The 57,671-nt window shown below is 30.4% G+C and carries 55 protein-coding genes and 1 pseudogene (1 of these 56 running past the window's edge); 28 read left to right on the top strand and 28 right to left on the bottom strand.

Features of this window, described 5'->3' with window-relative positions; all coding sequences use genetic code 11:
- Positions 1 to 727: the 3' portion of a DEAD/DEAH box helicase gene (locus tag JAO71_RS13240; RefSeq protein WP_116822630.1), read on the top strand. The gene continues 626 nt to the left of window position 1, outside the view; 727 of the gene's 1,353 nt are visible here — the last part of the coding sequence; its start codon lies off the left edge, out of view; it ends in the stop codon at positions 725 to 727.
- 53 nt (positions 728 to 780) lie between these two features.
- Here the strand turns inward: JAO71_RS13240 and JAO71_RS13235 are convergent, their stop codons facing one another.
- From JAO71_RS13235 to JAO71_RS13195, 9 genes are all read right to left on the bottom strand, one after another.
- On the bottom strand, positions 781 to 1,356 hold the full coding sequence (locus JAO71_RS13235; protein WP_116822629.1) for a hypothetical protein: 576 nt from the start codon (positions 1,354 to 1,356) through the stop codon (positions 781 to 783).
- A gap of 140 nt (positions 1,357 to 1,496) precedes the next feature.
- Positions 1,497 to 1,841: a transthyretin-like family protein gene (locus JAO71_RS13230; RefSeq protein WP_203001282.1), complete on the bottom strand. Its 345-nt coding sequence runs from the start codon at positions 1,839 to 1,841 to the stop codon at positions 1,497 to 1,499.
- Positions 1,842 to 2,076: 235 nt separating this feature from the next.
- The gene (locus tag JAO71_RS13225) at positions 2,077 to 2,814 is read right to left on the bottom strand and encodes a hypothetical protein (protein WP_203001274.1); all 738 of its coding nucleotides are present in this window, start codon (positions 2,812 to 2,814) and stop codon (positions 2,077 to 2,079) included.
- A 43-nt stretch (positions 2,815 to 2,857) separates the two neighbouring features.
- Complete coding sequence (locus JAO71_RS13220) at positions 2,858 to 3,691, bottom strand: hypothetical protein (protein WP_203001272.1); 834 nt, start codon at positions 3,689 to 3,691, stop codon at positions 2,858 to 2,860.
- Positions 3,692 to 3,703: 12 nt separating this feature from the next.
- A complete protein-coding gene (locus JAO71_RS13215) occupies positions 3,704 to 4,468 on the bottom strand; it encodes a hypothetical protein (RefSeq protein ID WP_203001270.1) in 765 nt (254 codons plus the stop codon).
- 95 nt (positions 4,469 to 4,563) lie between these two features.
- A complete protein-coding gene (gene tssD, locus JAO71_RS13210; RefSeq protein ID WP_203001268.1) occupies positions 4,564 to 5,262 on the bottom strand; it encodes a type VI secretion system tube protein TssD in 699 nt (232 codons plus the stop codon).
- Between the two features lie 136 nt (positions 5,263 to 5,398).
- The gene (lpdA, locus tag JAO71_RS13205; RefSeq protein WP_203001266.1) at positions 5,399 to 6,799 is read right to left on the bottom strand and encodes a dihydrolipoyl dehydrogenase; all 1,401 of its coding nucleotides are present in this window, start codon (positions 6,797 to 6,799) and stop codon (positions 5,399 to 5,401) included.
- A 94-nt stretch (positions 6,800 to 6,893) separates the two neighbouring features.
- Positions 6,894 to 7,454: an outer membrane beta-barrel protein gene (locus JAO71_RS13200; RefSeq protein ID WP_203001264.1), complete on the bottom strand. Its 561-nt coding sequence runs from the start codon at positions 7,452 to 7,454 to the stop codon at positions 6,894 to 6,896.
- A gap of 66 nt (positions 7,455 to 7,520) precedes the next feature.
- Complete coding sequence (locus JAO71_RS13195) at positions 7,521 to 7,979, bottom strand: Lrp/AsnC family transcriptional regulator (RefSeq protein ID WP_054850859.1); 459 nt, start codon at positions 7,977 to 7,979, stop codon at positions 7,521 to 7,523.
- Between the two features lie 162 nt (positions 7,980 to 8,141).
- Between JAO71_RS13195 and JAO71_RS13190 the strand changes: the two genes are divergently transcribed.
- The 10 genes from JAO71_RS13190 to JAO71_RS13145 all read left to right on the top strand — a co-directional run bounded on the left by JAO71_RS13190 (position 8,142) and on the right by JAO71_RS13145 (position 20,097).
- The gene (locus JAO71_RS13190) at positions 8,142 to 9,341 is read left to right on the top strand and encodes an aminotransferase class I/II-fold pyridoxal phosphate-dependent enzyme (protein ID WP_203001262.1); all 1,200 of its coding nucleotides are present in this window, start codon (positions 8,142 to 8,144) and stop codon (positions 9,339 to 9,341) included.
- Between the two features lie 232 nt (positions 9,342 to 9,573).
- The gene (gene nhaC, locus JAO71_RS13185; RefSeq protein ID WP_203001260.1) at positions 9,574 to 11,040 is read left to right on the top strand and encodes a Na+/H+ antiporter NhaC; all 1,467 of its coding nucleotides are present in this window, start codon (positions 9,574 to 9,576) and stop codon (positions 11,038 to 11,040) included.
- A gap of 145 nt (positions 11,041 to 11,185) precedes the next feature.
- The gene (locus JAO71_RS13180) at positions 11,186 to 11,830 is read left to right on the top strand and encodes a peroxiredoxin (protein ID WP_028290820.1); all 645 of its coding nucleotides are present in this window, start codon (positions 11,186 to 11,188) and stop codon (positions 11,828 to 11,830) included.
- A gap of 6 nt (positions 11,831 to 11,836) precedes the next feature.
- Entirely contained in the window at positions 11,837 to 12,145 is a 309-nt protein-coding gene (locus JAO71_RS13175) for a thioredoxin family protein (RefSeq protein WP_028290821.1), read from the top strand.
- Positions 12,146 to 12,233: 88 nt separating this feature from the next.
- On the top strand, positions 12,234 to 12,491 hold the full coding sequence (locus JAO71_RS13170) for a DUF6952 family protein (RefSeq protein ID WP_028606173.1): 258 nt from the start codon (positions 12,234 to 12,236) through the stop codon (positions 12,489 to 12,491).
- Positions 12,492 to 12,741: 250 nt separating this feature from the next.
- Positions 12,742 to 13,470, top strand: a complete 729-nt coding sequence (locus tag JAO71_RS13165; protein WP_203001258.1) for a hypothetical protein — start codon at positions 12,742 to 12,744, stop codon at positions 13,468 to 13,470.
- Between the two features lie 223 nt (positions 13,471 to 13,693).
- On the top strand, positions 13,694 to 14,491 hold the full coding sequence (locus JAO71_RS13160; protein ID WP_203001256.1) for a hypothetical protein: 798 nt from the start codon (positions 13,694 to 13,696) through the stop codon (positions 14,489 to 14,491).
- Between the two features lie 237 nt (positions 14,492 to 14,728).
- Positions 14,729 to 17,701 (top strand): TrlF family AAA-like ATPase, encoded by a 2,973-nt coding sequence (locus JAO71_RS13155; protein WP_203001254.1) that lies wholly within the window; start codon positions 14,729 to 14,731, stop codon positions 17,699 to 17,701.
- A 279-nt stretch (positions 17,702 to 17,980) separates the two neighbouring features.
- A complete protein-coding gene (locus tag JAO71_RS13150; RefSeq protein ID WP_203001252.1) occupies positions 17,981 to 18,838 on the top strand; it encodes a hypothetical protein in 858 nt (285 codons plus the stop codon).
- Positions 18,839 to 19,248: 410 nt separating this feature from the next.
- Positions 19,249 to 20,097 carry a hypothetical protein gene (locus JAO71_RS13145; RefSeq protein WP_203001250.1) on the top strand — a complete coding sequence of 283 codons (849 nt, stop codon included), beginning with the start codon at positions 19,249 to 19,251 and terminating at the stop codon, positions 20,095 to 20,097.
- A gap of 290 nt (positions 20,098 to 20,387) precedes the next feature.
- Here the strand turns inward: JAO71_RS13145 and JAO71_RS15985 are convergent.
- Positions 20,388 to 20,540 (bottom strand): annotated as a pseudogene (locus tag JAO71_RS15985) (IS110 family transposase); the annotation flags it as partial.
- 661 nt (positions 20,541 to 21,201) lie between these two features.
- Positions 21,202 to 22,128, bottom strand: a complete 927-nt coding sequence (locus JAO71_RS13140) for a LysR family transcriptional regulator (RefSeq protein ID WP_116822618.1) — start codon at positions 22,126 to 22,128, stop codon at positions 21,202 to 21,204.
- Positions 22,129 to 22,219: 91 nt separating this feature from the next.
- Between JAO71_RS13140 and JAO71_RS13135 the strand changes: the two genes are divergently transcribed.
- The 3 genes from JAO71_RS13135 (at position 22,220) to JAO71_RS13125 (ending at position 23,861) form a co-directional block, all read left to right on the top strand.
- Positions 22,220 to 22,459 carry a hypothetical protein gene (locus JAO71_RS13135; protein WP_116822617.1) on the top strand — a complete coding sequence of 80 codons (240 nt, stop codon included), beginning with the start codon at positions 22,220 to 22,222 and terminating at the stop codon, positions 22,457 to 22,459.
- Between the two features lie 37 nt (positions 22,460 to 22,496).
- Positions 22,497 to 23,465 carry a sodium-dependent bicarbonate transport family permease gene (locus tag JAO71_RS13130; protein ID WP_054850846.1) on the top strand — a complete coding sequence of 323 codons (969 nt, stop codon included), beginning with the start codon at positions 22,497 to 22,499 and terminating at the stop codon, positions 23,463 to 23,465.
- A 96-nt stretch (positions 23,466 to 23,561) separates the two neighbouring features.
- Positions 23,562 to 23,861 carry a hypothetical protein gene (locus JAO71_RS13125; RefSeq protein ID WP_054850845.1) on the top strand — a complete coding sequence of 100 codons (300 nt, stop codon included), beginning with the start codon at positions 23,562 to 23,564 and terminating at the stop codon, positions 23,859 to 23,861.
- A 1,009-nt stretch (positions 23,862 to 24,870) separates the two neighbouring features.
- On the opposite strand, the gene JAO71_RS13120 is transcribed toward JAO71_RS13125, so the two are convergent.
- Positions 24,871 to 25,635: a hypothetical protein gene (locus tag JAO71_RS13120; protein WP_203001248.1), complete on the bottom strand. Its 765-nt coding sequence runs from the start codon at positions 25,633 to 25,635 to the stop codon at positions 24,871 to 24,873.
- A gap of 331 nt (positions 25,636 to 25,966) precedes the next feature.
- Between JAO71_RS13120 and JAO71_RS13115 the strand changes: the two genes are divergently transcribed.
- The 7 genes from JAO71_RS13115 (at position 25,967) to JAO71_RS13085 (ending at position 31,155) form a co-directional block, all read left to right on the top strand.
- The gene (locus JAO71_RS13115) at positions 25,967 to 26,260 is read left to right on the top strand and encodes a hypothetical protein (protein WP_203001246.1); all 294 of its coding nucleotides are present in this window, start codon (positions 25,967 to 25,969) and stop codon (positions 26,258 to 26,260) included.
- Between the two features lie 41 nt (positions 26,261 to 26,301).
- Entirely contained in the window at positions 26,302 to 26,535 is a 234-nt protein-coding gene (locus tag JAO71_RS13110) for a hypothetical protein (protein WP_203001244.1), read from the top strand.
- A complete protein-coding gene (locus tag JAO71_RS13105; protein WP_028607830.1) occupies positions 26,510 to 26,737 on the top strand; it encodes a hypothetical protein in 228 nt (75 codons plus the stop codon). Before JAO71_RS13110 ends, JAO71_RS13105 begins: the two co-directional genes overlap by 26 nt.
- A 106-nt stretch (positions 26,738 to 26,843) precedes the next feature.
- Positions 26,844 to 27,635: a CPBP family intramembrane glutamic endopeptidase gene (locus JAO71_RS13100; protein WP_203001242.1), complete on the top strand. Its 792-nt coding sequence runs from the start codon at positions 26,844 to 26,846 to the stop codon at positions 27,633 to 27,635.
- A gap of 213 nt (positions 27,636 to 27,848) precedes the next feature.
- The gene (locus JAO71_RS13095; RefSeq protein WP_203001240.1) at positions 27,849 to 28,583 is read left to right on the top strand and encodes a hypothetical protein; all 735 of its coding nucleotides are present in this window, start codon (positions 27,849 to 27,851) and stop codon (positions 28,581 to 28,583) included.
- Positions 28,584 to 28,647: 64 nt separating this feature from the next.
- On the top strand, positions 28,648 to 28,866 hold the full coding sequence (locus tag JAO71_RS13090) for a hypothetical protein (RefSeq protein WP_203001323.1): 219 nt from the start codon (positions 28,648 to 28,650) through the stop codon (positions 28,864 to 28,866).
- A 111-nt stretch (positions 28,867 to 28,977) separates the two neighbouring features.
- The gene (locus JAO71_RS13085; RefSeq protein ID WP_203001239.1) at positions 28,978 to 31,155 is read left to right on the top strand and encodes an endonuclease MutS2; all 2,178 of its coding nucleotides are present in this window, start codon (positions 28,978 to 28,980) and stop codon (positions 31,153 to 31,155) included.
- Between the two features lie 137 nt (positions 31,156 to 31,292).
- Here JAO71_RS13085 and JAO71_RS13080 read toward each other — a convergent pair whose 3' ends face one another.
- Complete coding sequence (locus tag JAO71_RS13080; protein ID WP_203001237.1) at positions 31,293 to 31,751, bottom strand: Mpo1 family 2-hydroxy fatty acid dioxygenase; 459 nt, start codon at positions 31,749 to 31,751, stop codon at positions 31,293 to 31,295.
- A gap of 40 nt (positions 31,752 to 31,791) precedes the next feature.
- Between JAO71_RS13080 and JAO71_RS13075 the strand changes: the two genes are divergently transcribed.
- Positions 31,792 to 32,208: a thiol-disulfide oxidoreductase DCC family protein gene (locus tag JAO71_RS13075; protein WP_054850836.1), complete on the top strand. Its 417-nt coding sequence runs from the start codon at positions 31,792 to 31,794 to the stop codon at positions 32,206 to 32,208.
- Positions 32,209 to 32,216: 8 nt separating this feature from the next.
- Here the strand turns inward: JAO71_RS13075 and JAO71_RS13070 are convergent, their stop codons facing one another.
- Genes JAO71_RS13070 through aroC form a run of 3 tightly spaced genes read right to left on the bottom strand, consistent with a single transcriptional unit; the run spans position 32,217 to position 35,809 of the window.
- Positions 32,217 to 33,368 carry a sulfurtransferase gene (locus JAO71_RS13070; protein ID WP_203001235.1) on the bottom strand — a complete coding sequence of 384 codons (1,152 nt, stop codon included), beginning with the start codon at positions 33,366 to 33,368 and terminating at the stop codon, positions 32,217 to 32,219.
- 8 nt (positions 33,369 to 33,376) lie between these two features.
- Positions 33,377 to 34,699 carry a dicarboxylate/amino acid:cation symporter gene (locus JAO71_RS13065; protein ID WP_028607825.1) on the bottom strand — a complete coding sequence of 441 codons (1,323 nt, stop codon included), beginning with the start codon at positions 34,697 to 34,699 and terminating at the stop codon, positions 33,377 to 33,379.
- 51 nt (positions 34,700 to 34,750) lie between these two features.
- Entirely contained in the window at positions 34,751 to 35,809 is a 1,059-nt protein-coding gene (aroC, locus tag JAO71_RS13060) for a chorismate synthase (protein ID WP_203001233.1), read from the bottom strand.
- Between the two features lie 185 nt (positions 35,810 to 35,994).
- On the opposite strand from aroC, the gene JAO71_RS13055 reads away from it, so the two are divergent.
- The gene (locus JAO71_RS13055; RefSeq protein WP_028290638.1) at positions 35,995 to 36,840 is read left to right on the top strand and encodes a UDP-2,3-diacylglucosamine diphosphatase; all 846 of its coding nucleotides are present in this window, start codon (positions 35,995 to 35,997) and stop codon (positions 36,838 to 36,840) included.
- A gap of 56 nt (positions 36,841 to 36,896) precedes the next feature.
- On the top strand, positions 36,897 to 37,736 hold the full coding sequence (locus JAO71_RS13050) for a hypothetical protein (RefSeq protein WP_203001231.1): 840 nt from the start codon (positions 36,897 to 36,899) through the stop codon (positions 37,734 to 37,736).
- Here the strand turns inward: JAO71_RS13050 and JAO71_RS13045 are convergent, their stop codons facing one another.
- Entirely contained in the window at positions 37,737 to 40,634 is a 2,898-nt protein-coding gene (locus JAO71_RS13045) for an FAD-binding and (Fe-S)-binding domain-containing protein (protein WP_203001229.1), read from the bottom strand.
- 160 nt (positions 40,635 to 40,794) lie between these two features.
- On the opposite strand from JAO71_RS13045, the gene JAO71_RS13040 reads away from it, so the two are divergent.
- Together JAO71_RS13040 and JAO71_RS13035 are read left to right on the top strand one after the other, a co-directional pair.
- On the top strand, positions 40,795 to 42,468 hold the full coding sequence (locus tag JAO71_RS13040) for an OmpA family protein (protein WP_203001227.1): 1,674 nt from the start codon (positions 40,795 to 40,797) through the stop codon (positions 42,466 to 42,468).
- A gap of 182 nt (positions 42,469 to 42,650) precedes the next feature.
- On the top strand, positions 42,651 to 43,127 hold the full coding sequence (locus JAO71_RS13035; RefSeq protein ID WP_054850830.1) for a hypothetical protein: 477 nt from the start codon (positions 42,651 to 42,653) through the stop codon (positions 43,125 to 43,127).
- 49 nt (positions 43,128 to 43,176) lie between these two features.
- Here the strand turns inward: JAO71_RS13035 and bshA are convergent, their stop codons facing one another.
- The 11 genes from bshA to JAO71_RS12980 all read right to left on the bottom strand — a co-directional run bounded on the left by bshA (position 43,177) and on the right by JAO71_RS12980 (position 54,279).
- Positions 43,177 to 44,316 carry an N-acetyl-alpha-D-glucosaminyl L-malate synthase BshA gene (gene bshA / locus JAO71_RS13030; RefSeq protein ID WP_028290642.1) on the bottom strand — a complete coding sequence of 380 codons (1,140 nt, stop codon included), beginning with the start codon at positions 44,314 to 44,316 and terminating at the stop codon, positions 43,177 to 43,179.
- Positions 44,317 to 44,365: 49 nt separating this feature from the next.
- Complete coding sequence (locus tag JAO71_RS13025) at positions 44,366 to 47,326, bottom strand: glycoside hydrolase family 3 N-terminal domain-containing protein (RefSeq protein ID WP_203001225.1); 2,961 nt, start codon at positions 47,324 to 47,326, stop codon at positions 44,366 to 44,368.
- A gap of 122 nt (positions 47,327 to 47,448) precedes the next feature.
- Positions 47,449 to 47,934, bottom strand: a complete 486-nt coding sequence (locus JAO71_RS13020) for an ABC transporter ATPase (RefSeq protein ID WP_028290644.1) — start codon at positions 47,932 to 47,934, stop codon at positions 47,449 to 47,451.
- A 4-nt stretch (positions 47,935 to 47,938) separates the two neighbouring features.
- On the bottom strand, positions 47,939 to 49,162 hold the full coding sequence (gene serB, locus JAO71_RS13015; protein ID WP_203001223.1) for a phosphoserine phosphatase SerB: 1,224 nt from the start codon (positions 49,160 to 49,162) through the stop codon (positions 47,939 to 47,941).
- A gap of 54 nt (positions 49,163 to 49,216) precedes the next feature.
- Positions 49,217 to 49,399: a hypothetical protein gene (locus JAO71_RS13010; RefSeq protein WP_054850825.1), complete on the bottom strand. Its 183-nt coding sequence runs from the start codon at positions 49,397 to 49,399 to the stop codon at positions 49,217 to 49,219.
- Complete coding sequence (locus JAO71_RS13005) at positions 49,399 to 50,190, bottom strand: (Fe-S)-binding protein (protein ID WP_028607818.1); 792 nt, start codon at positions 50,188 to 50,190, stop codon at positions 49,399 to 49,401. Before JAO71_RS13005 ends, JAO71_RS13010 begins: the two co-directional genes overlap by 1 nt.
- A gap of 8 nt (positions 50,191 to 50,198) precedes the next feature.
- On the bottom strand, positions 50,199 to 50,516 hold the full coding sequence (locus JAO71_RS13000; RefSeq protein ID WP_215906995.1) for a hypothetical protein: 318 nt from the start codon (positions 50,514 to 50,516) through the stop codon (positions 50,199 to 50,201).
- The gene (locus JAO71_RS12995) at positions 50,513 to 50,701 is read right to left on the bottom strand and encodes a hypothetical protein (RefSeq protein WP_203001221.1); all 189 of its coding nucleotides are present in this window, start codon (positions 50,699 to 50,701) and stop codon (positions 50,513 to 50,515) included. The genes JAO71_RS13000 and JAO71_RS12995 overlap by 4 nt, the downstream gene beginning before the upstream one ends.
- A 103-nt stretch (positions 50,702 to 50,804) precedes the next feature.
- A complete protein-coding gene (locus JAO71_RS12990) occupies positions 50,805 to 52,118 on the bottom strand; it encodes a 4Fe-4S dicluster domain-containing protein (protein ID WP_203001219.1) in 1,314 nt (437 codons plus the stop codon).
- A gap of 19 nt (positions 52,119 to 52,137) precedes the next feature.
- Complete coding sequence (locus tag JAO71_RS12985) at positions 52,138 to 53,097, bottom strand: MlaD family protein (protein ID WP_203001217.1); 960 nt, start codon at positions 53,095 to 53,097, stop codon at positions 52,138 to 52,140.
- Between the two features lie 54 nt (positions 53,098 to 53,151).
- The gene (locus tag JAO71_RS12980; protein WP_236011278.1) at positions 53,152 to 54,279 is read right to left on the bottom strand and encodes an N-acetylmuramoyl-L-alanine amidase family protein; all 1,128 of its coding nucleotides are present in this window, start codon (positions 54,277 to 54,279) and stop codon (positions 53,152 to 53,154) included.
- Positions 54,280 to 54,351: 72 nt separating this feature from the next.
- On the opposite strand from JAO71_RS12980, the gene JAO71_RS12975 reads away from it, so the two are divergent.
- Entirely contained in the window at positions 54,352 to 57,111 is a 2,760-nt protein-coding gene (locus tag JAO71_RS12975) for a putative LPS assembly protein LptD (RefSeq protein ID WP_203001215.1), read from the top strand.
- A gap of 44 nt (positions 57,112 to 57,155) precedes the next feature.
- Positions 57,156 to 57,536, top strand: a complete 381-nt coding sequence (locus tag JAO71_RS12970) for a RidA family protein (RefSeq protein ID WP_054850820.1) — start codon at positions 57,156 to 57,158, stop codon at positions 57,534 to 57,536.
- Positions 57,537 to 57,671 lie beyond the last annotated feature (135 nt).

Here is a 57,671-nt window from a genome sequence, read left to right as displayed (position 1 = left end):
AACACCACTTGAAAATATAGCACAAACCAAATACAGCGTTCCTAATTATTACACTAAACTAAATTTATTAGTCCATATATTACAAGATGCTGAAACCTATAACAAAGTTTTAGTTTTTGTGTCTAATAAACGAATGGCTGACAGATTATTTGAAGCGTTAGACGAGTTTTTTAAAGAAGAATTATGTGTTATACACTCTAATAAAACACAAAACTACAGACTACGTAGTATTGAGCAATTTAGAGAAGGTGTAAATCGTATTTTAGTGGCTACAGACGTTATGGCTCGTGGTTTAGATATAGATAACGTAACCCATGTGTTTAATTTTGACACACCCAATTTTCCTGAAAACTATATGCACAGAATTGGACGAACTGGTCGTGCTGAACGTGAAGGTCAAGCAGTTGTTTTTAGTACAGAAAAAGAACAAGACAGTCTTAAAAAGATTGAAGACTTGATGCAAATGGAAATTCCTGAATTAGAGATTCCTGAAAGTGTTACCATTTCTACTGAATTAATAGAAGAAGAACGTACTGTAATTAAAGAACGTAACAATCCAACAAAACGAAGAAAAGATGAAGATGCGCCTGGAGCTGCTTTTCATGAAAAATCTGCTAAAAACTCTAAAGAAAATTTAGGAGGAAGCTATAAGTTTAAAATCGCTGCCAAATATAAAAAACCTAAAACCAGAGGAGATAAAAATTACAATAAGCGTAACAAGAAGTAATAAAAAAGCGAACCAAATGGTTCGCTTTTTTTATGGTTTTAAGTTAGTATTACTTATAATTTAGCGACATCAACTTCTGAGATATATTCTAATAAAATACTTTTCATTTTTTTAGCATCTTCAAGCGTTAAACTAAAATCCTGACGTTTAAGCCCATGAGTAGAACGTAACCAGTTTTTAAAAGAGATATAAGAACTTTTACGCTTGTTTTGATAATAATCATAACTCTTATGTTTATCATTAATTATCTTAATTATTTTACCATTATTAGATAGCACAAAAGTCTTTTTGCACTTATAGGGTAATTTACCCAGTAATCTATCTAAATCAGAGTAATACGTCGAGTTTACGACTACTTTGTTTCCTTTTACGCTTACAATTTCAATCTCTTCATTTTCTTGCATCTCCTTAGCCCAAGAGTAATATTTAGAATAATCTTTTTTGTCTTCATTAACCACAAGCTTCTGCCAATACTCGGCAAAATTTTTGTGTAAAACTTCAAATACAGCAGTAGAATCTTTTTTATTAAAGTTTTCGATAAAATTTTCTACAATAGCTTTTTTTTGGTCTTGAGAAAAACCAGAAACTAAAAAAAAGCAAAACAAAAGTGATAAATAGGTTGTTTTCATGATAGGATATATTTATAATTTGAGATTACAAACATATAAATAAAAACGATTAAATACAATATTTATCGATAAAATGCATTTTAAATAAACATATAGAGGTTGTAATACATAAATCAACGATTAAAAGACTTAAGCGGTAATCATTGTTTTACTGTACTTTTATTCAATCTAACGGTATCAAATACTTTATTCAAAAAGGTATATTTAACTTTTTCACCATGTTGTGTCCAAACAGAAGGTATTGTTTCAGACCTGAAATTCTCCTTTATAAATATTAAAGAAACTAAAAAGTTAGGTTCTTTTTGTAATTCAAAATAACCGGATGAATCTGTTAAAGTCGAATCTTTACTATCTATAGCATATTCTTTTATTACGCTTACATTAACTAGTGGCTTGTTTTCATGATAAACATATCCTTTATAAATCGTAGGACTAGATTTACAGCCATTTAATATTAAAAACATTAAGAAAAATATAATCCTCATTTTAGTTCTATTGTAGTTAAACTTAATATAACTCAAAGTCACTAAAGCATGATTGACTTTGTGCTCTTTAATTACAATCTGTAATTTTTACAGAATGTTGTTTTACCTCCCCAAACCTTTATTATAAAGAATATATATATCTTCATTTCAAATCCAAATAAGTAAACAACATCAAGCTTAGAATGTCTTTTAGAAGCTATTAATCTGTTATATAATGGTTACACTTAAACCAACATTAATAATAACATTCATAATGTTTTATGTATTTTTTGTTGGAATCATTTATTGTAATAATTAATTTATCTTTATCATCATAGCTATAATTATAATAACCAATAGCATTTGTACGCATGTTCATATAAATAATCTCACTAAGACATTTATTCTTATATTTATACGTGTATTTTTTATTAATTTGAAGATATCCTCTACTTAATTGAGTATGCAAAACTTCTTTTAATAAATTGTTTTCATATATAAACTTAATTTCTTGTTTTCTGCCATTACTTAAAAAATCAATTGTAATTTTTTCAATCTTATTCTCTTCATTCCATAAATAACGATACACTTTACGGTCTTTCTTTATAGTTTTGATTTGGTTTTTAAGATTGTATTCATAATCGACAAACAGAAAATCATTATAATTGATTTGTTTTAAGTTTCCATTATCATAATAAGTTAATTTAGCATCATGAGTACCATAGTCATCTGTAACCTTTATTATATCAGGTTGCTCCGTTTTAGAATAAACATAATAAGCATACTTTGTACCATCGCAAGAGTTTTCAATTCTTTCAATGTAAAATTTAGCTTCTGTAAATCGTGCTAATGAATCATACTTGTAAGTATATAAAAGTTTATCTCTTTGTAAGACTTTGAATTCAGAAAATTCCGACTTATCAATACCTTTAATTTTATTTAAAACTAGATGATAATCTCCATAATCGCATATTCCCTGGCTATGAAGACTCAATGATAAAACAAATAGTACAAAGGAAAAAAAGTATTTTAAGCGGCTAATAGTAGCATTCATAATGGTATTCGTATTGGTCTTTATTTGTGTAATACGTTATAATGACTTTATCATCATTATTATAATTGTATAAACTATAAGAAAGCTCTGTTGTTGTAGAGTTACCATACTGTACTTTATGTAATTTATTGTTCTTATAAATATAGGTATAAGTACTTTGTGTTCTTATTTTATCAGGGCTTTCTTTAAAACGACTAATTTTAGTAATTGTTGATAATTTATTGTTGATGTATTTAAAATTATACTCTCGAATTATATAAAAAGGATCAGGAATTGTTATTTTTTTTATACGAGATTTTTCATCCCATTCATAGTAATAATTATAATCTTTATCTATTAGTTTAAGTTGATTCTTATTATCGTAGTCAAAATTAAAACTTGAAAGCACTTTTCCTTTTTTATCAGTATTAGTTATGGATTTTATTTTATTTAAATTATTATACTCTAGTTTTATCAAGTATTCATATTGTGTATCTTTAACCTCAATATTTTTAGGGAATAGGCTATCTGAATATTTGTAAGTAGCGTTTTCTATCTTGTAACAACCGGTTTCTATATCTTCTGCTCCATATATATTTCCATTACCTTTAAAATCTATGTTAACCAAACGACCAAAATCATCATAGCAGTAAACATATCTTATTTTTTCACTCTGAGGTTTATCATTATCGATAAATTTTATCATAGTAAAAGGAACTTTTTCAATTCCAATAATAGTATTGGTGATTAAATCGTAATTACCTAATTCACATAACCTTTGACTGTAAAGGTTAATTGAGGATAATAAGATAAATATAAGTGATAAAAATGTTTTCATTTAAATAAAATATTAATTGTTGAAAATAGGCCCTAAGGGCTTAATAACTTTAACTGGTTCTTGTTTCTTACGTGGTGGATACAAAGACTGATATTTTTCTTTAGCTTCAATAACACTAATTTTATTCAAATTTTCTTGAATATTATCTTCTACTTCGATATCTATATGAACAGCTGATTGATTTTGTTTATTAATATTATTTTCATAAACTAAAATAATATTTTCTATAAAACCTCCTGTTGCCAAAACAGTATCATTAACTCCAAATAATCCTATGTTATCATAAACATCTTGCTCATCTTTTATATTATTGTCATTTTTATTAAAGTACTGTATGCTATTACCAATAGACTCACAACCATGGCTATGAATATAAAATTTTCCAACATGAAAAAAACGATTTCCTCCAGGCAATATAGATCCTCCTGTTTCAAGGTTGCCTTTAATTCTAGGGTCATATATTCTTAAGCCATTATGCTCTGCATAATTATAGTTGTCTTTACCTCCTCTGAAACCTTTTGGTAATCTCTCATCAAAAACATTTAATTTTTTAAATATTGTTTCAATTCTCTTTTTAGTTTCTAAATTATCAGGCTTGTAATTTCGATTATTCTTATTATCACTTCTTCTTATTAGATAACCATAATACATTCCTGCTCTAGCCGGAGAAGAATAACTCAAATCATTAGATACTGACGTGTAATAATAATTTTTGTCTCCAATTTTCATTTTGATAACACTTAATATTGTTGTTCCATCATTATAAATTCTAACCATGTGTATATGAATTCTAATGATATCACTCTCAACTTCTGGCAGTTCAAAGCTAAGTGTCTCGTTAGGATAGTTTTTTAAAGTAATAATTCCCATAACTAGTTTTCTTTTTGCTTTACAGCTTTTAGTTTAACTTTAGTAAAAGTGTCGTTTAATACAACATCATTTATTATATCATCTTTCATCCATTGACCATTGTATTCAAAATCTATGGCATGATTTTCTAGATCTATATCAACAACTTCTCCTTGGGTATTTTCAGAATTTATAACTAGATAAATCTCTTGATTTTCTTTAATAGAAGCGTCATTGATTCTATTATTTTCTAAATCTTCAATGTAATAGTTTAGCAACTTTGGTTCTGTAGTATCCAAAACCGTCTCTTCAACATTAGCATCCAAATCCGTTACCTTCCAATACCATTCAAACATTTTCTCTCCATTTTGCAACAGTATTGCTGGAGATAATTTTATTAAAGTTTGCATAGGTTGGTTATTAACACCATTAAAGGTATCTTGATGCAACAAACAATAGACGTCTATAAGCTCTATTTGTCTTGTTTTACCAAAAGTAAAAGATTGAGAAATTTCTATTTTGACCTTATTCATTAAACTGTTGGAGGTCATCCACTCATAAAAAATAGGATCTTTGGTGGCTTCTAGTACGATATCAAACTGTCCACCTGTTGGTTTTGCAGAAGGAAGTCCAGACATACTAGATTGCTGATTGAAGGAGAAGTTAAAATTTAAAATATTAAAAACTTTATCTTCAACATATAGTTTTGCTGTAATACTCATAATATTGATTAATAGAACTAAATTAATTTATTAAATCGATTTAACAAGAATATTCACATAAAAAAAAGCAAACCATTCGGTTTGCTTTTTTTTATTGCATTTCAACGATATATTGAAATGTTATACTATACTGTAATTACACGTGTAATGCTCTATCATCTGTAGCTGCTAATGCGGCTTCTTTAACTGCTTCTGCAAACGTTGGATGTGCATGTGACATACGCGAAATATCTTCGGCAGAGGCTCTAAACTCCATCGCTGTAACAGCTTCTGCAATAAGATCTGCACAACGTGCACCAATCATATGTACTCCTAATACTTCGTCTGTAGTTTTATCGGCAAGTATTTTAACAAATCCATCAATATCTCCTCCTGCTCTAGCGCGTCCTAAAGCCCTAAAAGGAAACTGACCTACTTTATAATCTGCTCCTGCGTCTTTTAATTCTTCTTCTGTTTTACCTACTGCTGCAACTTCTGGCCAAGTGTAAACAACACCTGGTATTAAGTTATAGTCAATATGTGGTTTTTGTCCTGCTAAAGTTTCGGCAACAAATACACCTTCTTCTTCAGCTTTATGTGCTAACATCGCTCCTTTTACAACATCTCCAATAGCATAAATATTACTAACATTGGTTTGTAAATGGTCATTAACTTCAATTTGACCTCGGTCTGTTAATTTTACGCCTGCTGCATCAGCATTCAAACCATCTGTATAAGGTTTACGTCCTACAGACACTAAACAGTAGTCTCCTTTAAACTCAACAACCTCTCCTTTTTTATTTTCTGCTTTAACAATAACTTCATCTCCATGACGCTCAACAGATTGAACTTTATGCGATAGCATCATGTTAAATTTAGCTTTCTTAAACACTTTATTTAACTCTTTAGACAACGCTTTATCCATTGTAGGTAAAATTCTGTCCATGTACTCAATAACAGTAACTTCTGCACCTAAACGTCTGTATACCTGACCAAGCTCTAAACCAATAACTCCGCCTCCAATCACAATCATGTGCTTAGGGATTTCTTTTAGTTTTAAAGCTTCTGTAGAGGTTATAATACGCTCTTTATCTAAAGTAATAAAAGGTAAGGTAGAAGGCTTACTACCTGTTGCTATTATTGTGTTTTTTGCTTCTATGGTTGTCGTTTCTTCGCCTTCTATTATAATATGTGTAGCATCTTTAAAACTCCCAACACCTGTAAAGACATCAATCTTGTTTTTATTCATTAAAAACTCAATACCTCCTGTTGTTTGGTCTACAACTGCTTGTTTACGACCAATCATTTTTTCTAGGTTTACTTTAATTTCACCCGGAATTTCAATTCCGTGATCTTCAAAGTGCTTAGTCGCTTCTTCATAATGATGTGAAGAGGCTAACAAAGCCTTACTTGGGATACATCCAACATTAAGACAGGTACCACCTAATGTCGAATATTTTTCGATAATTGCTGTCTTCATTCCTAATTGCGCGCAACGTATTGCTGCTACGTATCCACCTGGACCAGAACCTATAATTGCTACGTCGTATTGACTCATATATTTTGTTTTTTCGCTTTCGCGGAAATTATTAAATGTTACTTTCTATAAACAAAAGTACAATTTTGTGTGATTATTCACTAAAGTCTTAAAGCTAATTTTTGAATAAATATGCTACTGAAAACTGAAAAACCCTATTATAATTGTTATACGTTTGATCTTGGATTAAATTAGATAGCCCAAGATAATACCCTAGCCCAAGCAACACTCTAGAGTCTGTTTTTACCCCTATTCCTATGTTAGCACCTAAATCGGTTTGATTAACATTGGTTATGTCATTTCCAAATTGTGTAGATCCAACCTCTTTTACTGCGCCTACAGAAAAACCGACTTGTGGTCCTGCTTCTAAATAAAAGTTTTTGTCTGGATACACTCTTAAACCAATCGGTAAGGTTATATAATTTAAGACAACATTTTCTGCACCTACAGAACTAAACAGTACTTCTGGCACTAATCGTAATGTTTTACTAATCTCCAACTCTCCTGTCATACCAATATGAAAGCTAAAACGTGACGAGTACTCCTCTGAAAAATCACCAGAAATAGTAGCAATATTACCTCCTACTTTTATTCCAAAATAAGAAGGCTTATTGTTTTTTTGTGCAAAACTTAGGGCTGATATTACTAAGAAGAAATAAATTAAATGGTGTTTCATATTTTGATTTAAATAGATTAATACTGTTCAAAAATAAAGTTTATAGCTTAAACGACACAGCAAAAATTAAATAGGTATTGCGGTAGTACTTTTAACTTCACTAATAACAAACATACTATGCGTACTACCAATATGATTAATATTAGTTAGTTTTTCTACCATAAATTCTCTAAAAGCTTCCATATCTTTAACCACAACCTTAAGTATATAATCATAATCACCACTAATATGATGGCACTCTAAAACCTCTGTTAAATTGGTCACCTCTTTTTCAAATTGTACTACGTATTCTTGAATGTGTTGTGAGAGTTTAATATGGCAAAAAGCAACAAAACTTTTGTCTACTTTTTCCTTTTTAACCAACGCAACGTACTTATTAATTACACCATTGTTTTCTAATTTCTTAATACGCTCAAAAACTGCTGTTACAGATAAGTTTAATGCATTAGATAGCTCTTTATTAGTCTGTTTACTATCATTTTGTAGTAATTGTAGTAGTTTTTGGTCAATAGCATCAAAGGTCATAAAGGAAAAATTTTCAGTTTTAGTTATTCAATTTCAAATATAACAAATTAAATTTCTAATAAAACAACATATATTAGTTTTATATTCCTAATAATATTAATTACATTGATTATTATTCTAATAATACTGATATTTGATGTAATCATCACTAAAACTATTATTATGACATTTAAACCAGCAAACAACATACAAGATTTACAGTATTTTGGCGAATTTGGAGGTGTTAACCCGTCTATTTCAGACTCTTCTACCTACACCTTTTTATCAGCAAAAACAATGTTTGATACTTTTGAAGGCAATGCAGATGGATGCTACCTATACTCTAGACATTCTACACCTTCAAATTTATATCTTGGCGAAGCCTTAGCTGCTATGGAAGGGACTGAAACCGCTAACGTCACTGCATCTGGTATGGGTGCAATCACACCTGTTATCATGCAATTATGTGGTCAAGGAGACCATATTGTATCTAGCCGAACCATTTATGGTGGCACCTATGCGTTTTTAAAAAACTTCACCCCTAGATTTGGTATAAACACTAGTTTTGTTGACATCACAAAATTAGATACTGTTGAAGCTGCTATCACAAATAACACTAAAGTGTTGTATTGCGAGTCCGTTAGCAACCCATTACTAGAAGTTGCAGATATTAAAGCTTTAGCTAAACTTGCCAAAAAGTATAATTTAAAACTGGTGGTAGACAACACGTTTTCACCTTTATCAATTTCACCTGCACAATTAGGTGCAGATATCGTAATACACAGTTTAACAAAGTTTATTAATGGCTCATCAGATACTGTTGGTGGAGTCGTTTGTGGTACCCAAGAGTATATTGACAGCCTAAGAAATGTTAACGATGGCGCTTGCATGCTTTTAGGCAGTACTATGGATAGTTTAAGAGCAGCTTCTGTTTTAAAAAACTTACGCACACTACACATCAGGATGCAACAACATAGTGTCAATGCCTTATATCTAGCACAAAAATTTGAAGCTTTGGGTCTTAAAACCGTCTATCCTGGCTTACCCTCTCATCCTTCTCATGCGTTATTTAAATCCATGATGAATGACAAATACGGTTTTGGTGGCATGCTAACTATTGACGCTGGATCTTTAGATAAAGCTAATGCGTTAATGGAGCTAATGCAAGAAAAAAACCTTGGCTATTTAGCAGTAAGTTTAGGCTTTTACAAAACCTTGTTTTCTGCTCCTGGTAGCTCAACATCGTCCGAAATTCCTGAGGACGAACAAAAAGCAATGGGGTTAAGCAATGGACTTATCAGGTTTTCAATAGGCTTAGATGCAGACATACAGCGTACTTACCAAATAATGCACACTTGCATGAAGGCCTTAAACATAATTTAAGACCACATCAGTGTATAAATAAGGTTTAGTTAACGCTAAACCTTATTCTATTTTAAAAACTATCTAAACAGGGTTTTAGGTTACCTTATTTGCAACTAATAATTAAGCAAAAGTTAAGCACAAACAGACAAAGCATGGTCTAAATCTCTTAACATACTAGTTTTCAACATATAATTCAATTTGCAAAACATCTTGTAAAATCGTAACATTACACTTCCTAAAAACTAACTAAATGCAAGACGACAATATTTCCAAAATCGACATTAATGACCAAAAGATTATTGACAATAAAGAGTTAAGCTTATTAGAAGCCTTAATTCCGGTAGTAATCCTAATGTCTCTATTAGCATACAATATCTTTTTTGTAGAGGGTCAGGAATGGTTTGGGACATATACCAATCATATCATTTTATTAATTGGTGGACTTGTCGCTGCTGGTGTTGGGTTATTTAATAAAGTCTCTGTAACTTTAATGTTAAAAGAAATCTGGGAAAACCTTAAAAGCGTTTTTGTACCTATCATGATACTGTTTTTAGTGGGTGCACTTGCTGGTACTTGGTTAGTTAGTGGTATTATTCCTGCAATGGTATATTACGGGTTACAGGTTTTAAATCCTGCTATATTTTTACCCGCTTCGGTTATAATTGCTGCAATAATATCTATTGCAACAGGTAGTAGCTGGACCACATCTGCAACCGTTGGTATTGCATTAATTGGTATTGGTAGCGCATTAGGTATTGCACCAGGTATGATTGCTGGAGCAGTAATCTCTGGCGCTTATTTTGGAGATAAAATGTCTCCTTTAAGCGACACCACAAACCTTGCTCCTGCTATGGCTGGTACAGATTTGTTTACGCATATTAGATATATGACTTTTACTACAGTACCAACGTTAATAGTCACTTTAATAGTATTTTCAATATTAAGCACAACAATTGATACAAGTGGTACAACAGATATCAGTGGACTTTTAGCAAGTATTAAAAACACCTTTAACATTACACCTTTATTATTCATTGTGCCTGGTGTCGTAATTGGATTAATATTATTAAAAACAAAACCTCTTATTGCCTTATTTACAGGTATCATTCTTGCTGCTGTTTTTGCCTTTATTTTTCAGCCTAATATTTTAGACAGTTTAGCAGATTCAAAAATTAGTGCAATTATAACATCAATATTAACAGATACTAACATTGCAACCGACAACCAAAAACTTAACAAACTTTTTTCTTCTGGAGGAATGAACGGAATGCTATGGACCATCTTTTTAATTTGCTGCGCAATGGTATTTGGTGGTATCATGGACGCAATTGGTGCCTTATCCAGAATCACTAAAGAGTTACTTAAAATTGCCACTAGCGTCTTTGGGTTATTTACAAGCACAGTAATAAGCTGTTTAGGCTTAAATGCAATAGCATCAGACCAATATTTAGCAATTGTAATACCTGGTAAAATGTTTAAAAAAGCCTATAAAGACAGAGGGCTCGCGCCAGAAAACTTAAGTCGTACCTTAGAAGACTCTGGTACAGTAACCTCAGTACTAATCCCCTGGAACACCTGTGGTGCTTACCAATCTGGTGTATTAGGCGTCAGTGTAGCAGATTATTTTATATACGCTATCTTTAACTGGTTAAGCCCTATTACAACATTGCTATTTGCAGCGTTTTCAATTAAAATAAGACAGATTATTTCTAAATAGTTCCAAACTATTTTTATTTAAGCAAACTATAACAAAAATTTATAGCCCAATAAGATTTAAAAATTTTATTGGGCTTGTTTTTTTAACATTCAACCATATCTTTGCCACTCAAAAATTAATCTAATAACTAAAAATTTTTAACACTATGGCTATAGTAGGAAAACAATTTCCAGACTTAACAGTAGACGCAATGAACGAAATGGGTGACACCTTTAAACTTAACGTTCTTGAAGAAGCAAAAAACAACAAGAAAAAAGTAGTATTATTCTGGTACCCAAAAGATTTTACTTTTGTTTGCCCAACAGAATTACACGCTTTTGAAGCTGCAAAAGAAGAGTTTGCAAAAAGAAATACTATAGTAATTGGTGCCTCTTGTGATACTCCAGAAGTACACTTTGCATGGTTAAATACACCTAAAGATAATGGTGGAATTGAAGGTGTAACGTACCCAATTTTAGCAGACTCTAACCGTAACCTAGCCTCTACCTTAGGTATTTTAGATATCACTAACGAAACTTACAACGAAGAAACAGGTGTAGTAACCGTTGAAGGTGACAACGTAACTTACAGAGCCACTTACGTAATCGATGAAGATGGTGTAGTACAACATGAAGGGGTTAACAACATGCCTATCGGAAGAAACGTAAACGAGTTTTTACGTATCATTGATGCCTTAACACACGTACAAGAAAAAGGAGAAGTTTGTCCTGCAAACTGGGAAGAAGGTAAAGACGCAATGAGCGCTAACAGAACTGGTACTGCTGAGTATTTAGCAAATCACGTAAACTAAGCAATCATGGTTCAAGAATTAAGTCAAGATAATTTATCAGAAATTATAGCAAACAACAACACCGTTGTGGTACAATACTCTGCCACTTGGTGTGGTAACTGTCGTATCATGAAACCTAAAGTTAAAAAATTAGCTGGTGAGTTACAAAACATTACGTTTGTTATCGCTGACGCGGAAAAATTTCCGGAATCAAGACAATTAGCTACCGTAGACAATTTACCAACGTTTGCCACTTTTAAAGACGGAAAATTTGTAAATCAAACACAGACTAACAAATTTGACGTATTAAAAGACTTAGTAAACGAAGTAGCCTAATACAAAAAACGTCAGTTCCAGTAATTTTGAAGTAACAAAAATTATATCGAGAACAGCTTTTGAAACAGAAATTAAAAAATACTTATCAATGAAATTACCAGTAATAAAACACCTAGCGCAATTTATAGAAGATAACGACGAAGATTACGTTATCGAAACCATTGAAACGCTAGAAGCATTAACCGAAGTACCATCCTTAAAAGATGAAGAGCTAGACGTTATCGGAGAGCTAATCTCTAACATGTATGGTGCTATTGAAGTTAATAAAATGATTAAAGACGGTACGCCTAAAAAAGAAGCGGTAAACAACTTTATGAAACGTGTTTTAGGATCTATTGATAAATAAGACTAAAGAAAAAGAAAAATTTAAAAGCCACTTTGCAATCTTGCAAGGTGGTTTTTTTTATGCTATTACGTAAACCCCTAAGACCTACCTCCTAACCTTGTAAGATATTTACTATAAATAAAAATACGTAGTTATACGTATTGTAATTATTATTTAGTAATTGTAGTTTAGCTTACTAATAATTTACTACAATAGCCTGAGATCTATTTGATATTTGTATTGAAAAGTTGTTAGCAACAATAAGAGAAAAATGACGAACAAAAAACAATATTCTTTACTTTTTGTACAAACTGTCGAACGTCTGAATAATAGCGTTAGAAAATTTGCAGAAAAAAATAGTGATATTTTAGAATTGAGTACTAATAACCCAATGGAACTTTTAATAAAGGACAGATCAAAAATATCGGAATTTCAATTTCTTATTCACAGCCCTCATCAAGACAATCGAAACAAAATACTTTTCAAGGCGGAATATAATCCAACAAATGCTACCAAAATCGGAACTAAAAAATCAGTTACCGAAGAAAAATCAATATTGACTATTTTAGAACATTGGACTAATATAATTCGTTCATATAATAAAGCCAGTTGGACACCCGAAGAAAATATACTAAACGAATATGAACGTGAATTTTATGACAACTTTGAAATTTTAGATGAAGATGCTGACATAAATCCTTATGAACTAGACAAACAAATAATAATACATAATTATTTTGTTGAAGTAATTAAAGTGTTAAAAGTTAATGAAGAGGAAAACGCCGAATTAATAAAAGAAGCGGAAGAAATTAAGGACAATATTCCTAAAATGACAAAAAAGACGACTGTCAAGAAGATTAGTCGATTTTTTGCGAATGTTAGAAAGAAAAGTCTGCCTTTACTAAAAGAAGTTTTAGAATTAGGTCGTAAGGAAATTTTTAAAAGAGGAATAAAATTTGTCCTTGATAATATCGGAGATTGGATTGCACTTATTGGATAAATTACAGTTACCAACACAGTGTATAATTCATTGCTAGTTATAGCCTACTTACGAAAGTCCTCGCGGACTTTCTATCTGTGATTTATTTGCTAACTTTAATACTTAAACACGCAACGAAATCATACACAAACACGTTGCCAATAATTTGATAAATACCCATTAGTAGGTATTGTTTGAATAAAATATAAGCTTTATAATTACGACTAACCAAAACCAATCTAATATGAAAAAAGTGCTTTTAATTATTTTGACAATTAGCTTAACGAGTTGCGCAAGCTGGAAACAACCGAGCACAAATACTCAAGGCGACCCAAAAAACGCAAATAACTATGGATATCATCCAATGGATCCACTTCCAGTAGAAATAAAACTTAAAGAAGTTGAAAATGATAGTAGAAGTATAAAATCGAGAATGTTAGATGCTCTTCCTGACGAAACTATGAGACTTGCAGTTGGACAAATAACAAACTCTGGCGGAATTACTTTTGGAACAGCAACAACAGGTTTTAAAGGTAATCAATATGTTGTTATTTTAGATTATATTAAATTTAACACAGAGTCTTTTGGGGTAAAATTAAACAAAACGACTGACAAATATTCAATCGCTTCACTAACTGAAACTTCTGACGCTGATGTGATTGTACCTGTTTATGTTGGAGTTGGTTTAAGGCTTACTGCGAATATTACAGTTTTGAAAGGAGAAGTCAATCTTGGGAATTTATTTGCTATTGGTGGAGAAGCTTCATCAGAAAAAATTTCTGGAACTTTAGTTGTTCAAACTTTAGGAATAAGTGGAAAAACTATTTCAACTTCGATTCCTATGCCAAGTGAAATAAATAGTACTACAATACAGAACGCAATTTTGGCTTTAGGAACAATAAAAGCAGTAATGTATGAAAATGATACTAAAATAACACCAAGAGTTGTTGGAGTGTATAATACTTTAGGTGGCGGAAGTGAAACTATAAATGGATTTATATCATCAATTCTTCAAAAACCAAAAGTACTTAACGTGGAATAAAAACTACTGGCTACAACGTTTATAGCTCATAGCTGATTAGTTGCTTAAGAGAAGTTAAGGCATATTTGGAAAGTCGCAAAGTTTTTAAATTTGACGACTTTCCAACAAAAAAGATAAATAGTAAAATTTAAAAACCTGGCTTGTGCTCAACCCAGTAGTTATCGCTATTTTACACGCTACAAGCCATATACAAGACCGTTAGGCAATATTAAAAAAACTGCTATAAAAAAATAAATAATGATAAATAAAGGCTCTGAATGGAATAAATGGAACTTCCACGTTCATACTAAGGGAACAAATAAAAACGACCAATTTAAATCAGCATCTATTGACACTTTTTTTTATGTATTTTTTAAAAAAGCATACGAAAATAAGATAAATGCCATTGGAATTACAGACTATTTCTCAATTGAAAAATACCTAGAAGCAGTAAGCTATGTTGATGATATTGAAAATAAATTAAATAATGATAAATCAAAACTATTTTCAGAAGATGAAATAACATTTATTAAAAGTATTTTTTTATTTCCAAATGTAGAATTAAGAATGCTCCCATCTACTGACAGAGCACGATTAATAAACATACATTGTTTATTCAATCCTGATTATGTTAAACATTTAGAAAATGATTTTTTTGCTCATATAGAAAATCAAGATAATCATAAAATGAATCGTCACGGATTAACTGAATATGGCAGAAGCTTAAACGATTCTATAATCGATGAAAATGCCCTTTACAAAAAAGGTGTAGATAATTATATTATAGATTTAAAATCTTTAAAAAAAATAGTAGACAATAATGTTAATTTTAAAGACAACTGTCTATTCGTTGTTAGTAATTCTAATAACGATGGTGCTTCTGCAATCCAAAAACATTATGACTTATTTGAAAATGAAGGAGGTGCTTTAGACGGGTTAAGAAAATCTATTTATGGACTTTCTCATTCAATCTTCTCTACAAACAAAAAAGATGTAAAATATTTTTTAGGTAAAAGACTTGAAGGGACACCTGACTATACTGAAGAGATATATAGAAAAGAGGTTTCTGAAGTCATTAAGCAAAGAGGTTCGTTAAAAGCTTGTATAGTAGGTTGTGATTCACACACTGAAAGTACTTTATTTAGTAAATTTACTTGGGTAAAATCTTCTTTAACTTTTGAAGGTTTAAGACAAATATGTTATGAACCAGAACAAAGGGTTAAAATACAGAGTGAAAAACCTGATTTCAAAGAAGATAAAGTAATTATTAATAGTGTAAAATTTGATTCTACAAACAATATTTTTACCCAAAACTTAATACACTTAAATCCAAATCTTAATGTAATAATTGGTGGAAAATCTTCTGGTAAATCAATATTATTATACTCAATAGCAAAAACACTACTACCTGAAGATTCAATTTTAAGAAACGAAACTGGTAATGAGAAATACGATCTTAAAGCAATTGATTCTGAGTTTAATTTTGAAATAACTACAAAAAGTGGAATTAGTCAAAAAATGTTTAGAGACTTCAGTGAAAACTCTATTATTCCAGATATAAAATATATTCCGCAAAATTATCTAGTAAAACTTGCTGAGCCTGAAGTTAATAAAAAAGGGAAATCTTTAAATAAATTAGTTCGAGATTTAATAAATGAAGATTCCGAATCTAAACTAAAGTATGACCAATTTATTAAAAACGTTAAAGAAAAAGACAAACAAAGAGAAGCTTTAATTGATAAGTATTTTGAATTCTTAGATGAAATTTTAAAACTAGAAACAGAATTAAAAACTAAATCCAATAAGGAGGTTTTAGAAAAAAATATTTTATCTAATACAGAACAAGTAGAAAAATTAAATAAAGAATCGGGGTTAACTGAAGAACAATTAGCAAAATACAAAGAAGTTCAAGTAAAATTAGATGCATTTGATATTAAGCAAAATAATTTTAAAGAAGATTTAACTTATATACAGAATACATTAAGTCAAATTAATAAACTAAGTCAGGATCTTTTAGATAGTAAAATTGAGTTCATAGAAAATATTAAGACCACAGAGATAAAAAAACATTACGAAGGTGAATTATCTCCTATAAATGAACTTAGCACATTAATTTCAAGTTCTTTAAGTAAAATCGAAATAGAAACTGATGAATCTGGAAAAAGACAATTTAAAAATGATAATGTCTTAAAAACCAACTTAACATCTTTAACTAAAGAAAAAAATCTATTAAATAAAGAGCTTGAACCTTTTCAACAAAATGATGAAATTAAAAAGAAAATTGAAGTTTTAAACAACTCAATATCAACAGACAAAAAATTACTTATTGATATAACTTCTTTAAATGATAAAATAATTGAGAAGAAAAAAAGTTTAGAATCAACTAAAAGAATTATTTTTTCATTGTATGAAAAATCATATAATGAATATACAGAAATAATATCTGGATTAGAAAATAGAACTCAACAATTAGAAAGAGATGGTTTAAAAATAGATGGAATTGCACAATTCAATTTTAAAAAATTTAGTAAAAACATAATAGGATTAAGTGATGGTCGTAAAGCATCTTACAATAATTATTCTATTTTGGATTCTCTAAAAAAATCGACAGACAAAACCGATTTTTCCGAAATAAAAAAAGAAGTAGAAAATATCTTTTGTGATATTCTTGATGACAAATATTTAATTTTACAAAGATTTTCTAAAAAACAAGCAATTAAGACTTTATTAGAGGATTACTTTTATGATTATTGGAAGATAATTTACAAAAATGATAAATTAGGAGAAATGTCAACAGGAAAAGCTAGTTTCGTAATTCTCATGCTAATCATTGGGTTAAGTAAGTCTAAATCACCAATCCTAATTGATCAACCTGAAGATAATTTAGATAATAGATCAATAACATCTGATTTAGTTCATTACCTAAAAAACAAAAAACTAGAAAGGCAAATAATAATAGTCACTCACAATGCAAATATAGTTGTGAATTCAGACTCAGAAAATATAATTGTTGCTAATCAAAAAGGACAAAATGAAACCGAATCATCTAGCCCATATAAATTTGATTATATAAATGGAGCTTTAGAAAATACATTTAATAAAATTGACTCTGAAAAAAATTTATTAAAATCAATGGGAATCAGAGAACACGTTGCAGATATTGTAGAAGGTGGTAAATCAGCATTTATATCAAGAGAAAAGAAATACAGATTTAAAAATAACATTGCCTAACAAAGTACTATGGTAAAAACTAACTAATGCTTTACTAAAGTAGTACTGTAAAAATCGGCATATCTTATTCCTAATTTTGCTATTGCAAAAGCCTATTTTAATAACCACATCGCTACGTACAGATATAGTAATAAATATAATTAACTTCGCAATTCATGACTTTACACGTTTTAATAACCTGTTTAACTTACAGGATATTAGTAATAAAAGTAAATATGTAACTAGTTGTGCGCCATTTAAGAAACCCTAAAACAAAAGAAATTGAGTTGGTTAAATAAAATGTTTGGAACAAAAAAAACAGAGAGAATTCCAACTCTAAAAATTGATTATATCCAATTAACTAAGGATTGGAACGCTGACCCAGTTTCACCCGAAATTGAATTAAAAGTAGACGGAATTGACTTAACAATGGATATTTATCTTAATCATTTTCAATTCAACAAATACCAGAAAGGAGACAAAGTTAAAATCCGATTTAAAAACTGTGCTCAATATTCTCTGAATACTTGTAATGACGAAGGGTATTTTTATGGACAATATAGAACAAACCACAACGAATTACCTTGGGGAGAATTCTATGAAATTAAAAGCGGATTAAATAAAGAGTTACCGAATCCAATTGAGAAAATTCAAACTAGCAATTCTGACAAAAAACATTTTATTTTCTTTTTTAAAGACGAAACTTTTGAATGTCTTGCTTCTAATTATTATTTGGATTTTTACAACGAAAAAGTACTAAACAATTGCAAAACAAACTATAATATAGTTTTAGGAGGCAAAGAAATCGGAACTTCTAAACTAGAAAAAGCAGATGCACCAATGGGTGTTGCATTTGGACAAATTAAATTCAACGGAATAGAAACGCCATACCAATTCATTAAAGAATACTGCTTAAAAAATAATATTGTAATAAATACTGACGACCCAGAATTCGAATTTATCGATACTCAAGTGATATCAGAATTAAAAGTATTTAGACAAGATGGATTTGAAATAAAAGGAGTTGCCGGAAATACAATTACTGGAATGAAAGATGAAGGATATGAAATCTCAATTCTGGGAATAGGCTACCCATTTTATGAAGAAGAATTCCCTCATCATGTTGAACATTATAGAAATATGTATAAATCGGAATAAAAACGAACACACAAGATGTATATAATTCATTGCTAGTTATAGCCTACTTACTAAAGTCCTAGCAGACTTTCTATCTGTCATTTATTTGCTAAATTACTCGGTTAACCACAAAACAAACCATATACAAATACGTTATAAAATAGTAACAGCTATTTCCAAAAACAAATACTAAACAGTCTTTTAAAAAATATTAGGTTAAAGAGCCCTTAAAACTTGGGCTAATCACCTCTATTCTATTTGTTTAAAATAAACCAATTTTGTTTCATCGATTGAGAATTACATTTAATAATTCTAAACTAACAGTTAATAAAGTACCTCTTTATAACTATAGAAATTAAATAGAATTTTGAATCAGATTAAACACGGAAGTTAAAAAGTGAATAGAGTAAGCAAATTTAAAATCTAATATTATGAAAAATGAAAAACTAGAAAAATTTGATCCAAATGGGCAAAATGTTAAATACAACGGAAAGATGCTTGTATTTCCTGATCCAATATCTTTTATGAGTACTTTACAGAGTATCGCTAAGGCAAATCAGGATTGCCCAGAGATTAATGAAGTAAAAATCTTTCAAAAATTTGAAAATCATTTCAATGGTTTTTACTCTTTAAGAAATAAAATTGCTGGAGAAGTTGCTTCAATGGAGGAAAAAGAAGGCATCACTGAAAAAAATGATCCTGAATTAAAATATAATCCAGACCCTTATGTTCAAACAGTACTTAATGAGGATGAGGAAGTAATGGTTTCTGGAAAAATTGTAAGAATTACAAAAAAAGGAATGTTTGAGGTTGAAAGCAAGTCAAAGGAAATAACTGATCTTACTCCTGAATCTGCAAAAAAAAGCTGTTGTTGGTTCATTCATCAAAGAGTGAATTGGAAAGCTTACCAAAATAATCCGAACTGGAAAATTAAATCTACAATTTGGGTTAATGGCTTCAATTTTTGGGGAATGGTATTTCTAATGGTAGGCGGTAAAACTAGACATTATGAAAAAAACTGGCTTGGGCATTGGGTTTCTAGAATCCCTTGGAAATTGAGTATTTTTGGTAACTATACATTCAAATACTTAACTTGTGATAATATAAATCAAAATTCTCGTACCCTTGGAGGAAATTATAAATATCAAGCACGTGAAGTTTCTCAAGTAAATTTTGAAGTTTCTGGTGGTATACCTTCTTTTGTTACAGAATTCAAAACAGTACATAGAGGTAATCATAACTATGATGATGCATACGCTTATTTAGATATTTGTAAATAACGGTTAACAAGGTCTAACACTTTGTCGTTTATGTATTATCAAAAAAATATCCTCAACTGCTTCTACCATTTAAGCATTTGAGTAAATATTGAAGTGCCTACTTTTGATGGGATAAACGACAAAGTGATAGAATTATTTAGTATGGTAACAATAAACAAAAATAATATAGTTGTTTAAAAAAAATACTGGAATAAAAACGATTTGCCAACAAAGTACTGTGGTAAAAAACAAGTAAAAACTAACTAATGTTTAACTAAAGCACTTATATAATTAGTATCATAAGCTAGTCCTTATTTTGCTATTGCAAAAGCTTGTTTTAATTGGCTATTACTAACAGCTATTAACGCTAATTTTTTACGCTTCCCTTTAGCTACTAATCATCAAAGTATTGCTATGCAATCTTGGTTATATTTGCAAGCATTAAAACTGCACACAAATAATAAAATTAATACCATTTAAATCCCAATTTCATGGGATAATTCCTACTTATTTTACCACAAAACCCAATCTTCACACAAACACCTGTAAAACAAATAGTTAACATATGTTTCGACATAGGTTATAGCGTGGTTATAGCATGGTTATAACGCACTTATAGCATGCTTATAGTATGATTATAGAGAGTCAGTAATAACTAACCCAAATACAAAACCAAGAAGTTTAAGTATATAGCGTTAAGGCTAGTATATTTCAGTAGCCTAAGTACCCAATTTTTACTAAAGAGAACAACATCACAATATGTATCACCAAACAATACAATCCTTATTAAAACACGATTACTAAACCAATAAATAAAACGTTTAAATACAAGTATGGCTTAAAACAAACCATTAAGAGCAGAGATCACACACAAAAAAGAATTAAGCAAACAGTCTATAGTTACAAACATTTACAAACACATTTTACCCTCTAATTAACAAAACTTACCCAAGTACATTAAAATCTAAATATCAAATACAGACCCTCAAAAAAATAATGTAAATTTACCTGAGCCTACGATGTAACAATTGGACAAGTTCAAAATATTACCCAAAAAGGATCAACCTTTTAAGTATAATACAAACTAAACATTTTTGTTTTGTTTAAAGCTTATTATTTGAATAACTAAAGGTAATCATCAAACCAATTGAAGTGGATTTTCATAATCTCGTCTTTGTTTTCATTAATATTTTCAATAAAACTTTTAGCAATTGAAGATAAGTTTTTAGAACTTAACCATATTAAATTCCATTCCGTTTTCATAGGTAATTTTTTAACTGGAATTATCTGTAAATCGCCATTTTTAAGTTCGTTTTTAATACCAATTAATGGCATTATCGAATAACCCAACCCTGCAATTATTGCCTGTTTTAAAGCTTCATTTGACTTTAATTCCATTTTCTTATAAGTAGAAATTTTATTGGATACTAAAAAATACTCCATTTGATTTCTAGTTGCAGATCCTTGCTCTCTAAAAATAAGAGGTAGTTTCTCAAATTCTTTTCTACTAATATTCTTTCCGGTTGGTTTGTATTGCTTACCTCCTACTAAGTAAAGTCTATTGTCCATTAACTGAATACGATTAATTTTTAAATGCTTCGGTATTGTAGACACCATTGCAAAATCAATTTCATTATTTTCTAATGAACGTACTACGTCAGCTTTATTGGTTACATCCATTAATAAATCGACACCTTTATGCTTATTGATAAAATTAGTCAAAAAATAAGGCATCACATATTTAGCAGTAGATACAATTGCAATTTTAAATTTCCCAGCCAATTCACCCTGAAAAGACAATGCTTTATAATTAATAGCATTCACTTCTTTTAAGATTTTTTCTGCTGCAAGCTTTATTTCTTCTCCAAACTCAGTAATGTAAATTTTTCTTCCAACTACCTCAAATAATGGTATTTGAAATTGATCCTGAAAATTTTTTAACTGGATAGATACAGCTGGTTGCGTTAAAAATAATTCCTCTGATGCTTTAGTAACACTTTGGAGTTCACTGACCTTATGGAATATTTCTAGTTGATGCAAAGTATACTTCATAAATATTTCTTATGTAATTCATAATAAAAATAAATAAAAATAAATAAATAATACTTGTAATCTTTGCACAAATAATTAAAACTTTAAAATTATGAGCGATTTTGTAATTAGAAAAAATAACAACAGTAAATCAAAAAATAAACTAGCTACATATGCTAAACCAACAACAAAAGAGGCAACTCTATTTGTAAAAGTGATTGCTTTTGTTATTGCTTTTTCTGGACTTATTTTCATGTCTACTAGTAACGATAATTTAATGCTTAGTGAGCTAGTAGTTTCTGGAGTAATATTATCCATAGTCTTTTTTATTCACAATGTATCAAACTATTAGGTTAAAAATTAAACTCACTAAACAAACGCTAAATTAAATGGATTTACATTTATTATTGGACAATTTAACTAACCCTGCTTTACTTTTTTTCTTTTTAGGAATCATAGCAGTCCAGTTAAAAAGCGATTTAAGTATCCCAGAAAACTCCTCAAAATTTATTTCACTTTACCTACTATTAGCCATTGGTTTTAAAGGCGGTCAAGAACTTGCTCACAGTGATTTCTCTATGGAAATACTATGGTCATTGCTCTTCGGAATACTGTTAGCTATTTTAGTTCCTGTTTACACCTATTTTATTTTAAGAAGAAAATTTAATGTAGAAAACGCAGGTGCGATTGCTGCTGCTTACGGATCTGTAAGCGCAGTAACATTTGTGACTACAATCTCTTTTTTAGAATTAGAGCAAATCGCCTTTAGTGGACACATGGTAGCAGTTATGGCACTGATGGAAGCACCATCAATTATGGTAGGACTTTTACTAATGACTTATTTCAAGAAAAGTAAAAAAGACGAAAAAACAGTACCAATGAAAAAAGTAATCCATCATGCACTGACCAACGGTAGTGTGTTAATTATTATTGGAAGTCTTTTTATAGGTTTTATGGCTAGTGAAGCACAAGCTGAAGGAATTAAACCATTTACTACAGACATTTTTAAAGGGTTTCTAGCTGTTTTCCTCTTAGACATGGGTATCACAAGCGGTAGAAAATTATCGGACTTTATTAAAAAAGGATGGTTTGCTCTAGTATTTGCTATTATAATACCTGTTATAAATGGAAGTTTAGTTGCCGTAAGCAGTGGAATAATAACAGAAAGCACAGGTAACAGATTACTGTTTGCCATACTTGCAGCTAGCGCCTCCTACATTGCTGTACCAGCAGCAATGAAAATTGCTGCACCAAAAGCCAATCCAAGTTTATACATACCTATGGCGCTTGCTATTACATTCCCTTTTAATATCACATTAGGGATGCCTCTTTATTTATGTATCATAAACATATCATAAATAAAATTAATAAATAGTATAAAATATATAAATAAAAATCAATACAATTAATTACGCAACTTTGCAATAACAACACAATAAAACAATTATAACATCATGGAAACATTAGTACAACCTAAAACAAAACAAAAAATAGATTTAATTGATGGTAAATTTACACCATCAGAAGCTTCGGACATAATCAAATCTATATTAGACGCAAAAATAAATTTTCATAAAATACAACGACTTTCAATTACAGAAGGTAATAATATTGATCCTTGCGAATATGACAGTAGTAGAATAAATGAGCTTATCAATGAACAACAAATCGCTAAAGATTTTTTTGCACAAGCACGATTACAAGGTAAAAAGTTAAAAATGCGTAGTGTTATTCAAATTGACATAGAAGAATAAATTTTCGCATAAAAAAATCCTACTAACCATTATATAAATATTGTATAATGATTAGTAGATTTTTTTTTTAGTTATAAATAAAAGGACTAAAATAGCACTAAAAAAAACTCACTAATGTTTTAAATAAAATACTTCTGTACTAATGATTCTAAATTAGTTCTCATTTTGCAATAACAATAGCCTCTTTTAATACTGTTTCACAAACTACTAAAGCTTACTTTTTCGCTTTCCTTTGGTGAGTAATTGACTATAAAAGCTTTGTAAAACGTCTTCAATTTACAAGTATTATAACTGCATAAAAATAACAAAACAATTACCATTTATAATCCAAATAACAAGGGGTAATTTTAGTCTATTTTACCATAAAATCAAAAATCAACATAAACACCTAAAAAACAAATAGTTAAACTAAAACCTAACAAAGGTTATAGCGTGGTTATAGCATGGTTATAACATACTTATAGCATGCTTATAGTATGATTATAGAGAGACAGTAATAACTAACCCTAATATAAAACCAAGCAGTTTATACACAATAACCTTTTGCGACACTTATACTACCCATTATTTTTAGAAATAAAAAACTGCAAACGAAGCACTTAATGCAAAAGATTATAATAAAGTAGAAAAAATATTAAAGGTTAGTAAAGCCTCCCTATTTCAAGAAAAACAATCAAAAATATTTTCAAAAATAAAAACGATTATTAATTGTGAAACGTTAAAAGGGTTTAACCAACTGGTAATTATTACAGAAATACAAGTTTATAAAAATATAGCAATGGGTCTTAATAGTAGCGGTTTGAAAACTCCAATTGGTGTTAATAATATTCTTGAATACCTAGAAGATTCTATAATAGTTTAAACAAAAAAATCTAATAGCTTCAAAGCCAAAACTAGATTACAAATTAACCGTAACTAATAACGCAACGGTAATATAAAATGTAGTCAATAAAAAAAGGTGCTAAAAAAAACTTTAGCACCTTTAGTATTTTTGCGTTGTAGCTTTAATTTATTCGCAAATAAAATTACTATTTATAGCATTCTCACCTGTAATTTCAGATTCTAAATTGTCTTCTGTAAATAATACAAATCTGTCAATAGCATGACCTGTAGATCGTCCCGAAACCTCAATGGTATAATCTCCAGGCGTATCAAAAACTACATAAATATTGTGTGCATCATTATCGCTTGTTTTTGTATTCCATTTCCAAGTATTTTGAGTATTCATATAAGCTTTAAACCATCCATCTCTTCCTGGTCCGTTTGGTAATGTAGAGGTTTGACCTGCACTTTCAGGAATAGGATCTAGAGTTGTTTCTTTTGGATAAACAATATGGCCATCGTTTTTCATTCCATAAAAGTGATCTGCATCAGGTATGCGTAACCAACTGTCATTATGCTCTGATCCTTGGTCACCAATGGTAATATATGATCGCCAAATAAATCTATAAGTTCCTGGTGTTGTTATTCTAATGTTATAAGTTAAAAGTCCATTTCCAGGATTCCCCAAAAAAGTATCTCCTGTCCATACTAAATATCCATCGCCAGAAGCGTCTTCAATACTTTGCTGAAAACTCCAATTAGTATTTTGAAAATTGGTCTTCTCAAATTCGATATCCAAAACACCGTTTTCCTCTATAAAAAAAGAGGCTTGTGTACCATCACAACCTGAAGACATGCCAGAATCGGTTGAATCATCTGAGTTACATGACGATATTGAAGTAATAAAGATTGAAAAAATTAAGGGAATTAAAATTGATTTTTTTAAAAACATATTATATAAATTTTGGTTGTTCTCAAATATAATAAATGTTAAAATAAAATAGCTTATTAAATAAGATAACTAAATTTAAAACCTATAAAACACAATAACCATATTCTAAATCGTTGCTATTAAACAAGACATAACTTATGAGAAAAATCACCTTAATAATTATAATAACTGCTTGTTTGTTCTCTTGTAAAGAAACACAAAATCTAACAATTACATCAAGGTTACAAATATTGAAGATTTAATACCTGGACCAATAGTTAATGACTCGTTAAGTAAAAAACAATTAGACCAAATTAAAAATATACATCAGACGTTTATTGAAGTGTATCCAATGTCTCTTGAAGAAACCATTTCTAACTTTAAAAGAGACCAAAATCCCGATAATGAAATTTCTATATGGTTAAATATGGCAAAAGTCTTTAAAGTATTTACCTTAGAAAACGTAGAACATCAAAAGCTTGAAGTAAAAAAAGAAGCCTTTAGATTAATTTTAATGCGTTCTATGATGTCTGAAAAAGAAGCGATAAACAAAGCTGATTTAAAATTACTTAATGAAAACAAGGCTAAAGAAATTTTGAAAAATTATTCTTTAGATAAAAAACCAATCAAAATAGAAAGTAAATAACTATTTTACCCAAATTAAACCAGGTAAAAACATGAAAAGAAATGAAAATTGGAGATTGTGTTGAATATAATAATGAATTTGGAATTGTAATCCCAATAACAGACGACAACGGAAAATACTTGTCTGGAGATTTACTTGTAAGATGGGATAGCCCAAATAAAAACGATATTGAAAGCTGCATTGGTAATTTAGAAGGATTACTAAAAAAGGTTAAGCAACATCAATTCAAGTTTATAAAGGAACAATGCTATGAGTCGATCAAAAAAGAAAACTAAAATACAAGCAATAACTACTGCTAAATCTGAAAAAGACAATAAAACGGAGGCTAACCGAAAATTACGTAGGATTGTAAAACAAAAAGTTAACTCAGGACAAATGGATTTACCTGATTTACGCGAAGTTTCAAACGTTTGGAACTTTAATAAAGACGGAAAAAAATATAAACCAGAAATGACTAAAAAAGAATTACGTAAATAAAAACTAACACTTAAAACATTAATAAACAACAAAATAAAACAAACATCAAGCAACCATTTTACTAAAATTTGCGTCTATTAAATAAAACACTCTAAACAAGTTTATCATGGACACAAAACAATTCTGGAAGCAACTTACCTTATTTATAATTATACTACTACTTATTTTAATAACAAGAGAGTATATTTCATACCAATTAATTAACAACAGAATTGAATCTTACCAAACACATACAATATTAAGCATTAGCGCAAACCTGATATTAATACTAGTGTCTTTATTTTTTATTAATAAAAACGGGCTTTACACCATTGCAGGACTAAAAGGTACCACACTAAAAAAGTGGTACCTTTTAGTATTTCCGCTTATATTTTTGGTTGTTCTCAACATATTAGTCATAGATCCTATAAATACAGACACTTTATATTCTAATATTGTAATTTATACAATCTATTCTATGTCTATTGGGTTTGCAGAAGAATTAAGTATTAGAGGATTTATGCAATCGCATTTAATAAACTACTTTGGACAGACTAAAAAAAGCATCGTTATATCTATCTTTATAGCGTCTGCATTTTTTGGAGTTATTCACCTTATAAATTTTGACAAAGGGTTTTATGGCGAGATGTCTCAAGTTTGTTTTGCTACTTTTATTGGTGTAATGTTTGGTGTTTTATTAGTCATTACAAAAAGAATATATCCATTAATTTTAGTACACACTATAATAGATTTTGTTGCAGATTTGGACACCGTTGGCATGCCAATAACAGAAAAAATAAGCGATCCAACAACTCTTGAAACTGCTATAATTATTACTTTACTTGCTTTTCCTTGTTTATTATATGCTGTCTTTTTAATGAAAAAACAACCTTTAATACATCAAAACCAAAAATTATAAACTATCCTTTTAGTATTTCAAACTAATTTTAAGACTATTATAAAAAACGTTTGATATACATTTCAAGAGTTCTTAATTCTTAAAATTTGAAACAAAAAGAATCCTTAAAAACAAAATATTAAAACTGAATTTAAATATTTTAAATAAATTCAGTTTAATCTAAAAAAACGGATAATAAAGATAACTTTACTCAAAAAAAACAATTCTTTTAAAATGAAAAAATTATTAACCTTTATTCTAATTTCATGTAGTATAACTGCTTATTGTCAAGATAAAACACTTGTTTTAAGTTTAAATAACTATCAAGTTTTTCAAGATACAACTCAAAAAACATACACTATTGTAGATTCTAATAACAACATAATTGTACAGGATTTAAAATATGTAAATTACGCAGGTTTCAGCCAAAGCTTACAGACTTTAGATAAAAGCAACAACATAATTTACTATGACAATACTTTAAAACAAATTGAAACACCTAAAGAGGGCATTATGACAGTTTGTGGTACTGTAGCCTATTTTAAAAGGAAAATTACTGAAGATAAAAACAATTACTATGTAGAGTTTACAAAGGATAATTCTGTATATAATAATGGTATTACCAAAACAATTGTAGATACCATTCCTAAAACTAATATCAAACAAATTTACTTTGCCAATACTAAAAAAGAAATTGACTACGATGAAAATTTCTATTTTCCAACGGTCTTAATTTTAAAATTAGAAAATACCATAGCTATAAAAGACAAAGATTCGATAAAATATTACGACTCAATTGATTTAAACAATCCATTTGCTATAAAAGTAAAAAAAGGCAATTTACTAGGCTTATATGGTATTACAGAGGTCAAATTTAAACAGTTAGAAAACTTTAAATATAATCTTGCTAAATTCACAGATGCAAACGGTAAAATAGGTTATATTGATTTACTAGGTAATGAGTATTAATAAACATTGATTATTCCCTTAAAAATTTGTATCTTTTAAAAACTAACCTATAAATACCTTACTTATGGAAGCTACAGTTATATTTGGCATTTTACTATTTGTTTTAATCACGTTTGTGTTTTATAAACTAACAAGTAAAGATTACAAAAAAGATTATAGTAAAAAAATGTGGTCCAATTGGGTGACCAGATTGTATTATTGGCAAGGTGCATTACTAATTAGTGGTGGTTTAACCGTAGCTTTATTATTTGCCATAAAGTCTGTAAATATCTTACAATTTTAAACTCTTTAGTTTTCATTTAAAATAAACAATTCAATTCCGTAAATTTGTTGTACTTAAAAAAGATAAATTAAAAGAATTAAGGATGTTCCGTTGTCACGGAAACTATTATAAATGATAAACATTCACGAAAAAACATTACAAGATTTAGAGTTTTCAACCGTATTACACCAAGTAAGCGAGTATTGTATTACCACTTTAGGAAACGAGAAAACACTAAGTATTTTACCATATAAAGATCAAGAAACGTTGTTAAATGCATTGCAATTAACCAACGAGTATCTGTCGTCCTACTACAATGATAATCGCATACCAAACCATGGTTTTGATACGATTAGCAAAGAGCTTAAGTTACTAAAAATAGAAAACACCTATTTAGAAACGCACAGCTTAAAAAAACTAGTCTCGATATCCTTAACAGCCAATGAACTGGTAAAGTTTTTCAAAAAATTTGAAACATACTATCCTGGTTTATACCAATACAGTTCTAAAATTGAAGTCACTATAGATATCATTGAAAAAATTGATAGTGTTGTAGACCGATTTGGAGATGTTAAAGACACTGCTTCAGCATTATTAAAAGATATTAGACAACAAATAAACAGGTTAAAAGGAAAAATAAACTCTAGCTTTACTTCGGCATTAAATCAATATCACAATCTAGAATATTTAGATGATATCAGAGAGTCTGTAGTAGATAACAAACGTGTATTGGCTGTAAAAGCCATGTACAGACGTAAAGTTAAAGGTGCCATAATGGGTGGAAGTAAAACCGGAAGCATTGTTTATATAGAGCCTGAAACCACACTACAACATTCCAGAGAATTAAATAATTTAGAATACGAAGAAAGCGAAGAAGTGGTTCGTATTTTAAAAGAAGTGACCAATTATATGCGTCACTACCTACCATTGCTTAATTTATACCAAACTTTTTTAACCGAAGTGGATGTGATTTCCGCGAAAGCGAAATACGCAAAATCCATGAACGCTATTTTACCAGAAATTAGCGAAACACGTGAGCTATATCTGCGTGATGCCTACCATCCTCTACTCTATTTAACCAATCTAGAGAAAAAAGAAAAAACGCATCCACAAACCATTAATCTAAAAGAAGACAGTCGTATCATTGTTATTTCTGGTCCAAATGCAGGAGGAAAATCTATTACTTTAAAAACCGTAGGTTTATTACAAGTCATGTTACAATCTGGATTATTAATTCCAGTACATGAGCGTAGTAAAGCCTTTTTATTTGATAGAATTGTAAGCGACATTGGAGATAACCAGTCAATAGAAAACCACTTAAGTACCTACAGTTACCGTTTAAAACAGATGAATTATTTCTTGAAAAAGATTAACAAGAATACACTGTTTTTAATAGATGAATTTGGTACAGGATCTGACCCAGAATTAGGTGGTGCTTTAGCAGAAACTTTTTTAGAAGAATTTTATGCCAGAAAAGCTTACGGAATCATCACCACACATTATGCTAATTTAAAAATGTTAGCTAATGAAAAAGAGGAAATGATTAACGCTAACATGATGTTTGACGAGCGTACTTTGGAGCCAATGTACAAATTAGCATTAGGTCAAGCCGGAAGTAGCTTTACTTTTGAAGTTGCACAAAAAAACGGAATACCTTACAGTTTGATAAACCGTTCTAAAAAGAAAATAGAACGCAGTAAAGTACGTTTTGATGCCACTATAGCTAAATTACAAAAACAACGTGCAAAGCTTGAAAAAACTAGCGAATCACTTAAGGTTAATGAGAAGAAAAAACAAACCGAAGCTGATAAGTTGGAAGAAATCAACGCAAAAATACAACGTAAACTAGAAAACTATCAAGAGTTGTATGATAACAATCAACGATTGATTTATTTAGGTCAAAAAGTAAATGATATCTCTGAAAAATACTTTAACGACAAGAAAAAAAGAGAATTAATGGCTGAGTTATTTAAACTAGTTCAGATTGAAAACTCTAAGCGTAAAAAGATATCGGCAAAACAAGCTAAAGCTGAAAAAGCTAAAGAAAAGCAAGTACAACAAGAAGCCGAGAAGAAAGTTAATGTTATTAGAAAAAAGAAAAAAGAAGCCAAACAAAAAGCTAAAGACAAACCTGTTGCACCAAAACCAATTTTAAAAGTTGGAGATAGAGTCCGTATGAATGATGGACGAGCTGTTGGAACAATTGATAAGTTTGAAAAAGGAAAAGCTATTGTAAACTATGGTATGTTTACTACCAATGTTAATGTAGACCTTTTAGAGCTAGTTGAAGCTGTTAAAAACAAAAAGTAAATCTAGTAGGTAATTAATAGTATTATAAATTTTCAAAACACCAAACCTTCACTTTAAGGGATTGGTGAGGCACGAACAAATTGTATCGAAAACCACTAAAACTTAATATGCTTTAAAGTAATAAAACTAACATTTAATTACTTACCAAATAACTTGTACATAACCCAAGCAGGTCCAACTAATAAAAACTGTAAATCATCAATAAAACTAGGTTTTTGACCTTCAACTTTATGACCATAAAATTGACCAATCCAAGCAATAACAAATAGCGCTATTGAGAAATATAAAATGGATATATATTGACCAATGTAATAATTAAGTATCAAACAAAATACAGAAAACAATAGCATTTGTATCCCAACTTTTACAGACAGTCTAAAGTAAAATAATACTAAAATCACTACTAAAACAACAAATGCCCAATTAGCAATAATTGGATGTGGTAAAAACGTGCTTAATACACCTGAAGGTATAGCCATAAATAAACCCACTACACTAAAAAATATAGCTGGAACACAAATAAAATGAATTGAAATATTAGTTGGGTTTTGGTGACTGACTGCGTAGCTGTCAAACCATTGTTGTAAAGTTTTCATAAAATTGATTTATGTAAATATATTAATTTATTTTTGTGATATGCAAAAATTACCAAAAGACAAATCTTTAATTCTTTTTGATGGTGTTTGTAATTTGTGCAACAGCTCTGTACTTTACGTTATTAAACGCGATAAGAACAATGCTTTTTTATTTGCACCTTTACAAAGTACCATTGGTAAACAGATTATTGATAAATATAATTTAGACACCACTGCAACAGATTCTATTTTATTATACAATGAAGCTAAAGGACTAAAAATTAAATCTACAGCAGCTTTACACATTGCTAAACGACTAGGGTTTCCTAATAATTTAATGACTATATTTTTTATAGTCCCAACTTTTATAAGAAATCTAGTCTATGATTTTGTGGCAAAAAACAGATATAAATGGTATGGTAAAAAAGAATCTTGTATGATACCTACTCCTGAATTAAAAGCTAAGTTTATAGATTAAAACGTAATTTACTTTAATACTTTTTTAAGTAAATTATAGGCCATATGTTCTATTTGGTCCATATCTCCATCAGCAAATGCCATAAGTTTTATATCGGCAAACAAATCGGCTAAATCATTACGATAGTAATCATGAGATTTTACAGCTTCAATTATATTTTGAATACTTTGATAGTCATTATCTTGTTCAAATTTTTCGTGTACCTTTTTATAAACAGTTGTATCTACTCTTGATAAAATGTATTCTTTTTCCTTTTTGCTTTCGTCTAAATCAGAATGTGCTACAAATATTAAAATATAAGCTAGCAATTGCTCTTTTGTCCATAATTTAGGGTTGTCCATAGTTGTTGCGGTTAAAGTTCCGTATTCTGTCCACGAGCCATCATAAACACTATTAGTATAACCTAATGTGGTTGCTGCTAAACTTAATATAGATGCTGTTATACCAGATCCACAAGTAAACACTAAATGTTGATTAGCTTTAGCTAAAGTATTAAATATAGCTGTGATATCATCTTTAGATTTAAATAGACTTGCTTCTAAAATTGAGGTGTAAGGTAAATTAATAGAATTTGGAATATGTCCTGATCTTAATCCTACTCTAGGTTCTGGTACTTTAGAGGTAAATCTTTCTGTAGATCTGGCATCAATAATTTTAAAATTTTCGTCTTTACCTATAACATCTAAAGATTCAAAATACACAACATTACTAGGATTATATTTTGCTTTAAAATTACCAGTCATATATTCGGCTTTAGCCTTAATTTCTGTTTTACCTTTTTGAGCATTCCACTCTGGGAAACCACCATCCAAAACTGCTACATTAGCATGTCCAAAAGTTTTAAATAACCACCAAGCACGAGGACTAGAGTAAATACCCTTTGTATCATAAACAACAATGTAACTGTCTTTTTGTATGCCTAAATGTTGAGCAGATTGCTCAAATTGTTGTTCCGAGGGAATGGTACTAGGAAATTGTGATGACACATCACTAAAATCCTTTTTAATATCAAAATAACGAGCATTTGGTATTTGTAATTCTGTTGTAGTATTTTCCACTTCTGTGACTTTAACTATAGTCGCATCCAAAATTATAAGTTGCGGATGATTTAAATTAGCTTTTAACCAGTTTACAGATACTATGTCACCAAATCCTTCCATTGTTTAGATTATTTTACTTTATCGTAATTATCATCCCATTCTTTTGGTACAGGATTATCATGAAGTTTTCCTAAGGATTTAGCAACTAACATAGACACTGTAGCGTCACCTGTTACGTTAACAACAGTTCTGCACATATCTAAAGGTCTATCTACTGCAAAAATAAGCGCTAGTCCAATTGGTAATAATTCGGCTGGAAAACCAATAGCTTCCAGTACAATAACTAACATTACCATTCCTGCACTTGGTACAGCTGCACTACCTATTGAGGCTAATAAAGCTGTTCCAACAATGACTAATTGGTTGGTTAATGTCAATCCCTCTGGCCAAATTACTTGCATGATAAAAACAGCTGCAATCCCTTGATATAAACTAGTTCCATCCATGTTTACAGTAGCTCCAACAGGTAAAACAAATCCTGAAACTTCTTTATCAACACCTAAATGCTCTTCAACACGTTCCATAGTTACTGGTAAAGTCGCAGCACTACTTGAAGTAGAAAACGCTAATAATTGCGCAGGACTAAATCTGTTTAAAAACCATAAAGGTGATTTTTTAGTCACTAATTTAATTAGCAACATGTAAAAACATATCATTAAAAATAATCCAACAACTACACATGCTGCATAACCTAAAAGTTTGACTAAAATGGTCGTATCGTCAAAAGCTATAATAACATTAGCCATTAAAGCAAATACTGCATAAGGTGCAAAAAGCATTATTAAATCTACCATTTTCATTACAACTTCATTTAAAGAATCAAAAAAGTCTATTAATGGTTTTGCTTTTTTCTCTGAAATTAACAATAAACAAATTCCAACAAACAAAGCAAAAAAGATAACTTGAAGCATTGCTGGTTCTGCAAAAGATTTAAAAATATTACTAGGAAAAACATCTACCAGAGCTTGTAATGGTCCAGCATCTTGAGTCGCTTTTGCTTTACCAATCATAACATCTGCATTACCTTGATAAGTTGTTTTTATTTTTTCAATGGTCTCTTCAGGCATTCCCACACCTGGTTTAACAATATTTACAATACTTAAACCAATTATAATTGCGATTACGGTAGTACCAATGTAAATACCAATGGTACGCAATCCCATAGATTTAATTTTAGAAATATCTTTTAAATCAGAAATTCCTTTAATTAAAGAGGCTAATATTAAAGGCACTGCAATAAGCTTTAATAAATTGATAAATATTTTACCAAAAGGTGCAATCCAATCGGTTACAAAGTCTTTACCTCCACTTACGCTATTCATTAAAAATCCAAAAATGATTCCTAAAATCATTCCAATAATTATTTTCCAGTGTAGTGCAAGTTTTTTCATATGCTTTATGTAAATCTTAAGTGTTTGTTAGTTTAGTAATTAAAAGTATGTTTAGTAAATCTTATTTATTAAAAAATAATCTGCTAAAACCAATGCAGCCATGGCTTCAACTATAGGTACAGCTCTTGGTACAACGCAAGGGTCATGTCTACCTTTACCTTGCATTTCTACAATTTCACCCTCTTTATTAATGGTCTCGTATTTTTGTATTAAAGTCGCTACAGGTTTAAAAGCCACTCTAAAATAGATATCCATTCCGTTACTAATACCTCCTTGAATACCTCCTGATAAATTAGTTTTAGTCGTACCATCAATATTAAATTGATCGTTGTGATCACTACCTTTCATTTTAGCACCACAAAATCCGCTTCCATATTCAAAACCTTTTACAGCATTAATAGATAACATGGCTTTACCTAATTCGGCATGTAATTTATCAAAAACAGGTTCTCCTAATCCAATAGGTACATTTTGTAATACGCAAGTTACTGTTCCACCAATAGTGTCTCCTTCTTTACGGATTTGTTTAATACGATCTATCATTTTTTCAGCTGTAGCTGAATCTGGACAACGCACAGCATTACTTTCTGTATTAGAAAAATCTAAATCTTGATAAGGTTTATCTATAAAAATATCTCCAACAGAGGATGTAAATGCGTTAATCTTTATATTGTTAAGCATTTGTTTTGCAATAGCTCCTGCAACAACACGACTAGCTGTTTCACGTGCAGAACTGCGTCCACCACCACGATAATCTCTAAAACCATACTTTTTATCATACACATAATCTGCATGACTTGGCCTGTAACTATCTTTTATGTGCGAGTAATCTTTAGACTTTTGATTGGCATTTTCTATAACAAAACCAATTGGTGTACCTGTTGTAACACCTTCAAAAACACCTGACAAAAACTTAACTTCATCTGGCTCTTTACGTTGTGTAACAATAGCAGATTGACCAGGTTTACGCCTATCCATTTCTGCTTGTATGGCATGTAAATCTAATTTGATTCCTGGAGGACATCCGTCAATAATACCACCAATTGCAATACCATGTGACTCTCCAAAAGTGGTAAGTTTAAATAAGTTTCCGAAGCTATTACCTGCCATAAATAAATTAATTTACGCTAAAATAGTCATAAATAACAGTCAAACAAAACGTTAATAATTTCATCTTAAAAAAACTGGTAATGATAATTTAACAATTACCTTATAATTAGATAATTATGCATTAATGTTTGATTAACAATAGAAACCAATCTTTGCATATAAACTATTGAAAACATACGAATCCCTTGAAATTAAAAAGAAAAGTTGAAATTGTTGTTATATCAGACGTGCATTTAGGCACTTATGGTTGTCATGCCAAACAGTTATTGACTTATCTTAGCAGTGTTGAACCCAAACATTTGATTCTAAATGGAGATATTATAGACATTTGGCAGTTCAGCAAGCGCTACTTTCCTAAATCACATATGCAAGTTATTAAAAAGATTGTGTCTTTAGCTACTAAAGGCACAAAAGTAACTTACATCACTGGAAACCATGATGAAATGCTTAGAAAATTTACAGACTCTGAAATCGGTAATATTTCTATTGTCAATAAATTGGTTTTAGAATTAGACGGAAAAAAAGCATGGTTTTTTCATGGTGATGTATTTGACGCCTCCATCCAAAACGCAAAATGGTTAGCCAAACTAGGTGGTTATGGTTATGACCTTTTAATTTTATTTAATAGATTTATAAATTGGATATTAGTAACCCTTGGAAAAGAACGTTATTCACTATCCAAAAAAATAAAAAACAGTGTTAAAGGAGCAGTAAAATATATTAGTAATTTTGAAACTACTGCAACAGATTTAGCTATTGAAAATGGTTACGATTATGTGGTTTGTGGGCATATCCACCAACCAAAAAATGAAATTATCGAAACCAAAAAAGGGAAAACAACCTATCTTAATTCTGGAGACTGGGTAGAAAACTTTACTGCTTTAGAGTATCAGTTTAAACGTTGGAAATTATATAAATATAGTGACGACAAACTCTCGGCTTTTTTTGCAGATGAAGATTTAAAAGAAATGTCCGAACAAGAGTTAATTGCTGCTATTACCATTATGAAACCTCTTAAAAAAATCAAATAAGCATTTGATAACCCTCGTTTTAAGTATATTTATGTAATTTTATAAAAAACACATAAATGAATTTTAAACAGTTAATCACTCTCCTATTTTTAAGTCTTGTAATTTTTAATTGTTCTGATGATAACTCAGATAATACGGATAATAATGAAGTAGCTTTTACAGGAAACTTCTTCCCATTACACCTAGACAACAGTTGGACCTACCTAGTTACTGACCTTAATAATAACACTAATGAAACTACTGTAAATACAGACCTATTAATGGTAGAAAGTGAATCCAATACTGGTTATAATTTAACGGTTAACCAAGGTGATTTAGCTAACGGAATCATGAGTGGTATTTTAACTTCTGGAGAATTATCGCTTACCGAAACGACTTTAACCTCCAATGGTAGCATACAATTACCAATTGAAGGATTTGATTTTGAAATAGAAATAGATAATGCTTTACTTTATAATACTTCAGCTGAGAATGAAACCGAATTGTCTTCACAATCAGGAACGTTTACTCAAGATATTGAAGGTTATCCTGTAACTATTAACTATACCTTAAGTAGTCAACAATTACAAAACTTAGAAAGCTACGTGGTAAATACTATTGATTATCAAACTGTAACCTCTGCTAAAATAGCATTAAACCTATCAGCAAGCATTACTGTAACTCAATTTGGAATAAGTCAATCTCTTCCAATAGTAGACTCTCAAGAGGTATTAAGCATTGTAAGTCATTATGCTAAAGACATTGGTTTAATACAAGCAGAAGCTAATATTTCTTTTAGTTTAAATGCTACAATACTTGCACTTTTACAACAATCAGGCATGGATCTTAGTACATTACCAACTAGTTTATCAGCGACAAATACACAAATCTTAACAGATTTTAATATCACTGAATAGTTATAACAAAGCTTGTCTTAAAATAGTTACTGGATGCAAAGCTGTACGCTGCGTTCCATCTTTTATTTGATGTCTACAACTCGTTCCATTAGCACTAATAACAGTTGCTTTTGAGGCTTTTCTAACAGCAGGAAATAGGGTTTGCTCACCAACAGCCATACTGACGTCATAATGTTCTTTTTCGTATCCAAAACTTCCTGCCATACCACAACAACCACTTGGTATTAAAGTTACCTTATAATTTTTAGGAAGGTTTAAAACATTAAAACTATGGATTTGATTTGACTGTGCTTTTTGATGACAATGACCATGAAATTTTATCACTTTGGCTTCAGTTGTAAATTGATCTGAAGTAATGTTACCAATAGCAATTTCATTAGATAAAAACTCCTCTATTAAAAACGTATTTTGGGCAATCGCTTTCGCGGAAATTTTGTCGTCGACTAACTTTGGATATTCATCCCTAAAAGACAAAATAGCAGAAGGTTCAATACCAATTAATGGAGTGTTTTTCGAAACTAAATCTTTATATAAACTCACATTATTGTTAGCCACTTTTTTAGCTTGTTCTAATAATCCTTTAGACATAAACGCACGACCAGATTCTACATTTTTAACAACTTTAACTTTGTAATTTAATTGTTTTAAAAGCTGTAATGCATCTTTACCAATTTCAGAATCTAATTGATTAGTAAACTCATCATTAAACAAATAAATAGTTTTAATAATATCGCTTTTAACGTTGCTAATTATTTGTTTTTCAGATTTTAAACAAAAATGATTTAAAGTCTTACTTGACAATAATGGTAAATTCCTTTCATTAGCTATACCTAAACTTTTTTTAATAATAAAAGACGTCACAGGATTAGAAAACGTAAAATTTGTAAGTCCTCTAAAACGTCTTCCAAATTGGTTTAACGAATCATTATAAGCAAACATTTTAGTCCTAATAGATACACCGTTTTCTTTTTGATATTGGTATAAAAACTCCGCTTTTAAAGTTGCTACATCTACACTACTTGGACACTCGCTTGCACAAGCTTTACAACTTAAACATAAGTCAAAAACTTGCTTTAATTCTCTATGATTAAATCTGTTATTTTTATCAGAATTAGTAAGAAATTCTCGTAGTGCATTTGCTCTAGCTCTAGTGGTATCCTTTTCGTTTTTTGTAGCACGATAACTAGGACACATTGTCCCACCAAACTCTGGTAATTTTCGGCAATCTCCAGAACCGTTACATTTTTCGGTTTCACGTAAAATTCCTTCAGATTTAGAAAAATCTAGAATGGTTTCAATGTTAGGTTCAACCCTAATTATTTCATACCTTAAATTCTCATCCATAGGATAAGCCTCTATAATTTTTCCTGGATTAAAGATGTTATTTGGATCAAAAGTTGATTTTATTTCTTTTAATAATTGGTAGTTTTTATCGCCAATCATTAGTTTAACAAATTCACCTCTTACTATACCATCTCCATGTTCTCCACTAAAAGAACCATTATATTTTTTAACTAAATAAGCGACATCTGTTGTTATTTGTCTAAATAACTTAACGTCCTCTTGTTGTTTTAAGTCTAAAATAGGACGTAAATGCAACTCGCCTGCTCCTGCATGAGCATAGTACACTGCATTTTGATTATAACCTTTCATTAAGGCTGTAAACTCTTGTATATAATTGGCTAAATCTGGTAAAGCAACAGCTGTATCTTCAATACAAGCTACTGCTTTTTTATCTCCTATCATGTTACCTAACAAACCTAATCCTGCGCTTCTCAAATTATTTGCTTTATCTATTTGATTGTTTATTAAAATAGGGTTAGCATAACTTTTGGTTTGTTTTTCAGTTGTAGCGATTAAATTATTGGCTTTAATTTTAGCCTCTTCAAGGGTTTTAGCTCTGACTTCACACATTAAAATCGCTTTAGGGTCACCTTCAATAAAAAACCTATTTTCTTGTTGGGTTTTATTATGTTTTGTAAGGTCTAAAATGGTTTTATCCATCATTTCACAAGTATACAAATCATTTTCCATTGCTGGGTTTACAGCCATTAAGCAGGCCTCAATAGTTGTAAAGTGCATCGCTACCATAATTCTGTTTTCATCAGGTAAATCATCTAATTTTAAGGTTACTTGAGTAGTAAATGCTAAAGTCCCTTCGCTTCCTGTTAATACATCACATAAATTAATGGTTTCATTATTTACTAATTGGTCAATTGCATAACCTGTGTTTCTTCGATGTATTTCTTGTTTAGGATAATGTTTATTAATTTCAGCTTTAGCGTCATTTGTAAGTACATTATTATTAATTTGATTATAAATCTGACCTTCTAAGGTTTCTAATTTTAGTTTATTATTAAAGTCTTTTGTAGACAATGCTTTAAAAAGAACTTCGCTACCATCGCTTAAAACAGTGTTTAGCTCTATAACCTTATCACGTGTTACACCATATTTAATAGATGTTGTTCCGGATGAATTATTACCAACCATACCACCTATCATACACCTATTAGATGTGGACGTATTTGGCCCAAAAAATAGTCCGTAGGGCTTTAAGTAGTTATTTAATTGATCACGAATAACTCCTGGTTGAACAGTAACCGTTTTATTAACCTGATCAAAAGATATTATAGAATTAAAGTATTTAGAAACATCAACTACTATACCTTCTCCTACACATTGACCTGCTAAAGAAGTTCCTGCTGTTCTTGGTATTAAAGACGTTTTGTGTTGTGTAGCAAACTGAATTAATAGTTTTAAATCATTATTATTTTTTGGATAAGCCACAGCTAACGGAAGCATTCTATAAACAGAAGCATCTGTTGCATAAATAGATTTGGTTAAATCATCATAAAACAAGTCTCCTAACAAGCTGTTTTTTAAGCTTTTTAAATCCATACTACTAAATAAAATTAAAATTAAGTTAAGAAAAACGGTATTTGGACGTGAAAATAATACGCTTTACCGATAAGCATCACTATGTTAAACAACAAAAATACTAAAGCTATTTAGAAAAATATCTTTGTATCTGTAATTATTAACATAAAACAATAAACAAATGGCAATAAATCTACTAAACTTATTTAAAGATCAATTATCTGATAATGTACTTGATAAAGTATCTTCTCTTGTTGGAGGCGAACAAAAGGATACTATCCAAAAAGGACTTATGGCTGCTGCACCTGCTTTATTAGGAGGAATGATGGATAAAGCGTCTTCACCAGAAGGTGCAAAATCTATTTTTAGTATGTTAGGTAATGAAAGTACTGTTAATAATTTAGCAGGAACTTTAAGTGCAGGAGGAGCACAATCAGAAGGGTTTTTAAATAAAGGATTAGATTTTGCCAAAAATATATTAGGCGAAAAAGCATCAGGTGTAATTGACTTAGTAAGTTCTGTTTCTGGAATGGGTAAAGAGTCTTCTTCATCTATTTTAAATGTTGCAGGATCTGTATTAGGAGGAGTTTTAGGAAAACAAAAAGCATCTGGTATGGATTTAGGAAGTTTTGTAGGTTTACTATCTAACCAAGGAAGTTTTTTAGACAAGTTTGCTCCAGCTGGACTACTATCTTTATTGGGCTTAAGTTCTTTTTCAGGACTATCTGATAAATTAGGAAATCTTGCTAGTGGAGCTTTAGAATTTGCCGGAAACACAGGAAAAGCAGCTGTTGATGGTGCTGGTAAAATTATTGGTGGAGCTGCTGGTTTAGCTGGTGATGCTGGTAAATCTGTAATTAGTGGTACTGGAAAAGTTGTAGGAGGAGCTGCAGGATTAGCTGGAAGTGCTGGAAAAGCAGCATTTGATGGTGCTGGAAAAGTAACTGGAGCTGCTGCAAATACTACCTCTAATGCTGTTAAGTCAGGTGGCTCATTAATTAAAAGAATTTTGCCTTGGGCAATTGGAATTATTGGACTGTTACTAGCTTTCTTTTTAATAAAAGGATGTGATAGTGAGAAATCAATAATGGATAATGTAAAAAATGCAGCAAACGAAACAACAGGAGCTATAAAAAATACAGCAAATGGTGTAACTGATGCAGCTGGGAATGCAATAGATAAAACAGTAGATGCAGCTGGTAATGTTGTTGATGCAACTGGAAACGCAATAAACAAAACAGTAGATGCAGCAGGAAATGTTGTTGATGCTGCTGGAAATGCTACAGATAAAACGGTAGACGCAGCAGGAAACGCTGTTGATGCTGCTGGAAACGCAATAAGTAATGTTGCTGGAGGTATTGTTGATGCGTCTGGAAATGTGGTTAATGCTTTTGGTGAAGCTATCGGAAACTTTTTTAGTTCTGACTTACCAAATGGAACAAAATTAAGTATTCCTGAAGGTGGTTTTGAAGACAACTTTTTAAGCTATATCAAAGATGGAAAAATGGAAGCTGGTAAATATTATGCTTTTGATAGACTATATTTTAATACAGGCTCATCTTCTTTAGATGCTAATTCAATGAATCAAATTGAAAATGTTGCAGCTATAATGAAAGCTTATCCAAACGTAAAAGTATTATTTAGAGGTCATACAGACAATACAGGTTCTGTAGCAGGAAATAACAAATTATCAGCAAGTAGAGCACTTTCTGTTAAAAATAAATTAGTTGAAATGGGAGTTGCAACAGCACGTATTGATACAAAAGGAATGGGATCTGTTGATCCTATTGCTGACAACGCAACTGCTGAAGGACGAGCAAAAAATAGAAGAATTGATGTTTCTATTGTAAAATAGAAATTCATAGTTGGTTAGTTTTAGTTTAGTAAAGACTGTTAAACATCTGTTTGTCAGTCTTTCTTTTGCATAAATTTTAAAGTTTAATTAAGAAAAAACTGTTTGTTTTAACAATATATTTGTGTTACATAATCTATAAACTGATTTAAAACGTATTTACATTAATTAATAATTAACTTTTTATGAAACAATATTTTTTATTTGCATTAGCCATTTTTGGTTTTGCAACTTTTAGTTACGCACAAGACATTAGCGATAATGCTATAGGTTTGCGTTTAGGTGATAGTGATGGTTTTGGTGCTGAAATATCATACCAACGTGCATTAGGTGATAATAATAGGTTAGAAGTAGATTTAGGATGGCGTTCTGGAGATGCTTTTGATGGATTTAAACTAGCAGGTTTATACCAATGGGTTTGGGTTTTAGATGGTGATTTTAATTGGTACGCTGGTGTTGGTGGAGGTGTTGGATCTTATAGCTTTGAGAACAATGCTATTGATGATGAAACATTTATTTTTGCTGCTGGTGATATTGGAATTGAATACAATTTTGATTTCCCTCTACAATTATCACTAGATTTTAGACCAGAATTAGGTTTTGGTGACTATAGTGATGATTTAGATTTTGATATCGCATTAGGAGTTAGATATAGATTCTAATTATATTATAAATAATAAAAAAGCCACCTGTAAAAGGTGGCTTTTTTATTTAATTTAAAATCTTACATTTATTTAGAGTCTCTTGATAAATGGCTTCGTATTGAGGTACAATTTGGTGTATATCAAAATGTTTTGCTTGTTGTTTGGCATTTATTTTAAATTGATTCAAAATAGTTTCATCTTTTAAAATATGAATTGCATTTTTACTCATATCTTCAACATTACCAACAGGACTTAAGTATCCTGAAAACCCTTCCTTATTAACCTCAGGAATTCCACCTGTGTTACTAGATATTACAGGTACTCCTGATGCCATAGCCTCTAAAGCTGACAGACCAAAACTTTCAGTTTTACTAGGTAATAAAAACAAATCAGAAAAGCATAAAATTCGATCTATCTCATTACTATTACCAAAAAACACAACTTTATCGCTTATTCCTAAAGTTTCACATAAACGCTCAGCTGGCTCACGTTCAGGTCCTTCACCAACCATCATTAGTTTTGCTGGAATTTCTTTTTGAATAGCATTAAATATATTAATTACATCAGGAATACGTTTAACTTCACGCATGTTACTAATATGTGTAATAATTTTTTCGTCATCTGTTGCCATCATAGCCCGCTGGCAATCTGTATAATTATTATTAAATTTACTGATATCTATGAAGTTTGTAACAACATTAATTTCATTTTTAATGTCAAATAAGCGTAACGTATCGTCTTTTAAACTTTGTGACACTGCTGTTACAGCATCGGATTTGTTAATGCTAAATGTAACTGCAGGTTTATAAAACGGATGACTACCAACTAAAGTAATATCTGTACCATGTAAAGTCGTTACTATAGGTACATAAATATTATCTTCTCTTAACATTTTTTGAGCCATATAAGCTGCATAAGCATGTGGTATAGCGTAATGTACGTGCAATACTTCAATTTGATGAAGCTTTACCATATCTACTAACTTACTAGATAAAGCAAGCTCATAAGGTTGATAATGAAACAATGGATATTCAGGAACACTAACTTCATGAAAATGAACATTATTACCCAACAATTCTAACCTAACTGGCTGATTGTATGTTATAAAATGGATTTCGTGTCCACGTTTAGATAACTCCAAACCTAATTCTGTTGCTACAACTCCACTTCCGCCAAATGTTGGATAACAAACAATACCTATTTTCATTTAATTTTTAGTTTTTAACTTAGTCTCTTAAATTTAAATTCTTTACAAATTAATCTATAATTGCTTCGTAAATTGCTGCTTGAATATTAGTTCTTATGTCTTCTCTTAATAACATATTAGGACCTTTAGATGTTGGATAAGTACGGTTAGCCATAAACACATAAACGATTTCTTCAGATGGATCAGCCCAAGCGTAAGTCCCTGTAAAACCAGAATGACCAAAACTGGTCATACTAACACAACCACAAGTTGGTCCAACATTACCTAATTGTGGTTTATCAAAACCAATACCTCGTCTGTTGTTGCTTTCGCAATAATAACAGGTATTAAATTTATCCAGAGTTTCAGTTTTAAAATAACGTTTTCCTCCGTAAAATCCTTTTTGCAAATACAATTGCATGATTTTGGCAATATCATTGGCATTGCTAAAAATACCTGCATGTCCTCCTACTCCATCTTGCATGGCTGCTCCCATATCATGTACATAACCTTGTACTTTTTGAAACCTATAATAATCATCGTTTTCTGATGGGACGATGCGATTATCTGGGATTTTATAGTAAGGATTATACATGGTATTATTAGCACCTAAGGATTTATAAAAGCGATCTGCTGTTAACTCGTCTAAACGTTTGTTATAGTGAGATTCAATAAATTGTTTTAAAATATAGTAAGGTAAATCACTATACCTGTAACGTAATCTTGATAATAAATCAGTATCTTTTATTCTGGTATTTATAGAGTCCATATAATCATCTCTTAAATACAATTCTGGTGCGACTTTAATAGAAAATCCTTGCGTACTATTTTTTCTGTAATATTTATCAGAAGGTTTTTTAGTTTCAGGATCTAAAGTTTTAAAATAAAAAGGAATCCATGGTTTTAATTGTGCATAATGTGACAACATTTTTTTTAAAGTCACATTTTTTTTATTTGAATTTTTATATGAAGGAATAATTTCTGAGAGTTTAGTATCTAAGGATACAATACCTTTTTCTTCTAATTCCATCAATAATGGTAATGTCGCTACAATTTTTGTTAATGAGGCAACATCATAAATATCTTCACTAGTTACAGGTTGATTACCTTCATAGGTATGTTTTCCAAAGTTTTTATTATAAATCACCTTACCTTTTCTAGCAATAACCAATTGTATACCTGGTGTCATTTTACCATTTACAGCATAATTAGCGATTGAATCAATTTTTTTTAAAGCATAACTTGACATACCTACACGTTCAGGAATTGTATATCCTAAACGTTCTAAAGCATTAGCTTGTTTACCAGAACCAAGCTTAAAAAACTCTCCAGCAGATACTGGTAAAGTACCACGAGCAGGAATAGCTCCAAAAATTAATTGAGCTGATTTTTCTTGTGCTATTTTACTATTTTGATAGCTAACTACAACACTTTCAATATTTTCAACCGATTTTAAGTCTAATAACGCATATGGTTTAGCAAAAACATCTAGAATTACATTGTTAGTTTTAGCTATTTTTTCTAGCCATAACTTTTCTTTTTTTGAAAATTTATATGATTTCCAAGGACTTGCATTAGATTTATGAAACCCAACAATAACCGTATTATAATTTTGAAGCTTAGTCATTAATTGCTCTAAATTATCTGCTGAAATCTCATGTACTTTAGCATATTTTTTTAATTCAGAAACAAAAGCACTTTCATCGCTATCACCTAATTTAACATAGGCTATAGATTTAGTTTCAAGGTTACGTAATGGTAATTGGTCTGTTTGGTCACGTGCTATAGTAATAGCATTTTCCATTAGCATTTCATATAATGCATCATCTTTAATTCTGTTTAAATCAGATACTATATTATATATACCAACTGGCTTGTATTTATGTAAATCTACTTTATATTTTGCCATCAGTATTTTTTTAACCGAATGCTCTAAACGTGCCTCAGTTATAATTCCGTTTTTAAACGCAATTTTCATTCTAGCAATGGCTTTGGGTACGTCTTCTGACATTAACATAACGTCATTACCTGCTAAAAAAGCAGCTAAATCAATTTCTCCTCCTGTCACACCACTATTAGATTGTCCTCCATCTAAATTAGGCTGAACAAAATCTGCTGCACCTTTCATGGTTAATGCATCTGTAAAAATAAGACCTTTAAACTGTAAACGGTCTTTTAAAATATCCGTAACAATTTTTTTTGATAATGTTGAAGGAAAGCCTTCACGTTGCGATAAACTTGGTATATTTAAATGTGCTACCATCACACTAGACAATCCTTCTTTAATTAGTTTTTTGTATGGATAAATCTCAATAGAATCTATACGTTTTGCATCAAAACCAACAGTTGGTAAGGTTTTATGAGAATCTGCCTCAGTATCTCCATGACCAGGAAAATGCTTAGCATTAGCCAAAACACCAGCACTTTGCATACCTTTCATAAAAGCTAAAGCTTTTTCTGTAACATTATCGCGATCTTCACCAAAAGAACGGTTTCCTATAATTGGATTATTAGGATTTGTATTAATATCAACAACAGGAGCAAAATTAAAATGAACACCAATACGCTTACAATGTTCGCCTAACTGACGACCAGTTTGTTCTATTAAAAATTTATTTTTAACAGCTCCTAAAGTCATATTCCAAGGAAACGCGTACGTAGAATCCAAACGCATGCTTAAACCCCATTCTGCATCCATACCAATTAACAATGGTATTTTAGCTGCAGCTTGAAGTTCGTTATTTAATTTAGCTTGTCTTACTGGACCACCTTTAGAGTAAATTAATCCTCCAATATTGTAATCTCTAATTAGCTCGACAATTTTATTTTTTTGAGCTTGAGATTGGTTAGAAAACACTTGTACCATATACAATTGACCGATTTTTTCGTCCAATGTCATGGCATTGTAAGTTTTATCAACCCATTGCTGTTGTGCTATTGGGTTAGTCGCTAAAAGAGGATTTCTACCATTTTGAGCATTTAAAATACTACCAAATGCTAAAAATAAAACTAGAGTTTTTAAATATTGCATATACTAAATTTGACTTTTAAAGTTGTACTTTACTATACAACTAAAAACAATGCCAAATTAGTACTTTTCTTATGATTAATAAAGCACTTTAAGAGAGAATTATAAAGGCAGTTGTAAACAATTTAATTTAAAAAACGATTATGCCAACTTTGACTAGCTGGTATTTCCCAACTCTCGTTTAACTCTCCAATATTGGTAACTAGATTATTAAAGACGATTGTGTTTTTAGAAACCGCTTTTTGTTTAGCCATTTTTCTGAAATCAGTAAGTGTTTTATGAGCTACAAATTCACCTTGTTTGTAAGACACATTCATTTTATCAAGTAAATCTACGTTATATTCTTTTTCTAATTGTTGAATAAATGTCACTGAAGCATCAATACTACAACCTGTAGCTTGATTTAATTCTTGATCTAAAGCTATAATTATAAAACGTTTATATCTTATATCATATCCTGCTTTTAAATCGCTACCATGAGCTGTCCAACTTTCGATAAAAACATCTAATTTTGATTTGATTTCTTCTAATTCGGTGTCAGAAAAAGATCTATTGGCTTGGTAAATCCAAACTCTTGAAGTTTCGGGTAATGTATTAAATTGTACTAACATGTTGTTATTCTATTAAATCAATATGTCTATCATGATATCCTAATAAATATAAAACACCATCTAAACCAATACTTGATATTGCACTTTGTGCGTTATTTTTAACTTTTGGTTTGGCATGAAATGCAATGCCTAAACCTGCTAGGTTTAGCATTGGTAGATCATTGGCTCCATCACCTACTGCAATGGTTTGACTAATGTCAATCCCTTCTTTAATTGCAATTTCTTTTAAATACTCTGCTTTTTTATTTCCATCAACAATCTCACCAAGGTATCCTCCTGTTAATTTACCATCTTTAATTTCCAATTGATTGGCATATACATAATCCATACCTAATTCTTTCTGGAGATAATGTCCAAAATAAGTAAATCCACCTGATAAAATTGCAGTTTTGAAACCGTATTTTTTTAAGGTGTCTATTAATCGTCTTGCGCCTTTTGTTATTGGCAAATTAACAGCAACATCATGCAAAACCTCTTCGCTTAAACCTTTTAATAGTTTCATGCGTTGTTTAAAACTTTCGTTGAAATCAATTTCGCCTTGCATTGCAGATTCCGTAATAGCTTTAACCTGGTCACCAACTCCTGCAAGTTCTGCAAGTTTATCAATAACTTCTGCTTGAATTAGTGTTGAATCCATATCAAAACACACTAATCTACGGTTACGACGATATATATTATCTTCTTGAAAAGCAATATCTACATCTAAATCATGTGATATTTGCATGAATTTTTCAGTAAACTCTGCTTTACTTTCAATTTTACCTCTTATAGATAATTGAATGGATGCTCTTGGATAATCTGCTTCTTTAACTAATGATGTACGACCAGTTAGACGCTTGATTGCATCTATATTTAGATTTTTATCTGAAATAAATTTAGTGACTTCAGAAATTTGTTCTGCAGTCAACTTCTCTCCAAGAATAGTAACAATATAACGGTCTTTACCTTGAAGATTAACCCATTTTTCATAATCTTCTAAAGAGATTGGTGTGAATTTAGCTTTTACACCAAGCTCATAAGCTTTAAATAATAAATCTTTTAAAACTGAAGCCGAATTGTTACCAGATTCGATTTCAAACATAAATCCTAAGGATAATGTATCATGAATATTTGCTTGTCCAATATCTAAAATTTTAGCTCCATAATGTGCCAAAACATTAGTCAATCCAGAGGTTAATCCTGGTTTATCTTGTCCTGAAATGTTTAAAAGAAATATTTCTTTAGTCATGAGTACTGTTTTGTTTTAAAACTAAAAGCACTTTAAAAAAGTGCTTTTATAATATTAGTTTACATTTTTTGCTTTTCTGTAAGTCATGTAACCATTAAAAGCTCCAAAAACAACTGTATGTATCACAAATTTTAAAACAGAAAATGGATTTTGTTTGTAATAATCCCATCCTGCTAATAATATGGCAAAAACTAAACCTGATATTAATCCAGTTATAATATATTTTTTAATATCCATTATAGGTTTTGAGCATTTGCAATTAACTCGGCTACGTCTAAAACTTTTATTTCGTTTTCTTTTTCTTTGACTTTTACACCATCAGACATCATGGTCATGCAATAAGGACAACCTGTAGCGATAATATCAGGATTGGTTGCTAATGCATCTTCAGTTCTTAACTCGTTTATATCTTTATCACCTTTTTCTGGTTCTTTAAACATTTGTGCTCCTCCTGCTCCACAACACAAAGCAGTTGCTTTGCTACGTTTCATTTCTTGAAGATTAGCATTTAAAACAGATAATACTTCTCTTGGTGCTTCATACTCTGAATTAGCACGTCCCAAATAACATGGATCATGAAAAGTAATACGTTTACCTTTAAAGCTATTATCTGTAACTTCAATTAGTTTTTTGTCTATTAACTCTTTGATAAATTGTGTGTGGTGTAATACCTCATAATTACCTCCTAATCCTGGATATTCATTTTTGATACAATTAAATGAATGTGGATCACATGTTACAATACGTTTAACCTCGTAAGCATTAAGTACTTCAATATTCATTACTGCTTGCATTTGAAACAAAAACTCGTTTCCTGCACGTTTAGCAAGATCACCTGTAGCACTTTCTTCTGCTCCTAATACTGCAAAATTTACATTTGCTTTGTTTAGTATTTTTACAAAAGCTTTAGTGATTTTTTTTGCTCTGTCATCATAACTTCCTGCAGATCCAACCCAAAATAAAATATCTGGAGTTTTTCCTTGGCTCATCATTTCTGCCATAGTTGGCACTATAAGTTGTTCGCTCATAATAAATATTATTTTAATGCTAAAAAATCGGTTTTAGATAATCTTATATAAATGGATAAGATTTTAATTCCGTTTTCTAATTTATTTTTTGGATCATATTGCTCTAAAGCTGCTAATTTTAATGCTTGTAATCCTAATTGTTTTTTTTGATTGTCTGTGCAATAATCACACATGACTTTTTTTAATTTGATGTCTTCTACTTGGCTAGAGTTATACTTTATATTGGTAATTATTTTAAATTGAAGTGAGTCTTTTTTATAATCTTGTGCCTTTAGCTTAGCTAAGCTAAAGGTTAGTATTATTAGTATGTAAAGACTAATTTTCAATTTGCTTTTTGTTTATAAGTTATTACAAGTCCAATTCCTGTTCCTAATAAAATACCTGATAAAAATCCTCCTAAAAAACCTGTGTCATAATTATCTAAAATAAATAGAGACAATATTCCTAATACTGTTAGCGATAGGCCAAGTATTAATCTTGTTTTTGATGGAATTTTTAATATAAAACTCATTTTTTTGCGTTAGCGATAGTAATGGCATCCTTTTTTTGCTGCCATATATGGCAAAAAAAGATATAATGGATAGCGCGACCCTTGTGGTAACGCCCAAATTATACTACTCGTCTTTCCAATTTAAACGGTCCATTTGGTTATATGGCCAAGGTGCACCATTGTTTTCTATATTGGTCATCATGTTGTTTAACTCGGTTGGAGCTGCACTTTCTTCCATTACAGAGTATTGACGCATTTGCATAATAATGTTTAATGGATCGATACTTACTGGACAAGCCTCTACACAGGCATTACAACTTGTACATGCCCAAATTTCTTCTGGTGTGATGTAATCGCCTAATAACTGTTTACCATCGTCAACAAAGGTCCCTTTGTTAGCATCTATATTTTTACCAACTTCTACTAGACGGTCTCTAGTATCCATCATGATTTTACGTGGTGACAATTTTTTTCCTGTTAGGTTTGCAGGACACTCACTGGTACAACGTCCACATTCTGTACATGTGTAAGCATTTAATAGGTTTACCCAACTTAAATCTTGCACATCACTGGCTCCAAATTTTTCTGGTACTGTATCTTCTTCTCCTTCTGGTGCTGCTGCAAATGGATCTGCGTTTGGATCCATCATCATTTTAACCTCTTTAGTTACTACTGGATTATTAGCAAATTGCCCTTTTGGTGTTAATTTACCGTAGTATGTATTTGGGAATGCTAATAATATGTGTAAGTGTTTTGAAAAATACAGATAATTTAAGAATGCTAAAATACCTACAATGTGTAACCACCAAGCTGCACGCTCTATGACATGTAATGTAGATTGTGATAGACTTTCAAATAAAGGTGCTATAAATTGACTGATTACATTACCTGAATTATAACCTTGAAATACTGTATCTGTAGCATTCATGACTAAAAATAGACACATAAGTACGACTTCAAAATAAAGGATTATATTACCATCTGCTTTTGGCCAACCCTTCATCTCTGATTTTATAAAACGTTTAATTTTAATAACGTTACGTCTTACCCAGAAAATTATAACTGATACTAGTACTAATACTGCTAATATCTCAAAGCTACCTATTAAAAATCCGTAGATTGATTCTGGTAAAAATTTGTGACCAATCCTGTGTGTGCCAAATAATCCATCGATAATGATTTCTAGAACCTCGATATTAATAATTACAAATCCAACATATACAACAACGTGTAAAATACCTGCTATTGGTCGTTTTACCATTTTACTTTGTCCTAAAGCAATGTAAGCCATATTTTTCCAACGTTGTGGTTTGTTATCCGAAACGTCTTGATCTTTACCAAGTTTAATATTACGAATTAACTTTTTAACATTGTTTGCAAAATAGCCAATACCTACAGCAAGTATTATGGCAAAAATTATATTTGGTATGTATTCCATAAGTTAGTTAGTTTTTGTCTTAATCTTTCTTTTCTTCTTTAATTTCGTTACCCTCAGCATCATAACGTTTTGCTTTTTTTCCGAATAATGAAAAATGCACATAACGTTTAGGGTTAAGCTTCATGTCCTCTAAAAGTTGTTCCATTTGCAAAGCAGCACCTTCTAGATTGTTATATAACTTATCATCGTTAAGCAATTTACCCATTGATCCTTCTCCGTTTTTTACACTTGCTAGCATAGTATTTACACTTGATAAAGTAGATTCTAAATCAGATACCGTTTTGGTAATATCTACTTGCTTTAGCTTCTCACTCATTTCGCTTAAATTAGTGCTAGTGGTCGCAAAATTATCTACCATTGAGGTAATATTTTCATCATTCTTTTTTACAACAGAATTAATTGAATAGGCTAAACCTTTGTATGATTTTAAGGTAGAATTTAACTCGGCTAATGTATTTTTTAAACCATTTTCTGACTGATCTGCTACCAAACCATTAAGGTTACCCATTAAAGTATCTACAGTTTGTAAGGTTCCGTCTAGATTGGTACTTAACTGAGAAAAATCGCTGGTAAGACTAGTAACTAAGCCATCTTCTACTTTAGATTGTATCAAATCTCCATCTTGGGCCATTTGATTATCGTTTGCTGGTTGAATAGCCAACGCATTTCCACCCATTAAACCAGTTTGATACATGTTAATAGTACTATTTTTTGAAAACTTAAGTTGTTTATCTACTGAAAAAGCAACTCTGGTTTTACCAGTTTCAAAATCGTATTTGATTTCTTTTACTTTACCTACTTTATTCCCTTTTATAGTGACAGGAGCAGATACTGCTAAAGAGTTATAATCAAACTCTGTATAGTATGTATTATTGGAATCAAAAATGTTATTTCCTTTTAGATAACTAAATCCAAAAATGAAGAATATTATTCCAAGTATAACTAATATGGCTGTTTTAACTTCTAGTGATAGTTTCAAGATATGAAATTTAGATTGGTAACAAAATTAGAAAATAAATATAAAAGAATGGTTCTAATTAGCTTCGGTTTTTAAGACTTCTGACAGTTTTACTTGTTTTCCGTCTTTAAGTGCTACAATATAAGCATCTTTGTAGCCTTTATTTTTTGCTTCAATTTGAAGCTTTTGTGCTTTATTATAGTCAGAGGTATAACCGTAATAATATTTATATAAGCCATCTTGCTTTTCGCGTGAAATGTCATTTAAACCTTTAAAATTATAGGACATAGGCTCTAAAGCATTAGAGCTAGCAGCAATCTGAATTTTAAAAACTGTGTTTTCAATAGTATGTACTTCTGAAGAAATGGTGTCTTCTATTGTAACATCTCCAACATAACTATCACCAACATTTAAATCTAAATTCTTTTTGTAAGCGTTAATAGCTTCAAGTATTGAGGCTGCCATTTTAGACTGACCACTTTTAGAATTTAAAAATTTCCCCTCGGCATTGTTTGTTAAAAAACCAACTTCAACTAACACACTAGGCATGTATGTATTGTGTAAAACCCAAAGGCTAGCTTGCTTGATTCCTCTACTTTTTCGTTTAGATTTACCAATAAAACTATCTTCAATTAATCTTGCTAGTTTTATACTTTGCTCAACATAATCTTCTTGTTGAAATGCTAATCCTATTAAAGATTCTGGTGCATCAGGATCAAATCCCTTATAATCTTTTTTATAATCGTCTTCCAAAAAAATAACTTCGTTTTCTTTTTTAGCGATGTCAAAATTACGTTTAGTATTAGCAACTCCTAGTACAAAAGTTTCAGTTCCGGATGCTTGTGAAGAATGTGAGTTACAATGGACAGACACAAACAAATCTGCATCAGCCCTGTTTGCAATTGCTGCTCTTTCCCTTAGTTTAACAAATACATCCGTCTTTCTAGTATAGATAACCTTAATATCTTTGTTTTTTTCTAGGCTTTTACCGACTTCTAAAACAATTTTTAGAGCAATGTCCTTTTCTTTATGACCATTACCTAAATTTCCTGGATCATCTCCACCATGACCTGCATCAAGCACAACAATAAATTTACCACTAGTACTTTGTGCATTAGCAATTTGAAAGTTAATAAATGTTAATACTATTGTAAAGGATAATATAATTTTAAAAATGTACGTTTGCATATAGGATATAACCATTAATTATTTCGTTTAGTATGAAATATAATTTTTAACGAATATTAAAACATTCACAAAAAAATATATGTAGTTTTGTCAATTCAAAAACCAAGCCATACTTTTACAAAAATACATTTAAAACCGTTGCGTACAAATAGTCTTTATATACTTTTTAGTTTGAGTTTTACAGTGTTTATTAACACTTTTGGCTTTGCCCAAGGGGATTTACCCAAGGATGGCACTTCAATATCACCTATTGAGGATAAACAAACACTTGTAACTAAACAAAAAGATTCTTCTACAGTTGATGTTAACGTCAAGGAATTGTTAGGTCCTAAAACAGAAACGGATAGTACAATTACAGATTCCATTAAACCTAAACCTTTATTAAGCAGCACAATTTCATACAAAGCTACAGACTATATGTCTTATAAGCAAAAAGAAGGTAAAATGTATCTATATAATGAAGCACAAATACTTTATGAAGATATGGACATTTCTGCAGGTGTAATTATTTTAGATTACAATAATGATCTAGTCTATGCTAAAGGAATCAAAGACACATTAGGAGAATATACCCAAAAACCTGTTTTTAAACAAGGCGAAAATGTTATTGAGCCAGACTCGATTGTATTTAATACACAAACCAGAAAGGGGTTAATATATAATTCTGTAACAGAACAACAACAAGGTAGACTAATTACCGAAACGACTAAGCGTGTAAATGACTCGGTTTACTACCTAAGAAATTCAAAATTTACAACTTCTGATAATGTAGAAGATCCTGAATATTACTTTTTAATTAGAAAAGGTAAATTAGTACCAAACAAAAAAGTAATTACTGGTTTAACCAACTTATTTATCTATGATGTGCCTACACCAATAGGTTTACCTTTTGCATTTTTTCCGTTATCCAAAAAGCGTACTTCTGGTATTATTTTTCCTAGTTTTGGTGAAGACGGAAATAGAGGCTATTTTTTACAAAATGGAGGTTATTACTTTCCTATTAGTGATCATGTAGACTTGGCTATTTTGGGTGACTATTATACCAATGGAAGTTATGGTTTAAGATTAGAGAATAAATATGCAAAACGATATAAATACAATGGAAATTTAGGTTTTAGATATGAAAACCTAATTACTAGTGAAAGAGGTTTTCCTGATTATGCAAAAACAACAATATATAACTTACGTTGGTCTCATAGTCAAGATGCTAAAGCAAGTCCAAACTCTAGATTTGCAGCCTCTGTAAACTTAGGTAGCAGTAATTATTATACTCAGTCAATCAATCAATTAAACTTACCTAATACACAAAACAACACTTTATCATCATCTGTTTCATACTCTAAAACTTTTCAAGGTGAACCGCAAGCTAATATTAATTTAGCAGCCACACATAGTCAAAATACACAAACAGAAAGCATCAATATGACTCTACCAACTTTTCAAGGTAGTTTAAGTAGAATTTTTCCTTTTGCCGGAAAAGATGGAACAAAAAAAGGTGTTATTCAAAACATTAACTTTCAATATAGTGTGAGAGCTGAAAACAGAATAGTAACAACTGATTCATTATTTTTTAAAAAAGAAATGTTTAATGATGCAAAAGTAGGTGCCCAACACACTATACCTATAAGTACTAATTTTAAAATTTTTGATCACTTTAGTGTAACTGCAAGCACTAATTTTCAAGAAACATGGGCTATAAAAACAATTGAAAAAAATTATGATTTTGATAACGAAGAGATGGTTACTAGGGAAGTTAATGGTTTTGACGCTTTTAGAACATACAATTTTAGTACTAGTATTGGTACAACTTTATATGGGATTTTCAATTTTAATAAAGATAAAAAACTACAAGCGATACGCCATGTAATTAGACCCAGTTTAAGCTATAATATAAATCCTTCTTTTGATAATTATTACGATGAATTTGAAGTTATCGATGCTAATGGGACAACCAAAAGTGAGTATACAAGATTTGAAAACAGTATATTTGGAACTCCTAACAAGACATTTTCAAGTTCTGTAGGAATAGCTGTTTCTAACAATTTTGAAGCTAAAATTAAAGACTCAGATTCAACCAAATTAGAGCCAAAAAAAATTAAATTATTAAATAATTTAAATTTCTCTACTTCTTATAATGTTGCAGGAGACTCCTTAAAATGGAGCCCTTTAAGAATCTCAGGAGGAACACAATTACTAGATAATAAAATGAATATTAATTTTGGAGCTAATTTAGACCCCTATGCTCTAAATTCAAATAATAAAAAAATTAATACTTTCAACATAAATAATGGAGGAAGTTTATTTAGACTAACAAGTGCTAATTTGACCATGAGCTATAGTTTAAGTAGTAAAAGTGGTAATACAAAAAATGATGAAGATGCTGTTGATGATAGATTATTAAGCGGTGGACGTGCAGATGATTTATTTGGTGTATCACAAGATTTTGCTAATCAACAATTAAACCAAAGAGACGAAGATAAAGAAGAACGAGAACCTGATGAATTTTATAATAATAAAATACCATGGAGCTTAAGGTTTGCCTACGCTGTTAACTATGCAAATAGCACACGTCAAAACGAAATATCTTCACACTCATTAATGTTTTCTGGTGATATTGAATTAACTCCTAAATGGTCTATTGGTGGATCCTCAAGTTATGACTTTAAAAATAAAGGCTTTGGTTTAACGCAATTGCGTTTTGAGCGTGATTTATTAAGCTGGAGAATGAATTTTTCATGGGTACCTTTTGGTACATATAACAGTTGGAATTTCTTTATAGGAATAAAATCAAGTATACTTAAAGACTTAAAATACGAGCAAAGACGTAAACCAGACGAAAGCTTGTAAATACTATAAATGTTTCGCTTACGCGGAAATTAAACACTCTTACTATGAAAAAGATTATTTCTACAACTAAAGCTCCTGCTCCTATTGGACCATACAATCAAGCTATTTTAAGCGGAAACACCTTATATACATCAGGCCAAATTGCTTTACATCCAAAAACTGGAAAATTAGTGATGGATGATATTAAAACAGAGACAAAACAAGTTATGGAAAACATGAAAGCTGTTTTAGAAGCTGCTGACATGACTTTTGAAAACGTTATTAAAACCTCGATTTTTATTAATGACATGCATAACTTTTCAGAAATAAATGAAGTCTACGGAACCTATTTTGATGAAACAACTGCACCAGCAAGAGAAACTGTAGAAGTTGCTAATCTTCCTAAGTTTGTCAATGTAGAAATTAGTATGATTGCCATTAAATAAGCACTTTTCTTTATAAAAAAAAGCCTGAACATAATGTTCAGGCTTTTTTTTTGTGTATTACTATTAGTTTTTAAAGCGTCTTAACGTTTTAAGGTAAAGTGCGCTTTAAATTGTTTTCTGGTGTTGCTGGTATCA

Source organism: Olleya sediminilitoris (genome assembly GCF_016785945.1).
Taxonomy (GTDB): Bacteria; Bacteroidota; Bacteroidia; order Flavobacteriales; family Flavobacteriaceae; genus Olleya; species Olleya sediminilitoris.
This window is presented reverse-complemented; position numbering and strand designations above follow the sequence as displayed.

What these genes read in the sequence shown, in the direction of transcription:
- JAO71_RS13235 (WP_116822629.1), bottom strand. Translation starts at nt 1,356, where the DNA reads ATGAAAACAACCTATTTATCACTTTTGTTTTGCTTTTTTTTAGTTTCT.
- JAO71_RS13230 (WP_203001282.1), bottom strand. Translation starts at nt 1,841, where the DNA reads ATGAGGATTATATTTTTCTTAATGTTTTTAATATTAAATGGCTGTAAA.
- JAO71_RS13220 (WP_203001272.1), bottom strand. Translation starts at nt 3,691, where the DNA reads ATGAAAACATTTTTATCACTTATATTTATCTTATTATCCTCAATTAAC.
- JAO71_RS13215 (WP_203001270.1), bottom strand. Translation starts at nt 4,468, where the DNA reads ATGGTTAGAATTTATAATGATGGAACAACAATATTAAGTGTTATCAAA.
- tssD (WP_203001268.1), bottom strand. Translation starts at nt 5,262, where the DNA reads ATGAGTATTACAGCAAAACTATATGTTGAAGATAAAGTTTTTAATATT.
- lpdA (WP_203001266.1), bottom strand. Translation starts at nt 6,799, where the DNA reads ATGAGTCAATACGACGTAGCAATTATAGGTTCTGGTCCAGGTGGATAC.
- JAO71_RS13200 (WP_203001264.1), bottom strand. Translation starts at nt 7,454, where the DNA reads ATGAAACACCATTTAATTTATTTCTTCTTAGTAATATCAGCCCTAAGT.
- JAO71_RS13195 (WP_054850859.1), bottom strand. Translation starts at nt 7,979, where the DNA reads ATGACCTTTGATGCTATTGACCAAAAACTACTACAATTACTACAAAAT.
- JAO71_RS13190 (WP_203001262.1), top strand. Translation starts at nt 8,142, where the DNA reads ATGACATTTAAACCAGCAAACAACATACAAGATTTACAGTATTTTGGC.
- nhaC (WP_203001260.1), top strand. Translation starts at nt 9,574, where the DNA reads ATGCAAGACGACAATATTTCCAAAATCGACATTAATGACCAAAAGATT.
- JAO71_RS13180 (WP_028290820.1), top strand. Translation starts at nt 11,186, where the DNA reads ATGGCTATAGTAGGAAAACAATTTCCAGACTTAACAGTAGACGCAATG.
- JAO71_RS13175 (WP_028290821.1), top strand. Translation starts at nt 11,837, where the DNA reads ATGGTTCAAGAATTAAGTCAAGATAATTTATCAGAAATTATAGCAAAC.
- JAO71_RS13170 (WP_028606173.1), top strand. Translation starts at nt 12,234, where the DNA reads ATGAAATTACCAGTAATAAAACACCTAGCGCAATTTATAGAAGATAAC.
- JAO71_RS13165 (WP_203001258.1), top strand. Translation starts at nt 12,742, where the DNA reads ATGACGAACAAAAAACAATATTCTTTACTTTTTGTACAAACTGTCGAA.
- JAO71_RS13160 (WP_203001256.1), top strand. Translation starts at nt 13,694, where the DNA reads ATGAAAAAAGTGCTTTTAATTATTTTGACAATTAGCTTAACGAGTTGC.
- JAO71_RS13155 (WP_203001254.1), top strand. Translation starts at nt 14,729, where the DNA reads ATGATAAATAAAGGCTCTGAATGGAATAAATGGAACTTCCACGTTCAT.
- JAO71_RS13150 (WP_203001252.1), top strand. Translation starts at nt 17,981, where the DNA reads ATGTTTGGAACAAAAAAAACAGAGAGAATTCCAACTCTAAAAATTGAT.
- JAO71_RS13145 (WP_203001250.1), top strand. Translation starts at nt 19,249, where the DNA reads ATGAAAAATGAAAAACTAGAAAAATTTGATCCAAATGGGCAAAATGTT.
- JAO71_RS13140 (WP_116822618.1), bottom strand. Translation starts at nt 22,128, where the DNA reads ATGAAGTATACTTTGCATCAACTAGAAATATTCCATAAGGTCAGTGAA.
- JAO71_RS13135 (WP_116822617.1), top strand. Translation starts at nt 22,220, where the DNA reads ATGAGCGATTTTGTAATTAGAAAAAATAACAACAGTAAATCAAAAAAT.
- JAO71_RS13130 (WP_054850846.1), top strand. Translation starts at nt 22,497, where the DNA reads ATGGATTTACATTTATTATTGGACAATTTAACTAACCCTGCTTTACTT.
- JAO71_RS13125 (WP_054850845.1), top strand. Translation starts at nt 23,562, where the DNA reads ATGGAAACATTAGTACAACCTAAAACAAAACAAAAAATAGATTTAATT.
- JAO71_RS13120 (WP_203001248.1), bottom strand. Translation starts at nt 25,635, where the DNA reads ATGTTTTTAAAAAAATCAATTTTAATTCCCTTAATTTTTTCAATCTTT.
- JAO71_RS13115 (WP_203001246.1), top strand. Translation starts at nt 25,967, where the DNA reads ATGTCTCTTGAAGAAACCATTTCTAACTTTAAAAGAGACCAAAATCCC.
- JAO71_RS13110 (WP_203001244.1), top strand. Translation starts at nt 26,302, where the DNA reads ATGAAAATTGGAGATTGTGTTGAATATAATAATGAATTTGGAATTGTA.
- JAO71_RS13105 (WP_028607830.1), top strand. Translation starts at nt 26,510, where the DNA reads ATGAGTCGATCAAAAAAGAAAACTAAAATACAAGCAATAACTACTGCT.
- JAO71_RS13100 (WP_203001242.1), top strand. Translation starts at nt 26,844, where the DNA reads ATGGACACAAAACAATTCTGGAAGCAACTTACCTTATTTATAATTATA.
- JAO71_RS13095 (WP_203001240.1), top strand. Translation starts at nt 27,849, where the DNA reads ATGAAAAAATTATTAACCTTTATTCTAATTTCATGTAGTATAACTGCT.
- JAO71_RS13090 (WP_203001323.1), top strand. Translation starts at nt 28,648, where the DNA reads ATGGAAGCTACAGTTATATTTGGCATTTTACTATTTGTTTTAATCACG.
- JAO71_RS13085 (WP_203001239.1), top strand. Translation starts at nt 28,978, where the DNA reads ATGATAAACATTCACGAAAAAACATTACAAGATTTAGAGTTTTCAACC.
- JAO71_RS13080 (WP_203001237.1), bottom strand. Translation starts at nt 31,751, where the DNA reads ATGAAAACTTTACAACAATGGTTTGACAGCTACGCAGTCAGTCACCAA.
- JAO71_RS13075 (WP_054850836.1), top strand. Translation starts at nt 31,792, where the DNA reads ATGCAAAAATTACCAAAAGACAAATCTTTAATTCTTTTTGATGGTGTT.
- JAO71_RS13070 (WP_203001235.1), bottom strand. Translation starts at nt 33,368, where the DNA reads ATGGAAGGATTTGGTGACATAGTATCTGTAAACTGGTTAAAAGCTAAT.
- JAO71_RS13065 (WP_028607825.1), bottom strand. Translation starts at nt 34,699, where the DNA reads ATGAAAAAACTTGCACTACACTGGAAAATAATTATTGGAATGATTTTA.
- aroC (WP_203001233.1), bottom strand. Translation starts at nt 35,809, where the DNA reads ATGGCAGGTAATAGCTTCGGAAACTTATTTAAACTTACCACTTTTGGA.
- JAO71_RS13050 (WP_203001231.1), top strand. Translation starts at nt 36,897, where the DNA reads ATGAATTTTAAACAGTTAATCACTCTCCTATTTTTAAGTCTTGTAATT.
- JAO71_RS13045 (WP_203001229.1), bottom strand. Translation starts at nt 40,634, where the DNA reads ATGGATTTAAAAAGCTTAAAAAACAGCTTGTTAGGAGACTTGTTTTAT.
- JAO71_RS13040 (WP_203001227.1), top strand. Translation starts at nt 40,795, where the DNA reads ATGGCAATAAATCTACTAAACTTATTTAAAGATCAATTATCTGATAAT.
- JAO71_RS13035 (WP_054850830.1), top strand. Translation starts at nt 42,651, where the DNA reads ATGAAACAATATTTTTTATTTGCATTAGCCATTTTTGGTTTTGCAACT.
- bshA (WP_028290642.1), bottom strand. Translation starts at nt 44,316, where the DNA reads ATGAAAATAGGTATTGTTTGTTATCCAACATTTGGCGGAAGTGGAGTT.
- JAO71_RS13025 (WP_203001225.1), bottom strand. Translation starts at nt 47,326, where the DNA reads ATGCAATATTTAAAAACTCTAGTTTTATTTTTAGCATTTGGTAGTATT.
- JAO71_RS13020 (WP_028290644.1), bottom strand. Translation starts at nt 47,934, where the DNA reads ATGTTAGTACAATTTAATACATTACCCGAAACTTCAAGAGTTTGGATT.
- serB (WP_203001223.1), bottom strand. Translation starts at nt 49,162, where the DNA reads ATGACTAAAGAAATATTTCTTTTAAACATTTCAGGACAAGATAAACCA.
- JAO71_RS13010 (WP_054850825.1), bottom strand. Translation starts at nt 49,399, where the DNA reads ATGGATATTAAAAAATATATTATAACTGGATTAATATCAGGTTTAGTT.
- JAO71_RS13005 (WP_028607818.1), bottom strand. Translation starts at nt 50,190, where the DNA reads ATGAGCGAACAACTTATAGTGCCAACTATGGCAGAAATGATGAGCCAA.
- JAO71_RS12995 (WP_203001221.1), bottom strand. Translation starts at nt 50,701, where the DNA reads ATGAGTTTTATATTAAAAATTCCATCAAAAACAAGATTAATACTTGGC.
- JAO71_RS12990 (WP_203001219.1), bottom strand. Translation starts at nt 52,118, where the DNA reads ATGGAATACATACCAAATATAATTTTTGCCATAATACTTGCTGTAGGT.
- JAO71_RS12980 (WP_236011278.1), bottom strand. Translation starts at nt 54,279, where the DNA reads ATGGTTATATCCTATATGCAAACGTACATTTTTAAAATTATATTATCC.
- JAO71_RS12970 (WP_054850820.1), top strand. Translation starts at nt 57,156, where the DNA reads ATGAAAAAGATTATTTCTACAACTAAAGCTCCTGCTCCTATTGGACCA.